At 72.2% G+C, this 54,075-nt stretch carries 43 protein-coding genes (1 of these 43 cut by a window edge); 31 read left to right on the forward strand and 12 right to left on the reverse strand.

What is annotated here, in order from left to right; all coding sequences use genetic code 11:
* On the forward strand, window positions 1–462 hold the 3' end of the coding sequence (locus ACFWBN_RS15305; protein WP_385176476.1) for an aldehyde dehydrogenase family protein. It extends 984 nt beyond the left edge of the window; 462 of the gene's 1,446 nt are visible here — the last part of the coding sequence; its start codon lies beyond the left edge, outside the window; the stop codon is at window positions 460–462.
* Window positions 463–617: 155 nt separating this feature from the next.
* Here ACFWBN_RS15305 and ACFWBN_RS15310 read toward each other — a convergent pair whose 3' ends face one another.
* On the reverse strand, window positions 618–2,012 hold the full coding sequence (locus ACFWBN_RS15310) for a hypothetical protein (protein ID WP_385176479.1): 1,395 nt from the start codon (window positions 2,010–2,012) through the stop codon (window positions 618–620).
* Between the two features lie 259 nt (window positions 2,013–2,271).
* Between ACFWBN_RS15310 and ACFWBN_RS15315 the strand changes: the two genes are divergently transcribed.
* The 8 genes from ACFWBN_RS15315 (at window position 2,272) to ACFWBN_RS15350 (ending at window position 12,875) form a co-directional block, all read left to right on the forward strand.
* Entirely contained in the window at window positions 2,272–4,215 is a 1,944-nt protein-coding gene (locus ACFWBN_RS15315; RefSeq protein WP_385176483.1) for an acyl-CoA dehydrogenase family protein, read from the forward strand.
* Between the two features lie 38 nt (window positions 4,216–4,253).
* Window positions 4,254–5,615 (forward strand): hypothetical protein, encoded by a 1,362-nt coding sequence (locus ACFWBN_RS15320; RefSeq protein WP_385176486.1) that lies wholly within the window; start codon window positions 4,254–4,256, stop codon window positions 5,613–5,615.
* A gap of 20 nt (window positions 5,616–5,635) precedes the next feature.
* Complete coding sequence (gene dxr, locus ACFWBN_RS15325; RefSeq protein ID WP_385176489.1) at window positions 5,636–6,889, forward strand: 1-deoxy-D-xylulose-5-phosphate reductoisomerase; 1,254 nt, start codon at window positions 5,636–5,638, stop codon at window positions 6,887–6,889.
* Window positions 6,886–8,187, forward strand: a complete 1,302-nt coding sequence (locus ACFWBN_RS15330; RefSeq protein ID WP_385176492.1) for a M50 family metallopeptidase — start codon at window positions 6,886–6,888, stop codon at window positions 8,185–8,187. The genes dxr and ACFWBN_RS15330 overlap by 4 nt, the downstream gene beginning before the upstream one ends.
* A gap of 175 nt (window positions 8,188–8,362) precedes the next feature.
* Window positions 8,363–9,520, forward strand: a complete 1,158-nt coding sequence (gene ispG / locus ACFWBN_RS15335; protein WP_385176495.1) for a flavodoxin-dependent (E)-4-hydroxy-3-methylbut-2-enyl-diphosphate synthase — start codon at window positions 8,363–8,365, stop codon at window positions 9,518–9,520.
* A 167-nt stretch (window positions 9,521–9,687) separates the two neighbouring features.
* Window positions 9,688–10,533, forward strand: coding sequence for a GNAT family N-acetyltransferase (locus ACFWBN_RS15340; protein WP_385176499.1), 846 nt, complete (start codon window positions 9,688–9,690; stop codon window positions 10,531–10,533).
* 50 nt (window positions 10,534–10,583) lie between these two features.
* Window positions 10,584–11,126, forward strand: a complete 543-nt coding sequence (locus tag ACFWBN_RS15345) for a GNAT family N-acetyltransferase (protein WP_385176502.1) — start codon at window positions 10,584–10,586, stop codon at window positions 11,124–11,126.
* 51 nt (window positions 11,127–11,177) lie between these two features.
* Complete coding sequence (locus tag ACFWBN_RS15350; RefSeq protein WP_385176505.1) at window positions 11,178–12,875, forward strand: proline--tRNA ligase; 1,698 nt, start codon at window positions 11,178–11,180, stop codon at window positions 12,873–12,875.
* A 228-nt stretch (window positions 12,876–13,103) separates the two neighbouring features.
* Here the strand turns inward: ACFWBN_RS15350 and ACFWBN_RS15355 are convergent, their stop codons facing one another.
* Genes ACFWBN_RS15355 through ACFWBN_RS15370 form a run of 4 tightly spaced genes read right to left on the reverse strand, consistent with a single transcriptional unit; the run spans window position 13,104 to window position 16,076 of the window.
* Window positions 13,104–14,063: a slipin family protein gene (locus tag ACFWBN_RS15355; protein ID WP_385176508.1), complete on the reverse strand. Its 960-nt coding sequence runs from the start codon at window positions 14,061–14,063 to the stop codon at window positions 13,104–13,106.
* Between the two features lie 42 nt (window positions 14,064–14,105).
* Window positions 14,106–15,008, reverse strand: coding sequence for an aminoglycoside phosphotransferase family protein (locus ACFWBN_RS15360; RefSeq protein WP_385176511.1), 903 nt, complete (start codon window positions 15,006–15,008; stop codon window positions 14,106–14,108).
* A 16-nt stretch (window positions 15,009–15,024) separates the two neighbouring features.
* Window positions 15,025–15,483, reverse strand: a complete 459-nt coding sequence (locus ACFWBN_RS15365) for a ferritin-like domain-containing protein (RefSeq protein ID WP_385176514.1) — start codon at window positions 15,481–15,483, stop codon at window positions 15,025–15,027.
* Window positions 15,480–16,076, reverse strand: coding sequence for a hypothetical protein (locus ACFWBN_RS15370; RefSeq protein ID WP_385176517.1), 597 nt, complete (start codon window positions 16,074–16,076; stop codon window positions 15,480–15,482). The genes ACFWBN_RS15365 and ACFWBN_RS15370 overlap by 4 nt, the downstream gene beginning before the upstream one ends.
* 113 nt (window positions 16,077–16,189) lie before the next feature.
* Here ACFWBN_RS15370 and rimP point away from each other — a divergent pair, with 113 nt between their 5' ends.
* The 9 genes from rimP (at window position 16,190) to ACFWBN_RS15415 (ending at window position 28,283) form a co-directional block, all read left to right on the forward strand.
* Complete coding sequence (rimP, locus tag ACFWBN_RS15375) at window positions 16,190–16,687, forward strand: ribosome maturation factor RimP (protein ID WP_385176520.1); 498 nt, start codon at window positions 16,190–16,192, stop codon at window positions 16,685–16,687.
* Between the two features lie 2 nt (window positions 16,688–16,689).
* Window positions 16,690–17,688: a transcription termination factor NusA gene (gene nusA, locus ACFWBN_RS15380; RefSeq protein ID WP_385176523.1), complete on the forward strand. Its 999-nt coding sequence runs from the start codon at window positions 16,690–16,692 to the stop codon at window positions 17,686–17,688.
* A gap of 135 nt (window positions 17,689–17,823) precedes the next feature.
* On the forward strand, window positions 17,824–18,111 hold the full coding sequence (locus ACFWBN_RS15385) for a YlxR family protein (RefSeq protein ID WP_385176526.1): 288 nt from the start codon (window positions 17,824–17,826) through the stop codon (window positions 18,109–18,111).
* 149 nt (window positions 18,112–18,260) lie between these two features.
* Window positions 18,261–21,383, forward strand: coding sequence for a translation initiation factor IF-2 (infB, locus tag ACFWBN_RS15390; protein WP_385176528.1), 3,123 nt, complete (start codon window positions 18,261–18,263; stop codon window positions 21,381–21,383).
* A 160-nt stretch (window positions 21,384–21,543) separates the two neighbouring features.
* On the forward strand, window positions 21,544–21,837 hold the full coding sequence (locus tag ACFWBN_RS15395) for a DUF503 domain-containing protein (protein WP_030161467.1): 294 nt from the start codon (window positions 21,544–21,546) through the stop codon (window positions 21,835–21,837).
* A gap of 28 nt (window positions 21,838–21,865) precedes the next feature.
* The gene (gene rbfA, locus ACFWBN_RS15400; RefSeq protein ID WP_385176532.1) at window positions 21,866–22,327 is read left to right on the forward strand and encodes a 30S ribosome-binding factor RbfA; all 462 of its coding nucleotides are present in this window, start codon (window positions 21,866–21,868) and stop codon (window positions 22,325–22,327) included.
* Window positions 22,324–23,232, forward strand: coding sequence for a tRNA pseudouridine(55) synthase TruB (gene truB / locus ACFWBN_RS15405; RefSeq protein ID WP_385176535.1), 909 nt, complete (start codon window positions 22,324–22,326; stop codon window positions 23,230–23,232). Before rbfA ends, truB begins: the two co-directional genes overlap by 4 nt.
* A 226-nt stretch (window positions 23,233–23,458) precedes the next feature.
* Entirely contained in the window at window positions 23,459–27,223 is a 3,765-nt protein-coding gene (locus ACFWBN_RS15410) for a serine protease (RefSeq protein WP_385176539.1), read from the forward strand.
* Window positions 27,224–27,326: 103 nt separating this feature from the next.
* Entirely contained in the window at window positions 27,327–28,283 is a 957-nt protein-coding gene (locus ACFWBN_RS15415) for a bifunctional riboflavin kinase/FAD synthetase (RefSeq protein WP_385176543.1), read from the forward strand.
* Between the two features lie 82 nt (window positions 28,284–28,365).
* Here ACFWBN_RS15415 and ACFWBN_RS15420 read toward each other — a convergent pair whose 3' ends face one another.
* From ACFWBN_RS15420 to eccE, 3 genes are all read right to left on the reverse strand, one after another.
* Window positions 28,366–31,005: an SCO5717 family growth-regulating ATPase gene (locus ACFWBN_RS15420; protein ID WP_385176547.1), complete on the reverse strand. Its 2,640-nt coding sequence runs from the start codon at window positions 31,003–31,005 to the stop codon at window positions 28,366–28,368.
* 187 nt (window positions 31,006–31,192) lie between these two features.
* The gene (locus tag ACFWBN_RS15425; protein ID WP_385176550.1) at window positions 31,193–31,891 is read right to left on the reverse strand and encodes a hypothetical protein; all 699 of its coding nucleotides are present in this window, start codon (window positions 31,889–31,891) and stop codon (window positions 31,193–31,195) included.
* Entirely contained in the window at window positions 31,888–33,165 is a 1,278-nt protein-coding gene (eccE, locus tag ACFWBN_RS15430) for a type VII secretion protein EccE (protein ID WP_385176553.1), read from the reverse strand. Before eccE ends, ACFWBN_RS15425 begins: the two co-directional genes overlap by 4 nt.
* 274 nt (window positions 33,166–33,439) lie before the next feature.
* Between eccE and eccB the strand changes: the two genes are divergently transcribed.
* The 4 genes from eccB to ACFWBN_RS15450 all read left to right on the forward strand — a co-directional run bounded on the left by eccB (window position 33,440) and on the right by ACFWBN_RS15450 (window position 37,205).
* A complete protein-coding gene (eccB, locus tag ACFWBN_RS15435) occupies window positions 33,440–35,029 on the forward strand; it encodes a type VII secretion protein EccB (protein ID WP_385176556.1) in 1,590 nt (529 codons plus the stop codon).
* Between the two features lie 11 nt (window positions 35,030–35,040).
* A complete protein-coding gene (gene mycP / locus ACFWBN_RS15440) occupies window positions 35,041–36,297 on the forward strand; it encodes a type VII secretion-associated serine protease mycosin (RefSeq protein ID WP_385176559.1) in 1,257 nt (418 codons plus the stop codon).
* Between the two features lie 215 nt (window positions 36,298–36,512).
* Complete coding sequence (locus ACFWBN_RS15445; RefSeq protein WP_385176562.1) at window positions 36,513–36,851, forward strand: WXG100 family type VII secretion target; 339 nt, start codon at window positions 36,513–36,515, stop codon at window positions 36,849–36,851.
* A 45-nt stretch (window positions 36,852–36,896) separates the two neighbouring features.
* A complete protein-coding gene (locus ACFWBN_RS15450) occupies window positions 36,897–37,205 on the forward strand; it encodes a WXG100 family type VII secretion target (RefSeq protein WP_385176565.1) in 309 nt (102 codons plus the stop codon).
* 131 nt (window positions 37,206–37,336) lie between these two features.
* Here ACFWBN_RS15450 and ACFWBN_RS15455 read toward each other — a convergent pair whose 3' ends face one another.
* Both ACFWBN_RS15455 and eccCa read right to left on the reverse strand, forming a co-directional pair.
* Window positions 37,337–37,582, reverse strand: coding sequence for a DUF397 domain-containing protein (locus tag ACFWBN_RS15455; RefSeq protein WP_327264736.1), 246 nt, complete (start codon window positions 37,580–37,582; stop codon window positions 37,337–37,339).
* A 76-nt stretch (window positions 37,583–37,658) separates the two neighbouring features.
* Entirely contained in the window at window positions 37,659–41,609 is a 3,951-nt protein-coding gene (gene eccCa / locus ACFWBN_RS15460) for a type VII secretion protein EccCa (protein ID WP_385176569.1), read from the reverse strand.
* Between the two features lie 196 nt (window positions 41,610–41,805).
* On the opposite strand from eccCa, the gene eccD reads away from it, so the two are divergent.
* The 6 genes from eccD (at window position 41,806) to ACFWBN_RS15490 (ending at window position 48,952) form a co-directional block, all read left to right on the forward strand.
* On the forward strand, window positions 41,806–43,311 hold the full coding sequence (gene eccD, locus ACFWBN_RS15465) for a type VII secretion integral membrane protein EccD (RefSeq protein WP_385176572.1): 1,506 nt from the start codon (window positions 41,806–41,808) through the stop codon (window positions 43,309–43,311).
* Between the two features lie 172 nt (window positions 43,312–43,483).
* Window positions 43,484–43,771 (forward strand): 30S ribosomal protein S15, encoded by a 288-nt coding sequence (rpsO, locus tag ACFWBN_RS15470; protein WP_031143997.1) that lies wholly within the window; start codon window positions 43,484–43,486, stop codon window positions 43,769–43,771.
* Between the two features lie 333 nt (window positions 43,772–44,104).
* Entirely contained in the window at window positions 44,105–46,327 is a 2,223-nt protein-coding gene (locus tag ACFWBN_RS15475; RefSeq protein WP_385176615.1) for a polyribonucleotide nucleotidyltransferase, read from the forward strand.
* Window positions 46,324–47,706, forward strand: a complete 1,383-nt coding sequence (locus tag ACFWBN_RS15480; protein ID WP_385176575.1) for a M16 family metallopeptidase — start codon at window positions 46,324–46,326, stop codon at window positions 47,704–47,706. The genes ACFWBN_RS15475 and ACFWBN_RS15480 overlap by 4 nt, the downstream gene beginning before the upstream one ends.
* A 26-nt stretch (window positions 47,707–47,732) precedes the next feature.
* Window positions 47,733–48,485, forward strand: coding sequence for a 4-hydroxy-tetrahydrodipicolinate reductase (gene dapB, locus ACFWBN_RS15485; protein ID WP_385176578.1), 753 nt, complete (start codon window positions 47,733–47,735; stop codon window positions 48,483–48,485).
* A gap of 14 nt (window positions 48,486–48,499) precedes the next feature.
* A complete protein-coding gene (locus tag ACFWBN_RS15490; RefSeq protein WP_385176581.1) occupies window positions 48,500–48,952 on the forward strand; it encodes a hypothetical protein in 453 nt (150 codons plus the stop codon).
* Window positions 48,953–48,989: 37 nt separating this feature from the next.
* Here ACFWBN_RS15490 and ACFWBN_RS15495 read toward each other — a convergent pair whose 3' ends face one another.
* Complete coding sequence (locus ACFWBN_RS15495) at window positions 48,990–49,550, reverse strand: PH domain-containing protein (RefSeq protein WP_385176584.1); 561 nt, start codon at window positions 49,548–49,550, stop codon at window positions 48,990–48,992.
* Between the two features lie 48 nt (window positions 49,551–49,598).
* Window positions 49,599–49,838, reverse strand: a complete 240-nt coding sequence (locus ACFWBN_RS15500; RefSeq protein WP_385176586.1) for a hypothetical protein — start codon at window positions 49,836–49,838, stop codon at window positions 49,599–49,601.
* 215 nt (window positions 49,839–50,053) lie between these two features.
* Here ACFWBN_RS15500 and thyX point away from each other — a divergent pair, with 215 nt between their 5' ends.
* The 3 genes from thyX (at window position 50,054) to ACFWBN_RS15515 (ending at window position 53,695) form a co-directional block, all read left to right on the forward strand.
* On the forward strand, window positions 50,054–50,794 hold the full coding sequence (thyX, locus tag ACFWBN_RS15505) for an FAD-dependent thymidylate synthase (protein ID WP_385176589.1): 741 nt from the start codon (window positions 50,054–50,056) through the stop codon (window positions 50,792–50,794).
* 201 nt (window positions 50,795–50,995) lie between these two features.
* Entirely contained in the window at window positions 50,996–51,895 is a 900-nt protein-coding gene (gene dapA / locus ACFWBN_RS15510; protein WP_385176592.1) for a 4-hydroxy-tetrahydrodipicolinate synthase, read from the forward strand.
* Between the two features lie 114 nt (window positions 51,896–52,009).
* Entirely contained in the window at window positions 52,010–53,695 is a 1,686-nt protein-coding gene (locus ACFWBN_RS15515) for a ribonuclease J (protein ID WP_385176595.1), read from the forward strand.
* The last annotated feature ends 380 nt before the right edge of the window (window positions 53,696–54,075 follow it).

The following is a 54,075-nucleotide window of genomic DNA, read 5'->3' on the forward strand; positions in this document are numbered from 1 at the left end:
CTCGTCTCCGAGGACGCCGCCAAGCGTGTCGAGTCCTGGGTCGACGAGGCCGTGTCCGCCGGAGCCAAGCTGCTCACCGGCGGCAAGCGCGAGGGTGCCTCGTACGAGCCCACCGTGCTCGCGGAGGTCCCGGCGGGCGTCAAGCTCGCCACCGAGGAGGTCTTCGGGCCGGTCCTCACGCTGACGAAGGTCGAGAACACCGACGAGGCCTTCGCCGCCGTCAACGACTCGAAGTTCGGCCTGCAGACCGGTGTCTTCACCCGCGACATCCAGACCGCGTTCCGCGCCCACCGCGAGCTCGAGGTCGGCGGTGTGATCGTCGGCGACGCGCCGTCCTACCGCGCCGACCAGATGCCGTACGGCGGCGTCAAGCAGTCCGGTGTGGGCCGCGAGGGCGTCCGCTACGCGATGGACGACTACACGTACGAGCGGGTCCTGGTCCTGACCGGCCTCGACATCTGATCTCGTACGGCCCCAAAGCCGACGGCCGGAGCCTACTGTGCGGGGGCTCCGGCCGTCCCCCTTTTCCCGCCCGGTGACGGGCGGCCAAAGACCCCCTCCCTGCTCGCAGGGAGGGGGTCTTTGCGACGGGTCGTGCAGACCCCCCGCCACGGGCCTTACGCGGTGGTGCTGCGGCGGCGCCTGCCGGTGCCCGCGACGAGCGCGGCGCCCAGGGAGAGGGCCACGCCGGCGCCGCCGAGGGCCCAGGTGGTGGCCGAGTCGGTGCCGGTGGCGGCGAGCTGGCCACCGGTGCCGGAGGTGGAGCCGGTGCCCTTGTCGACGATCGGGGTGGCACCGCCGTCGGGCTTCGGCTGGTTGCCGGTCTGGCCCCCGTCGCCCGGGTCGGTGCCCGGGGTCGTGCCGGGTGCGTAGATCGACGTGTAGGTGAAGATCAGGTTGGACATGACCTCGTCGTCGTAGCTCGCGTCGATGACGAGGAAGGCCTTGCCGATCGGGGCGTCCGGCGCGACCTTGACCCGCAGCTGGATGTCGAACTTCGCGTCCTTGCCGACGGCGCGCTCGAAGGTCATTCCGGAGTACCGGCCCGAGGGGTCCTTCTCGCCCCCGACCCAGTTCTTGCCGTCCCAGACCTCGAACTCCACGTGCTTCGCCCGCAGGGAGTCGCCGGGGTTGGCGAACATCACCCGGAAGCCGTACCGGTCGAACGCCTCCTTCCCGGTGTTGTCGACGTTCAGGGTGAGGGGCTGCCACGCGCCGTCGGCCTTCAGGCCGGCCTCCGGCAGGCCCTTCAGCGCCACCTTGGGGCCCTGGTGGTCCGACGTCGGGACGGCGGGGGTCACCTTGGACAGGTAGCGGACCCGTTCCGCGGTGCCGCCCTCGGCGGTCGTGCTCAGGGAGAACCGGCTGGCGGGGGTGTCCTTGGCGAACTTCGTGCGGAGCTTGAGGTCGAAGACCTCGTTCGCCTCGATGTCGACGTCGGCGACGTCGAAGCTGTACGCCTCCTCCGAGCCGTACGCCTCGATCTTGTGCCAGCCCCAGGTGCCGGCGGCGTCGGGGGCGTAGACCTCCGTCTGGATGTCGCCCGCCTCCCACCCGGTGGTGTCGAGGGCCCAGAGGGCGAGTTCGAGCGAGTAGTCGTCGGCCTTCGGACGGCCCGAGTTGTCGACGTGGAGGGAGTACTCCCGCCAGTCGCCGCCCGCCTTGAACTCCTTCGGCAGCCCGGTCAGCGTCAGCGACGGGGCCTGCGCGGCCTTCTGGTCCCCGGCGGCGGGACCCGGCTTCGCCTCACCCTTCGGGGCCTCACCCTTCGGGGCCTCGGGCTGCGGCTGCGGCTTCGGGGCCTCGGGCTGTCCGGTCTCGGGCTGTCCGGCCTCCGGCTGCGCGCCCGGCTCCCCCTGCCCCGGGGCCGCGTCGTCCTTCGGCTCGGCGTCCGGGGTGCTGACGGCCGGGTTGCGCACCTCGTCGGCCATCGCCGGAGTGGCCATCAGGACGGTCGGACCGACCACCGCGGCGGCGGCCACGACAGCCATGCGCTGGAGCTTGAACTTCATGTCTGAGATTCCCCCTCATGAGCCCCAGGTGCGCGGCGCGCATCCCCCCCGGGGCAGGTCAACATCGTTTTGAACAGGCTCAGAGTAATGCTCCCGTAAAAGGTCCGGCGGTACGGGCCCGTGTGACGTGGGCGACGCCAGACGGGGGGCAGAGGCCCTCTTCCCTTTTCCCGACCGCACACATTGGGTACGACTCACAGGTAGCACCGGCTGGTAATCCGGTGAACCCACCCGACTCGGCGGCGAGGTGAGTCCCCTCATGTCCGCAACACAGCCCGTACAGCACAAGGTGACCGAGCGCGAGGCACGGCAGGTCGCGGAAGCGGCCCGGGAACAGGACTGGCGCAAGCCAAGCTTCGCCAAGGAGCTCTTCCTCGGACGGCTGCGGCTCGACCTGATCCACCCCCACCCGCTCCCCGCGGACGAGGACGTCCGGCGGGGCGAGACCTTTCTGGCCCGGCTGCGGACCTTCTGCGAGACGGAGATCGACGGAGCCCGCATCGAGCGCGAGGCGAAGATCCCCGACGAGACCGTGCGCGGGCTCAAGGAGCTCGGCGCCCTCGGGATGAAGATCGACCCCAAGTACGGCGGCCTCGGCCTCACCCAGGTCTACTACAACAAGGCCCTCGCGCTCGTCGGCTCGGTCAGCCCGGCCATCGGCGCCCTGCTCTCGGCCCACCAGTCGATCGGCGTACCCCAGCCGCTGAAGATCTTCGGCACGCAGGAGCAGAAGGACGCCTACCTGCCGCGCTGCGCCACCACCGCCATCAGCGCCTTCCTCCTCACCGAGCCCGACGTGGGCTCCGACCCGGCGCGCCTGGCCACCACGGCGGTCCCGGACGGGGCGGACGCCTACGTCCTCGACGGCGTGAAGCTGTGGACCACCAACGGCGTGGTCGCGGACCTGCTCGTGGTGATGGCGCGCGTGCCGAAGAGCGAGAACCACCGCGGCGGCATCACCGCCTTCGTCGTCGAGGCCGACTCGCCGGGCATCACCGTCGAGCACCGCAACGCCTTCATGGGCCTGCGCGGCCTGGAGAACGGCGTCACCCGCTTCCACCAGGTCCGGGTGCCCGCGGCCCAGCGCATCGGCGCCGAGGGCGCCGGGCTGAAGATCGCCCTGACCACCCTCAACACCGGCCGGCTGTCGCTGCCCGCGATGTGCGTCGGGGCCGGGAAGTGGTGCCTGAAGATCGCCCGCGAGTGGTCCGGCGTACGCGAGCAGTGGGGCCGCCCGGTCGCGAAGCACGAGGCCGTCGGCGCCAAGATCTCCTTCATCGCCGCCACCACCTTCGCCCTCGAAGCGGTCGTGGACCTCGCCTCCCAGATGGCCGACGAGGACCGCAACGACATCCGCATCGAGGCGGCCCTCGCCAAGCTCTACGGCTCCGAGATGGCCTGCCTGATGGCCGACGAGCTGGTCCAGATCCGCGGCGGGCGCGGCTTCGAGACCGCCGAGTCCCTCGCCGCCCGCGGCGAGCGCGCCGTCCCCGCCGAGCAGATGCTCCGCGACCTGCGCATCAACCGGATCTTCGAGGGCTCGACGGAGATCATGCACCTGCTGATCGCCCGCGAGGCCGTCGACGCCCACCTGTCGGTCGCGGGCGACCTCATCGACCCGGAGAAGGCACTCGGCGAGAAGGCGAAGGCGGGCGCCCGCGCCGCCGGGTTCTACGCCCGCTGGCTGCCCCAGCTGGCCACCGGCGCCGGCCAGGTCCCGGGCACCTACCGGGCCTTCCACCCCGCCGGCCACCCCGACCTCGCCACCCACCTGCGCTATGTCGAACGCTGCGCCCGCAAACTCGCCCGCTCCACCTTCTACGCCATGTCCCGCTGGCAGGGCCGCATGGAGACCAAGCAGGGCTTCCTGGGCCGGATCGTCGACATCGGCGCCGAGCTCTTCGCGATGAGCGCGGCCTGCGTCCGCGCCGAGCACCTGCGCGCCACCGGCGAGCACGGCCGCGAGGCCTACCAGCTGGCCGACGCCTTCTGCCGGCAGTCCAGGATCCGGGTCGAGGAGCTCTTCGGCCGGCTCTGGACCAACACCGACGAGATCGACCGCAAGGTCGTCGAAGGCGTGCTGACCGGCACCTACACCTGGCTGGAGGAGGGCGTCATCGACCCCTCCGGCGACGGCCCGTGGATCGCGGACGCCGCCCCCGGCCCCTCCACCCGGAAAAACGTGCACCGCCCCATCCGCTGACCTGCGATCATCGCCGGACGTCGGACAGGCGTACGAGGATGAGTACGCATACGGACACCCGTACGCGTACGAGCACGGGCAAGGCGGAGAGAACGATGCCGACGGCCGAGGAAGACCGCGCCAGCCGACGGATGGCCTGGTGCGCGGCGCACCTGCTGCGCCACGCACCGGACCACGTCGTCACCGACCTGATCGGCCGGCTCGACGCGCCGACCCGCAAGTACCTGTGCCGCGACGAGTGGCTGTCGGCCTCCACCGTCACCCTGGTGCTGCGCCACGGCACCGCGGAGGACCGGCAGTACGTCGCCCGCAACCCCCACGTCGTCGGACGGCCCCTGCCCGGGCTGCCCGGGGCGGCGCGCTACGCGGCCCGCCCCGGGCCCTCGCCCGAGCTGCTGCGGGAGATCGGCCCGGGGCCGTTCACCACCGGCGAGCTGATCGCCCTGCTGCGCCGGCACGGCCGCCGGCCCCGGATCCCGCTCACCCTGCTGCGGATGCCGCACGCCCCCCTCGACCCCGAGACGCTGCTGCACGAGCACGCCCGGGACCCGCTGCCGCCCACCGCGGTCGAGGCCCTGCTGCTGGCCGGCGGACTGCCCCGGGAGGTCTGCCGGGCGCTGCTCGACGCCGGCCCGCAGGACACGGCCGGGTACCGGTGGTACCGGCCCGCCGTCCGGGCCGTCCGGATGGGGCTGCTCACCTGCGACGAGCTCGCCGCCCACGTCGCCCCCGCGCACCGCACCCTGCTGCTCGCGCACCTCCCCGAGACCAGGGGCCTGCGCTGGTCCCTGCCCGAACGGACGGGGATGCGGACGGCCGCGGCCCGCGCGCTGCGCCCCCTGCGGGACGACCCCCGGCTCTGGGCGGAGCTGCTCCGGCACGCCCCCGCCTTCCGCGGCACCCTGCCGGTGCTGGTGGCCCGGATCGTGCGCGGCACCCTGCCGGAGCCCGCCGACGCCCCGCAGGTCTTCGGGCTCGACGCGGCGGTGCGCTCGCTGGCCCCGAAAGCCGCCGAGCCCGTCGGGGGCGTGGAGCGCGAGCTGGCCCTGGCGAGCCTCGCGGTGCCCATGGAGACCGTCCAGGAGGACATCCGGTGGGTGCGGGACTGCCTGGCCCGCGGGCTGCTCACCGGCGAGGACGTGATCCGGCACAAGGCGCCCGCCTGCTGGGCCCTGGACGAGGACCACTGGCTGGGGGACGTGAACCACCCCGACCGCCACGACTGGGCCGAGCCGGTGCTCGCCGCGCGGTCGGAGGCCGACCGGCTGTTCGCCCTGGCCCTCGGCGCCGATCCGGACGCCTGGTGGCGGGTGGCCGTGACGCTCCCGGACTTCGCCGGAACGCTCCCGCACCTTCTCCTGCGGGTCACGGAGGGGGGCTCCGTGTCCGGCCGCTCCTGACTTCCGGCAACAATGGGGGCATGAGCGACCGCCCAGCCCCCCTCGCCGATCCGCACCTCCTCTTCGACGCCGCGGCCGGCCCCCGGGACATCGTCATCCTCGGGTCCACCGGGTCCATCGGCACCCAGGCCATCGACCTCGCCCTGCGCAACCCCGACCGGTTCCGGGTGACCGCGCTGTCCGCCGCCGGCGGGCGGGTCGGGCTGCTGGCCGAGCAGGCCCGGCTGCTGCGGGTCGAGAAGGTGGCCGTCGCCCGCGAGGACGTCGTACCGGCCCTGAAAGAGGCGCTGAGCGCCCAGTACGGGCCCGGCGAGCCGCTGCCCGAGATCCTGGCCGGGCCCGACGCGGCGGCCGAGCTCGCCGCGTCCAAGTGCCACACCGTCCTCAACGGCATCACCGGCTCCATCGGCCTCGCGCCCACCCTCGCCGCGCTGCGGGCGGGCCGGACCCTGGCCCTCGCCAACAAGGAGTCGCTGATCGTCGGCGGCCCCCTGGTCAAGGCCCTCGCGAAGCCCGGACAGATCATCCCGGTGGACTCCGAGCACGCGGCGCTCTTCCAGGCGCTCGCCGCCGGAACCCGGGGCGACGTGCGCAAGCTCGTGGTCACCGCGTCCGGCGGACCCTTCCGCGGCCGCACCCGCGAGGAGCTGGCCGGGGTCACCGTCAAGGACGCCCTCGCCCACCCCACCTGGGCCATGGGTCCGGTGATCACGGTGAACAGCGCCACCCTGGTCAACAAGGGGCTGGAGGTCATCGAGGCGCACCTGCTCTACGACATCCCCTTCGAGCAGATCGAGGTCGTCGTCCACCCGCAGTCCTACGTGCACTCGATGGTGGAGTTCACGGACGGCTCCACCCTCGCCCAGGCCACCCCTCCGGACATGCGCGGCCCCATCGCGATCGGCCTCGGCTGGCCCCAGCGGGTCCCGGACGCGGCCCCCGCCTTCGACTGGACCAAGGCGTCCACCTGGGAGTTCTTCCCGCTGGACACCGAGGCCTTCCCGTCGGTGGACCTGGCCCGGCACGTGGGCACCCTCGGCGGCACCGCGCCGGCCGTCTTCAACGCCGCCAACGAGGAGTGCGTGGAGGCGTTCCTGGCCGGTCGGCTGCCGTTCACAGCAATCATGGATACCGTCTCTGTCGTGGTCGATGAGCACGGGACGCCGGAGTCGGGAACTTCCCTGACCGTCCGGGACGTCCTCGAAGCAGAGGCCTGGGCCAGGGCCCGGGCGCGGGAGATGGCGGCGCGGGCCGCCGTGGAGGCGAGCGCATGACACTTCTGATGACGGTGCTCGGGGTCGTGATCTTCGCGGTCGGCCTGCTGGTCTCCATCGCCTGGCACGAGCTCGGACACCTCTCCACGGCCAAGCTGTTCGGCATCCGCGTGCCGCAGTACATGGTCGGCTTCGGCCCGACCATCTGGTCGCGGAAGAAGGGCGAGACCGAGTACGGGATCAAGGCCATCCCCATGGGCGGCTACATCCGCATGATCGGGATGTTCCCGCCGGGCGAGGACGGCAGGGTCACCGCCCGCTCCACCTCCCCGTTCCGGTCGATGATCGAGGACGCGCGCTCGGCCGCGTACGAGGAGCTCCAGCCCGGAGACGAGAGCCGGCTCTTCTACACGCGCAAGCCGTGGAAGCGCGTGATCGTGATGTTCGCCGGCCCGTTCATGAACCTCGTCCTGGCCGTGGCGATCTTCCTGACCACCCTGATGGCCTTCGGGCTGAACACCCAGACGACCGTGGTCGGCTCGGTCTCGGACTGCGTGATCCAGCAGAGCGAGAAGCGCGACAAGTGCGCGGCGGGCGACCCGGCCGCCCCGGCCAAGGCCGCAGGCCTGGCCCAGGGCGACAAGATCGTCGCCTTCAACGGCCGCCCGGTCGACGACTGGTCCGCCCTCCAGAAGGACATCCGCGCCACCGTCGGCCCCGCCACGATCACCGTCGAGCGGGCCGGGCAGCGCGTCGACCTGCACGCGAACCTGATCGAGAACAAGGTCGCCAAGACCGACGGCAGCGGCAAGTACGTCAAGGACGAGTACGTCACCGCCGGCTTCCTCGGCTTCGCCCCCGCCTCCGGCTACGTCCCGCAGTCCTTCGGCCAGTCCGTCGACCGCATGGGCGAGATGATGCAGGCCGGCGTCCAGTCGCTCATCGACCTGCCGTCCAAGGTCCCGGACCTGTGGAACGCGGCCTTCAACGGCGCCGAGCGCAAGCAGGACAGCCCCATGGGCGTCGTCGGCGCCGCGCGCGTCAGCGGGGAGATCTTCACCCTCGACATCCCCGCCCAGCACCAGCTGGTCTTCTTCCTCAACCTGCTGGCCGGCTTCAACCTCTCGCTGTTCCTCTTCAACATGCTGCCGCTGCTCCCGCTCGACGGCGGGCACATCGCCGGCGCCCTGTGGGAGTCGCTGCGGCGCACCGTGGCGAAGGTCTTCCGGCGCCCCGACCCGGGCCCCTTCGACGTGGCGAAGCTGATGCCCGTCGCGTACGTGGTGGCCGGGCTGTTCATCTGCTTCACGCTGCTGGTGATGGTGGCCGACGTGGTGAACCCGATCAAGATCACCTAGCCCCCGCCGGGTCTACAGGACGACCACGGGAGCCGGGCACACATCGTGCCCGGCTCCCTACGTTCGGGTGGCGCACCCCCTCGGATGCGAGGAGCGCCCGGTGATTGGCGTAATCTCGAAGCCTGGAGCCCGCCGAATTCGGGACCTTGATCCACACCTTGGGGTTGCACAGCAGATGACTGCCATCTCTCTCGGAATGCCGGCCGTGCCGACGAAGCTTGCCGACCGCAGGGTCAGCCGCAAGATCCAGGTCGGATCGGTGGCCGTCGGCGGCGACGCACCCATCTCGGTGCAGTCGATGACCACGACCCGCACCTCCGACATCGGCGCCACGCTCCAGCAGATCGCCGAGCTGACCGCCTCCGGCTGCAACATCGTCCGCGTGGCCTGCCCGACGCAGGACGACGCCGACGCCCTCGCCGTCATCGCGAAGAAGTCGCAGATCCCGGTCATCGCCGACATCCACTTCCAGCCCAAGTACGTGTTCGCCGCGATCGACGCCGGCTGCGCCGCCGTCCGCGTGAACCCGGGCAACATCAAGCAGTTCGACGACAAGGTCAAGGAGATCGCGCGGGCCGCCAACGACGCGGGCACCCCGATCCGGATCGGCGTCAACGCGGGCTCCCTCGACGCCCGGCTGCTGAAGAAGTACGGCAAGGCCACCCCCGAGGCGCTGGTCGAGTCCGCGCTGTGGGAGGCCTCCCTCTTCGAGGAGCACGGCTTCAGCGACATCAAGATCTCGGTCAAGCACAACGACCCGGTCGTCATGGTCAACGCCTACCGCCAGCTGGCCGCCGCCTGCGACTACCCGCTGCACCTGGGCGTCACCGAGGCCGGTCCCGCCTTCCAGGGCACCATCAAGTCCGCCGTCGCCTTCGGCGCGCTGCTCTCCGAGGGCATCGGCGACACCATCCGCGTCTCCCTCTCGGCCCCGCCGGTCGAGGAGGTCAAGGTCGGCAACCAGATCCTGGAGTCGCTGAACCTCAAGCCGCGCCGCCTGGAGATCGTCTCCTGCCCGTCCTGCGGACGCGCCCAGGTCGACGTGTACAAGCTGGCCGAGGAGGTCACGGCGGGCCTGGAGGGCATGGAGGTCCCGCTGCGCGTCGCGGTCATGGGCTGCGTCGTCAACGGCCCCGGCGAGGCCCGCGAGGCCGACCTGGGCGTGGCCTCCGGCAACGGCAAGGGCCAGATCTTCGTGAAGGGCGAGGTCATCAAGACCGTCCCCGAGTCGAAGATCGTGGAGACCCTCATCGAAGAGGCCATGAAGATCGCCGAGCAGATGGAGAAGGACGGCGTCGCCTCCGGCGAGCCCTCCGTTGCCATCGGCGTCTGACCGCACCGCCGCGGCCGTCGCCGGCCGACCTCACCGAGGCGCGCCCCGGCCCTGTTCCCGCAGTTCGGGGGCGGGGCCGGGGCTTTTTCGTGACCTCTGCGACGCGGCATCCGCGAGCCGCGCCGGGTACAGTGCGGAGATCAGCAGACTTGCATGGTGAGGCCCCAGTGTTGACGCAGACCACCACCCGGGTCCTTGAGCCCAGTGATCTCGACGCCGCGCTCGAAGTCCTCGGACGCGCGCCGGTCGAGAACGCCTTCGTCACCTCCCGGGTCCAGGTCGCCGGACTCGATCCCTGGCGCCTGGGCGGCGAGATGTGGGGCTGGTACGCCGGCGGCGAGCTCCGCTCCCTCTGCTACGCCGGTGCCAACCTGGTCCCCGTCTGCGCCGGACCCGACGCCGTACGCGCCTTCGCCGACCGGGCCCGCCGCACCGGCCGCCGCTGCTCCTCCATCGTCGGCCCCGCCGAGGCCACCCGGCTGCTGTGGCAGCTCCTGGAGCCCAGCTGGGGCCCGGCCCGCGACGTCCGCTCCCACCAGCCGCTCATGGTCATCGAGAGCCCGTCCACCACGGTCGATCCCGACCCCCTGGTCCGCCGGATCCGCAAGGACGAGATGGACGTGATCATGCCCGCCTGCGTGGCCATGTTCACCGAGGAGGTCGGCATCTCGCCGATGGCCGGCGACGGCGGACTCCTCTACCAGGCCCGCGTCGCCGAGCTCGTCGCAAGCGGCCGCTCCTTCGCCCGCGTCGAGGACGGCAAGGTCGTCTTCAAGGCGGAGATCGGCGCCGCCACCGCCCGCGCCTGCCAGATCCAGGGCGTGTGGGTGGCCCCCGAATTCCGCGGACGCGGGCATTCCGAGGCCGGGATGGCCGCCGTCGTCGCCTTCGCGCTGCGGGACGTGGCCCCGGTGGTCAGCCTCTACGTGAACGACTTCAACACCGCCGCCCGGGCCGCCTACCGACGGGTGGGCTTCCGGGAGGTCGGCGCCTTCATGAGCGTCCTGTTCTGAACCGGCCGATGCCATACCGACAGGGCCCTACCCCGCAGTAAGGTCGCCGCATGCTGCCTACCGGACTCCGCATCGGCCCCCTCGACCTCGCCGCCCGCGTGGACGAGGCCCTGCGCGTGCAGGCCGTCGCCTTCGGCCTCAGCGAGGAGGAGGTCGGCATCCGGCGCTACATCGTCCAGCGCCACATGACCTGCCCCGGCGCCCGCGCCCTCGGGGCCTTCGCGGAGGACGGCGCCCTCACCGGCTTCGTCTACGGCATGCCCAACGACCGCGCGCACTGGTGGTCCACGATCGTCGAGCCCTACCTGCGGACCGCCGGGCACGAGGACTGGCTCGACGGCTCCTTCGTCATCACCGAGCTGCACGTCCACCCCGGCTTCCAGGGCCACGGCGTCGGCCGCGCGCTGATCACCGGCATCACCGACAGCGCCGCCGAGAAGCGTTCCATCCTGTCGGCCATCGACACCGAGAGCCCGGCCCGCGGCCTCTACCGGGCCCTCGGCTACACCGACCTCGCCCGCCAGGTCCACTTCCCGAGCGCGAGCCTCCCGTACGCCGTCATGGGCGCCCCGCTGCCGCTCCTGCGGCCCTGAGGGCCCCGCATGCATTTCCGGCCCCCGTACGGCCACCGGTAGCCTCCCCGCATGTCTACGCAACACGTGCAGCGCATGTCCCGCCTCATGGCCAAAACCCTCCGCGAGGACCCGGCCGACGCCGAAACCCTCAGCCACCGGCTCCTGGTCCGCGCCGGCTACGTCCGGCGCAGCTCGGCCGGCGTGTGGACGTGGCTGCCGCTCGGCAAGCGGGTCCTGGACAACGTCTCGCGCATCGTCCGCGAGGAGATGGACGCGATCGGCGCCCAGGAGGTGCTGCTGCCCGCGCTGCTGCCGAAGGAGCCGTACGAGGTCAGCGGACGCTGGTCGGAGTACGGGGACCTGCTGTTCCGGCTCAAGGACCGCAAGGGCGCGGACTACCTGCTCGGCCCCACGCACGAGGAGATCTTCACCCTGGTGGTGAAGGACCAGTGCACCTCGTACAAGGACCTGCCGGTCATGCTCTACCAGATCCAGACCAAGTACCGCGACGAGGCGCGGCCCCGGTCCGGGGTGCTGCGCGGGCGCGAGTTCCAGATGAAGGACTCGTACTCCTTCGACGTGTCCGACGAGGGCCTGGCGGAGTCGTACCGGCTCCACCGCGAGGCCTACATCCGGATCTTCGAGCGCCTGGGCCTGGACCACCGGATCGTCTCGGCGGTGTCGGGGGCGATGGGCGGCTCGGCGTCGGAGGAGTTCCTCGCTCCCGCGGAAGCGGGCGAGGACACCTTCGTGGACTGCCCGTCCTGCGACTACGCGGCCAACACGGAGGCCGTGACCTTCGCCCTGGCCCCGGTGGCGGGCGCCGGACACCCGGCGCTGGAGGAGGTGGACACCCCGGACACCCCGACGATCGAGACCCTGGCCGCGCACCTCGGCGTTCCCGCGTCGGCGACCCTGAAGAACCTCCTGGTGAAGGTGGACGGCGAGATCGTGGCCGTCGGCGTGCCGGGGGACCGGGAGGTGGACCTCGGCAAGCTGGGCGAACACCTGGCCCCCGCGGTGGTGGAGCTGGTGACGGCCGAGGACTTCGTGGACCGGCCCGATCTCGTACGCGGCTACGTGGGCCCGCAGGGCCTGGACAAGGTCCGCTACCTGGCCGACCCGCGGGTCGCCCCGGGCACGTCCTGGGTCACCGGGGCCAACCGGGCCGACACCCACGCCCGGAACGTGGTCTGCGGGCGGGACTTCGAGGTGGACCAGTACCTGGACGTGGTCGTCGTGGAGCCGGGCGACCCCTGCCCGCGCTGCGGTTCCGGCCTCAAGCTGGACCGGGCGATCGAGATCGGCCACATCTTCCAGCTGGGCCGCAAGTACGCGGACGCCTTCGGGCTCGACGTGCTCGGCAAGGAGGGCAAGCCGGTCCGGGTCACCATGGGCTCCTACGGCATCGGCGTCTCGCGGGCGGTGGCCGCGCTGGCCGAGCAGACGGCGGACGAGCGCGGGCTGTGCTGGCCGGCGGCGGTGGCCCCGGCCGATGTCCACGTGGTGGCGGCGGGCAAGGCCGTGCCGCTCGCGCTGGCGGAGCAGGCCGCGGCCGCCCTGGCGGAGGCGGGCCTGCGCGTCCTGCTGGACGACCGGGCGGGCCTTTCCCCGGGCGTGAAGCTGACGGACGCGGAGCTGATCGGTGTGCCGTGGATCCTGGTCGCGGGCCGTCGGTCCGCCGATGGCGTGGTCGAACTCCAGGACCGCCGGGCCGGCACCCGCGAGGAACTCCCCCTGACCGAGGCCCTGTCCCGCCTGGTGTAGCCCTGCGGGCTTTCCCCACCCCGCCCCTTCCCGGCAGTACCGATATGCGGCTCCGCCGCGTGGGTGGGCTCCGCCCCCAGCCCCCCGTCCCGGGGCTCCGCCCCGGACCCGGCGGGGGCTCCGCCCCCGTACCCCCGCGCCTCAAACGCCGGCGAGGCTATATATAGCCCCTCCGGCGTTTGAGGACCGGGTCCGGGCAGAGCCCGGCTCGGCTTCGGGAAGCGGCGGCTAGTCGCGCGGGGAGTCCCGGGTCGGGGGCGGCGGCGTGCCGTCGAGGGTCAGGCCCGGGGGCAGGGCATCGGGCAGCTCCGACCCGTCGGGAGCCGGGCCGACGGCCGGGGGCTCGGGCTGGTCCGTGCCCAGGGCGGCCTGCTCGGGGGCCGGATCCGCGGCCCGGGCGGAAGACGGGGCGGCGTCCGACGCCGGAGGCGGGGCGGCGCGTTCGAGGAAGCGGAGGAGTTCCACCGGGAAGGGCAGGACCAGCGTCGAGTTCTTCTCGGCGGCCACCGCCACCACCGTCTGCAGCAGGCGCAGTTGGAGCGCCGCCGGCTGGTCCGACATCACCGCCGCCGCCTCCGCCAGCTTGTGCGAGGCCTGCAGCTCCGCGTCCGCGTTGATCACCCGCGCGCGCCGCTCGCGGTCCGCCTCCGCCTGCCGCGCCATCGACCGCTTCATCGTCTCCGGCAGCGAGACGTCCTTGATCTCCACCCGGTCGATCTGCACGCCCCACCCCACCGCCGGGCTGTCGATCATCAGCTCCAGTCCCTGGTTGAGCATCTCCCGGTTGGAGAGGAGATCGTCCAGGTCCGACTTGCCGATGATCGACCGCAGCGAGGTCTGCGCCATCTGCGAGACGGCGAAGCGGTAGTCCTCCACCGCCACGATCGCGTTCGCCGGGTCGACGACCTTGAAGTACACGACCGCGTCCACCCGCACCGTGACGTTGTCGCGGGTGATGCCCTCCTGGGCCGGCACCGGCAGCGTCACGATCTGCATGTTGACCTTCCGCAGGCGGTCCATGCCCGGGACGATCACGGTGAAGCCCGGTCCCCGAATCTCATCGCGCAGCCGACCGAAGCGGAAGACCAGGCCCCGCTCGTACTGCTTCACCACCCGGGCGGCGGTGGCCACGTAGACCCCGGCGCCCACACCTGCGGCGATCACCGCTGTCAGGAGCTCTTCGACCATGACGGCCCCCTGCCGGACATACCTTCTTATATACGGTATGCCCTACAGCCAGGCCGCGAACTCCAGCAGCTGCTCCGCGTCCCGGTGCCGCCCGGCCGCCAGTGCCCGGTTCCCCGACTCCACCGCCCGGAACACCGTCCAGCCCCGCAGCCGGTCCCGGTCCACCTCCAGCGCGTCGGCCAGCTTGTTCACCCGGCGCCGCGCGCCCGCCGCCCCCGCCGAGGAGGCCACCTGGTCCTCCAGCCGGTCCCGGACCAGCCGCGCCAGATCGTAGGCCCGCTCGCCGGTCAGCGGGTCGGGACCCACCGTCAGCCACGGCGCGCGCTCGCCCGCGAGGACCTTGCCCTGCCGGAAGTTCCCGTGCAGCAGGACCTCCTCCGGCGGGGCCGCGACCAGCTCCCCGCGCATCGCCAGCGCCGCGTCGGCCAGGGCCCGCAGCTCCGCCGGGGCGGCCCGCAGCGCCGCCGACTGCCGCTCGGTCCGCTCCGCCACCGTCTCCCAGCCGTGCCCGGCCGGCGGCGCCACCCACAGCCTGCGCAGCGTGCCGCTCGCCTCCAGCAGGGCCTTCGCCTCCGGCAGCGACCGCAGCGAGACCTCCGGGTGCAGCCGCTCCAGCAGCAGCGCCCCGTCGTCCTCGTGATGCCGGGTGTCGAGGACCCGTACGGCGCCGAAACCGCCCCAGTGCGCCAGCGCGGCCAGCTCCCGGTCGGGCCGGGCCTGCGGGGGCGCCAGCTTCAGGGCGGCGGGGGTCCCGTCGGCGTACCGGACGAGGACGACCAGGCTGCTGCGGCCGCCCGGGGCCTGCACCCGCTGGGCCTGGACCCCGCGCCGGTCCAGCGCGGCCTCGGCGAGCTTCGGCAACTGCCGTAGCCAGTCCGCGTCCTGGGCCGATTCCGGCATCTCGCCGAGCGCCCGTACAAGCCGCTGCGGCGGTTCGAAAGCCATGCGTGCGTGGTCCCTTTCAGCTGGTGCGGGCTCCTTGTGCGCGTTCCGTGAGCCCAGGGAAGGCTACGCCGACACCGCGCCAGCGTGCCGCGCGCACGGCCGCGGCGCTCAGCGCGTCGGCCGCCATGCGGCGCAGTGGGCCCTCCGACGCCCGCACCAGATCGGAGTACGCGCCCGCCACCCGGTCCTCGATCTCGGCGGCCAGCCGTTCGGCGTCGGCGGGGGAGCGCACCGGGAACGGCAGGGCGTACGCCGCCTCCGAGGGCCGGGGCGCACCGCCCAGCTCCCGTACGGTCCGGGCGAGCGCGTCACGGCGCGCGAGGTGGCCGGCGTAGGCCTCCCGGGCCTCCGTCGAGCGGGCCCCGGCGGTCCGGGCGCCGATCACCCCGTAGCCGTACGCGGCCGCGTGCTCGGCGGCCAGGGCGGCCTGCGCGGCCTCCAGGGGCCGGCCGGCGGGGGAGGGTTCGGGGGTCACGGCTTGGCTCCCGGGGTCGAGGTCAGCAGGTAGGCGTGTACGGCGCCGCAGGCGGCCAGGGAGGCCAGCATCCGGGCCAGCTCCCCCGGGGCCCCGGCCAGGTCGATGGTCCGGGCCTCCGACAGGCTGCGCTCCGCGTCGGCCAGGGCGCTCAGGGCGTCCTCGGCCTTGGCCGGCACCGGCTCCGCACTCGGCGCGGGAGCGGCCGCCCCCGTGGCGCCGGCCGGGGACGGGGACGCGGACCGGGACGCGGACGGCGAGCCCGCGGGGGTGGGGGACAGCGCCGCCGAGTGCGCGGCGACGGCGGCGCGCAGCGGGGCGAGCCGCCCCGCCAGGGCCGGATGGGCGGCGGCCGTGGCGTCGTAACGTTCCAGCAGTCGCCCGCTGTCACGGACGGCCGCCTCCCGCATCCGCCGTCCGAGTGGAATCCCGGTGTCACCGTCGGCCGAGGGGCCATCGGAGCACCCGGTGAGCAGCAGGGCGCCGGCCGCGCCGGCGGCACCGGCGAGCAGGCTCCTTCGCGAGGGCCGGGGTGGCAGGGTCCAGGGCACGGCGACGTCCTCGGGGGTGATGGCGGGGCAGGGTGTGATCACGGTACCCGGGGCCCTGTCCACAGGGTTGACGGCAACACCCTCCGCGACCGGATACCCTTTGACCTGACACACGACGAAACCACAACAGCACACGCGGCCGAGGAGTCACCCGGATGAGCACCACCCAGAGCGACAGGCTGCGCGGATTGCTGGAGCCGCTCGTCGCCGCCAAGGGCCTGGATCTCGAGGACATCGAGATGTCCAAGGCCGGCAAGCGCCGGATGCTGCGCATCATCGTGGACTCCGACGAGGGCGTGGAGCTGGACGTGTGTGCCGAGCTGAGTCGCGAGGTCTCCGACAAGCTCGACGAATCCGATGTGATGGGCGAGGACGAGTACGTCCTCGAAGTGAGCTCGCCGGGCGCCGACCGCCCGCTGACCGAGCACCGTCACTACGTACGGGCGATCGGCCGTCTCGTGAAGTTCCAGCTGACCGAGAGCGGGGAACTGATCGCCCGCATTCTCGACGTCGACGACGAGGGACTGGACCTCGAAGTCCCGGGCGTGAAGGGCCGCAAGGCGACCGCCCGCCGTATTGCTTTCACCGACATCGCCAAGGCGCGTGTCGAGATCGAGTTCAGCCGCAAGGACAAGAAGGAAGAGGAGGCGTAGCCGTGGACATCGACATGAGTGCCCTGCGGGGTCTGGTCCGGGAGAAGGAGATCTCCTTCGACCTGCTCGTCGAGGCGATCGAGTCGGCCCTCCTCATCGCGTACCACCGGACCGAGGGGAGCTTCCGCCGCGCACGCGTCGTGCTGGACCGCACCAACGGTCACGTGGTCGTGTGGGCGACGGAAGACCCGAGGGACCTCGAAGAGGGCCAGGAGCCCAAGGAGTTCGACGACACCCCGTCGGACTTCGGCCGGATCGCCGCGACGACCGCCAAGCAGGTGATCCTGCAGCGTCTGCGCGACGCCGAGGACGACCTGACCTTCGGCGAGTTCGCCGGCCGCGAGGGCGACGTCATCACCGGCGTCGTGCAGCAGGGCAAGGACCCCAAGAACGTCCTCGTCGACATCGGCAAGCTGGAGGCCATCCTGCCGGTGCAGGAGCAGGTCCCCGGCGAGGAGTACACGCACGGGCTGCGCCTGAAGGCGTATGTCGTGCGCGTGGCGAAGGGCGTCCGCGGTCCGTCCGTGACCCTGTCCCGCACCCACCCCAATCTGGTGAAGAAGCTCTTCTCGCTGGAGGTCCCGGAGATCGCCGACGGCAGCGTCGAGATCTCGGCGATCGCCCGCGAGGCCGGTCACCGCACCAAGATCGCCGTCCGGTCCACCCGCTCGGGCCTCAACCCGAAGGGCGCCTGCATCGGCCCGATGGGCAGCCGCGTGCGCAATGTCATGGCCGAGCTGCACGGCGAGAAGATCGACATCGTCGACTGGTCGGACGACCCGGCGGAGATGGTCGCGAACGCGCTGTCCCCCGCCCGGGTGAGCAAGGTCGAGGTCGTCGACTGGGACACCCGCTCCGCCCGGGTGACCGTGCCCGACTACCAGCTGTCGCTGGCCATCGGCAAGGAGGGCCAGAACGCCCGCCTCGCCGCGCGGCTCACCGGCTGGCGCATCGACATCCGCCCCGACACCGAGCAGCCGTCGGAGCAGGGCGGGGAATAAACCGGTACCGCGGGGGGCTACCCCGGCGGTAGACAGGGACCACCGCGGACCCCGGTATCAGGGTCCGCGAACAACAACATCCGTTCGATTTATCACCTGAAGGGGTGAGGTCGGTACGGGGAGGTAGACTTAGGCGTGTCTGGCCGGACGCAAGCCCGCGCATGCCCCGAACGAACCTGTGTGGGGTGTCGGGAGCGAGCGGCCAAGAGCGATCTGCTGCGCATCGTGGCGATCGAGGACGAATGCGTCCCCGATCCACGCGGTACGCTGCCCGGCCGGGGTGCCTACGTGCACCCTGCCGTGGTCTGCCTCGACCAGGCGGTCCGCCGCCGGGCGTTCCCCCGGGCCCTTCGGTCCGCCGGAGCGCTCGACACGACGGAACTGCGCAAAGCCCTGGCCGGTGAGGCCGGGGCGACACCGTAAAGAAGTAGTACGGCACGGATACCCCGTGCGGTCAGGTACCTCGCGAGTTGGAAGTAGGTCGAGATTGCGATGAGCACTCGATGAGTACGCGATGAGTACGCCCATGAAGTAGCGACGGTCCGGCGTAACCCGGACCTAAAAGGAGCGAAGTGGCTAAGGTCCGGGTATACGAACTCGCCAAGGAGTTCGGAGTTGAGAGCAAGGTCGTCATGGCCAAGCTCCAGGAACTCGGTGAGTTCGTCCGTTCGGCGTCCTCGACGATCGAGGCGCCGGTTGTACGCAAGTTGACTGACGCACTGCAGGGGCCCGGCGGCAACGCCGGCAAGACCGCTGCAAAGCCCGGCGCGCCCCGCAAGGCCGCGCCTGCCAAGCCCGCGGCGCCCTCCCCGGCCGCTGCGGCACGTCCCGCTGCCCCGAAGCCCGGCGCACCGGCCCCCAAGCCGGTCGTTGCCGAGGCTCCGGCCGTCAGCGCCGCCCCGGTGACTCCGGCCGCCTCCGGCCCGCGTCCCGGTCCGAAGGCTCCGGCCGCCCCGAAGCCCGCTCCGGCGGCGCCCGTGGCGACCGAGTTCTCCGCGCCTCCGGCGGCTCCGGCCGCCCCGGCGCGCACCGAGCGTCCCGCCGCGGCCCCCGGTCCGCGTCCGGCGCAGCAGCGTCCGGCCGCCCAGGGTGGCCAGCCGCAGGCCGGCGCCCGTCCCGGCGCCCCGCGCCCGGCCGGCACCGCCCCCGGTGCCTCCGCCCCGCGTCCCGGTGCCTCGGCGCCGCGTCCGCAGGGTGCCCGTCCGGCCGGTCCCCGTCCGGGCAACAACCCGTTCACCTCTGGTGGCTCCACCGGCATGGCGCGCCCGCAGGCGCCCCGTCCGGCCGGCGCTCCCCGTCCCGGTGCCCCCGGCGCCGGCGGCGGCCAGGGTGCTCCCCGCCCGCAGGGTGGTCCCGGTGGCGCTCCGCGTCCGCAGGGTCCCGGTGCGGGTCGTCCGACCCCGGGCGGCATGCCCCGTCCGCAGGGCGGCGCCCCGCGTCCGGGTGGTGCTCCCGGTGGTAACCGTCCGAACCCGGGCATGATGCCGCAGCGTCCCGCTGCCGGTGGTCCCGGTCCCCGTCCCGGTGGCGGCCCCGGTGGCCGTGGTCCCGGTGCGGGCGGCGCCCGTCCCGGTGGCGGCGCTGGTCGTCCCGCGGGCGGCGGCTTCGCCGGCCGTCCGGCCGGTCCGGGCTCGCGTCCCGGCGGCGGTGGCGGCTTCGGCGGTCCCCGTCCCGGTGGCGGCGGCTTCGGCGGCGGTCCGGCCGGTGCCGGTGGCGGCGGGCGTCCCGGCTTCGGCGGGCGTCCCGGCGGTCCCGGTGCCCGTGGTGGCACGCAGGGTGCCTTCGGCCGTCCCGGCGGTCCGGCCCGTCGTGGTCGCAAGTCCAAGCGTCAGAGGCGCCAGGAGTACGAGGCCATGCAGGCCCCGTCCGTCGGCGGCGTGATGCTGCCGCGCGGTGGCGGCGAGACCGTGCGCCTGTCGCGCGGTGCGTCCCTCACCGACTTCGCGGAGAAGATCAACGCCAACCCGGCGTCGCTCGTCGCCGTGATGATGAACCTCGGCGAGATGGTCACTGCCACGCAGTCCGTCTCCGACGAGACGCTCGAAATGCTGGCCGGCGAGATGAACTACGTCGTCCAGATCGTCAGCCCGGAGGAAGAGGACCGCGAGCTCCTCGAGGGCTTCGACATCGAGTTCGGCGAGGACGAGGGCGGCGAGGAATACCTCATGCCGCGTCCGCCGGTCGTGACCGTCATGGGTCACGTCGACCACGGTAAGACCCGACTGCTCGACGCCATCCGCAAGACGAACGTCGTTGCGGGCGAGGCCGGCGGCATCACGCAGCACATCGGTGCGTACCAGGTCTCCACCGAGGTCAACGACGAAGAGCGTCGCATCACCTTCATCGACACCCCCGGTCACGAGGCGTTCACCGCCATGCGTGCCCGTGGTGCCAAGTCGACCGACATCGCGATCCTCGTGGTCGCGGCCAACGACGGCGTCATGCCGCAGACGATCGAGGCGCTCAACCACGCCAAGGCCGCCGGCGTCCCGATCGTCGTCGCGGTCAACAAGATCGACGTCGAGGGTGCCGACCCGGTCAAGGTGCGCGGTCAGCTCACCGAGTTCGGTCTGGTCGCCGAGGAGTACGGCGGCGACACGATGTTCGTCGACATCTCCGCCAAGCAGGGTCTGCACATCGACTCCCTGCTCGAGGCCGTCGTCCTCACCGCCGACGCCTCGCTCGACCTCCGCGCCAACCCGGAGCAGGACGCTCAGGGTATTGCGATCGAGTCCCACCTCGACCGCGGCCGCGGTGCCGTCGCCACCGTCCTCGTCCAGCGCGGTACCCTCCGCGTCGGCGACACGATGGTCGTGGGCGACGCCTACGGCCGAGTGCGCGCCATGCTCGACGACAAGGGCAACAACGTCGAGGAAGCGGGTCCGTCGACCCCCGTCCTGGTCCTGGGTCTCACCAACGTCCCCGGCGCCGGCGACAACTTCCTCGTCGTCGACGAGGACCGCACGGCCCGTCAGATCGCCGAGAAGCGTGCTGCGCGTGAGCGCAACGCCAACTTCGCCAAGCGTGTCCGCCGGGTGTCCCTGGAAGACCTCGACTCGGTCCTCAAGGCCGGTCTGGTCCAGGAACTCAACCTCATCATCAAGGGCGACGCGTCCGGTGCGGTCGAGGCTCTCGAGTCCTCGCTGCTCCAGCTCGACGTCGGTGAAGAGGTCGACATCCGCGTCCTGCACCGCGGTGTGGGTGCGGTCACCGAGTCCGACATCTCGCTGGCGATGGGCTCCGACGCCATCGTCATCGGTTACAACGTCCGTGCGGCCGGCCGTGCCGCGCAGATGGCGGACCGCGAGGGCGTCGACGTTCGCTACTACTCGGTGATCTACCAGGCCATCGAGGAGATCGAGGCGGCCCTGAAGGGTCTCCTCAAGCCGGAGTACGAAGAGGTCGAGCTCGGTACGGCGGAGGTCCGCGAGATCTTCCGCTCGTCCAAGCTGGGCAACATCGCGGGTGTTCTCATCCGCTCCGGCGAGGTCAAGCGCAACACCAAGGCGCGCCTGCTGCGCGACGGCAAGGTCGTCGCGGAGAACCTCACCATCTCCGGTCTGCGCCGCTTCAAGGACGACGTCACCGAGATCCGCGAGGGCTTCGAGGGTGGTATCAACCTCGGTTCCTTCAACGACATCAAGATCGACGACGTCATCGCGACGTACGAGATGCGCGAGAAGCCCCGCGCGTAAGCGCGAGGCGGTTCGCACCGTGTCGTAACTCGTAACACCGGGGCCGGTCGGCGGAATATCCGTCGATCGGCCCCGGCCGTTGCGTGTACGGTTCTGGTGATCCTGCCGAGCGACGGCCGGCAGGCCACCGAACCCGCACCGGCGGGACATCCGGAACTGCATGTACGTGGGGACTCTGTCCTTCGATCTGCTCCTCGGCGACGTCCACTCGCTGAAGGAGAAACGCTCCGTTGTCCGGCCCATCGTGGCCGAGCTCCAACGCAAGTTCTCCGTGAGCGCGGCTGAAGTGGGCGACCAGGACCTGCACCGCAGGGCCCGTATAGGGGTCGCCCTGGTGAGTGGGGACACGGGGTTCCTCTCGGACGTACTCGACCGCTGCGAGCGGCTGGTCGCGGCACGTCCGGAAGTGGAGCTGCTGTCCGTACGACGGCGCCTCCACGGTGATGAAGACTGATAGCAAGACATAAGAAGGAGACGGACCAGTGGCCGACAATGCGCGGGCGAAGAAGCTGGCGGACCTCATCCGGGAGGTGGTGGCCGAGAAGCTGCAGCGTGGTGTCAAGGACCCCCGCCTCGGTACGCACGTGACCATCACGGACACCCGGGTCACCGGCGACCTGCGGGAGGCCACGGTCTTCTACACGGTCTACGGCGACGACGAGGACCGGGCCAGCGCGGCAGCGGGCCTGGAAAGCGCCAAGGGCGTCCTGCGCTCCGCGGTCGGCCGGGCGGCGGGCACCAAGTTCACGCCCACCCTGACCTTCGTCGCGGACGCCCTCCCGGAGAACGCCAAGACCATCGAGGACCTCCTCGAAAAGGCGCGGACCTCCGACGCCCAGGTGCGCGAGGTCTCCTCCGGTGCCCAGTACGCCGGCGACGCCGACCCGTACAAGAAGCCGGGCGAGGACGCCGACGACGCCGACGAGGACGCAGCCGCGGAATGAGCAGCAACGCAGGGAAGACTCCGGACGGCTTGGTCATCGTCGACAAGCCGTCCGGTTTCACTTCGCACGACGTGGTCGCCAAGATGCGCGGGATCGCCAAGACCCGCCGCGTCGGCCACGCCGGCACGCTCGACCCGATGGCGACGGGCGTGCTGGTCCTGGGCGTCGAGAAGGCCACCAAGCTCCTCGGCCACCTCGCGCTCACGGAGAAGGAGTACCTCGGCACGATCCGCCTGGGCCAGAACACCCTGACGGACGACGCCGAAGGCGAGATCACCTCGTCCATCGACGCCGCCGGGGTCACCCGGGAGGCCGTGGACGCGGGCATCGCCAAGCTGACCGGCGAGATCATGCAGGTCCCGTCCAAGGTCAGCGCCATCAAGATCAAGGGCGTGCGCTCCTACAAGCGCGCGCGGGACGGCGAGGACTTCGAGATCCCGGCCCGGCCGGTGACCGTCTCCTCCTTCCAGGTGTACGACATGCGGGAGGCGCAGGCCGAGGACGGCACCAAGGTCGTCGACCTCGTCGTCTCCGTCGTCTGCTCCAGCGGTACCTACATCCGCGCCCTCGCCCGTGACCTGGGCGCCGACCTCGGCGTCGGCGGGCACCTCACCGCGCTGCGGCGCACGCGGGTGGGCCCGTACAAGATCGACCGGGCCCGGACACTGGACCAGCTCCAGGAGGAGCTGACCGTCATGCCGATCGGCGAGGCGGCGGCCGCGGCCTTCCCGCGCTGGGACCTGGACGCCCGGCGCGCCTCGCTGCTCGCCAACGGCGTGCGGATCGAGATGCCCGACGCCTACGAGGCCGGCCGCACGGTCGCGGTCTACGGGCCGGACGGAACGCTGCTCGGTCTCGTGGAGAGCAAGGGCGGCAAGGCCAAGTCCCTCGCGGTCTTCGTCTGATCCTGTTGACGTGGAGCGGTGAGCGCACATCGATTGCTGCTCACCGCTCCACGACCCCCCTCGGGTAGGTCTCTATCCACCCGGACCCCGGTATTCACCCGTCCGAGCAGGCGCTCGGAGTGAATGGAGGGAGCGTAAGGGGGCGCTTTCGCCTCGCGTGCTTTTCGTGCTGATCTTCACCTGCCTACCGTCGTGAGCACGGGCGTTGCGGGGGAGTGGTGCGGCCATGTCGGAGCTGGTCAGGATCTGCGATCTCGCCGGGCGGCCGCGCGGCAGCGGCTTCGTCGCCGACGACCGCGGCACGGTGGTCACCAGCCACGAGGCGGTGGACGGGCTGACCCGGGTGGTGCTGCACGGGCCGCCGGGGACCGGCGGGCGGAGCTGGCTTGCCGAGGCCGCGGACATCACCGTGCTGCCGGGGCTCGCGCTGGCGCTCGTACGGACCGAGGGGCTCGGGGTACGGCCGCTGCCGGTGGCGGTGCGCGAGGTGATCGCTTCGGGGACCTACGTACGGCTCCCCGCGCGGGGATGGCGCCAGGCGCGCGTCCTCGGCCGCGCGGAGGTCACCTACACGGCGACGGACCGGTTCCACGCGGTGCCGGCGCTGGAGCTGGCGATCGGGACGGACGGGCGCGACGCGCTCCAGCTGGGCGGGGAGGCCTGCGGGGGCCCGGTCCTCGACGCGGAAACCGGAGCGGTGCTCGCGGTCCTGGGCACCGCCCTCCAGGCGGAACACCGCTCCGCAGGCTTCGCCGTGGCCCTCCGAGCGGCAGCCGGGGCCGACCCGGGCGGACCGCTGGCGGCGCTCCTGGCCCGAAACGCGGCGACGGTACCCGGCTACGGCACGGACCTGAACCTCGCCGGGGCCCTGGAACTGACCGGAACCACCGTCGGCGCGGCCATCCCGCCGACCGAGCCCGCCTGCGCCCCGGTGGAGCGATCGGGGACCATGGCCGAACTGGAGGCCTTCACGGCGGGGGACCGCCTGGTCCTCGGCCTAGCCGGAAACCCGGGCACGGGCCGCACCACGGCCCTCTCCGCCCTGGCCGCCCGCCGAGCCCGCTGCCCCCACCCCGCCCCCACCCTGTGGCTCCGCGGCGCGGACCTGCACGCCACGGACACCTCCCTGGCCGACGCCGCGACCCGCGCCCTCACCTCGGCGGCCCGCATCCTCTCGACCCAGCCCACCCCACCCACCAGTCCCCCCTCGCCCGCGCCCGCGGGCTTGGACGGGGCCGGCCCCGCGGATTCTTCTTGGACCGGTTCCGGGGGCTTCTCCAGGGGCACTCCCGCGGCTTCCTCCGGAGGCGTTCCTGCAGGTCCCTCCTGGGCCGGGCCGGCGGGTTCCTCTTCGGCCGGGCCCGCGGGTTCCCCTGGGGCCGTGCACGCAGGTTTCGACGGGGCCGGGTGTGTGGCGGGGCGCCCCCGCAGGGCGCCGAACGCAACAAGGCTGCCACTCTCCGACCCCTGGCCACGTTCGGCGCCCGAGGAGGTGCCCCGGCGCGCGCCCGGCCCCGTCGAAACCGGCCCCATCCCACCGGCCCGGCGGGAGCCCCCGGCCCCCGCCCCGCTCCCCGCCCCACCCCCCACCCCGCCCGGGCTCGCCGAGTCGGTCGCCCGCGCAGCCGCAAGCGCCGGGCGAGCGTTGCTGGTTGTGCTCGACGCCCCTGAGGAGATGCCCCCCGAGCTCGCCCACCGCCTCGCCCCATGGACCGACGCCACCGTCGACTGGCTGCGCAGCACAGCGACCCGGCTGATCGTCGCCACCCGGCCCGAGCACTGGGAGCGGGCCGGCGCCCTCTACCCGCCCGAGGCACTGCACACCCCGCCCCGCCCCGCCCGCCGACTGCCGCCGGCCCTCGGCCTCGGCGACCTGACCCCCGCCGAGGCCGAGACCGCCCGGGCCCGCCTCGGGATCCCCGCCGACGCCGTCCGGGAGGCCGACGCCCGCCACCCCCTCACCCTGACCCTGCTCGCCGGCATCCGCGCCGCGGAGGTCACCGCCGGCCGCCCCGGCCGCGACGAGGTCTTCGCGGCCCACCTCGACCTGCTCTGCCTGCGCGCCGCCGTCCGGATCGCCGCCGCCGGGGCCGGACCCGCCGGAGCCGGACCCGCCGGAGTGCACGCCCCCGGCGTCAGACGGCTCGCGGCGCGCGTGGCCGGCCGCGTGCACGAGGCCGCGCGCCGGTGCCTGGGCCCAGGACAGGGCGGGCTGGACCGCGCCTCCTTCGAGGAGCTGTTCCCCTGGCGCACCGGCTGGGCCTCCGCCGTGCTCACCGAGCGACTGCTGGTGCCCGCCGGGCCCGGCTACCGCTTCGCGCACGAGGAGCTGTCCGACTGGATCCAGGCCGGCCACCTGGACGTCCCGACCGCCCTCGCCTCCCTCGTCCACCGCCCCGCCGCGCCCGGGCTGCGCGGCCTGCCCGTGCCCCGGCACCGGATCGGGCCCGTCCTGGAGGCCCTGCGCAGGCTGCCCGCCGACCGGCTGCGCACCGAGCTCACGGCCCTCGTCCACCGTCTCAACACCCTCGCCGAGGAACCGGCCGCCCCCGCCCCCGACCGCGCCTGGTGGGCCGCCCGGCTGCTGCGCGAGACCCTGCTCCGGGCCCCCGACGCCCACCCCCACCTCCCCGTCCTGCACGCCCTCGCCGAGCACGTGGCCCGCTCCGGCCCGGGCGAGTTCGGCGGCCGGTTCTGGAACCGGCTCCGGCTCCCCGAGCCCGACCGCCTCGACCTCCTGCGCCGCCTGCTGCCCGCCGACCCCGCCGAGGCGGTCCCCGGCGACCGCTACCTCGACGCCGCCGCCCGCCGCCTCGCCCGCGACCCGCAAGGCGCGCAGCCCCTGCTCTGCGCCTGGTTCACCGACGGGCGGCGGCTGCGCGGGCGCCCCGGTGCCACCGTCGCCACCGCCGCGCAGGCCCTCCTCCACACCCACCGCCACCTCGCCCTGGACGACCTCACCGAGGCCCTGGTGACCGCCGCGCACCCGCGCGCCGACGAGCTCCTCGCCGTCCTCGCCGAGGAGGAGCCCTCCGCCCTGTGCCGGGCCGTGGACCGCTGGGCCCACGACGAACGGCCCGGGCGGCGGGTCGCGGCCGCCGCCTACGGGCTCGCCACCGCCCCGCACGTGCGCACCCCCGCCGACCGCGAGCTGCTGCGCTTCGCCGCCCAGGCGCTGCTCGCCCGCCCCGCCGACACCACCCTGCACGGCAGCGCCCTCGCGATGCTGCTCCGCGACCCGCAGGTGCGCGCCCGCTACCTGCCCGACGCCCTCGCCTGCTTCCGCGACCCCGAGCACGGCTCCCGGCTCCCCGCCGCGGCGCTGGTCGCGGCCCTGCCCGTACTGCCCGACCCGGACGCCGTCTTCGCCGCCCTGCGGGACCGGGCCGACGGGGAGGTCGTGCGCGCCCTGGCCGCGCTGACCACCCCGGGCCTGGCCCGCCGCGCGGGTGACCTCGTACGGGAGCACCTGGCGCGCCGTCCCGAGGACGCACCGCACGCCGCCGACTTCGTCGACCGGCGTCTGGAGCAGGGCCCGGCCGCCGCGCCCGTCCTGCGCCCGCTGGTCCTGGACCTGCTCCGGTCCGCCCCGGCGGCGGTGCGGGCCGCGCTGGCCGCCGTACTGGGCGCGCCCGGCGGGGAGCCCTCGTACGCGCTGCGGGCCGAGCTGGCCGACGTACTGCTCGGGGAGGAGACGGATCCGGTGGTGCTCGACGCGTTCCTCGGGGCCGTCGCGGCCGGGGCCGCCGCGCGGGCGGAGGACCGTACGAGGGAACTGCTGCGGCGCACCGGGCGGCAACTGCTGGACGCCCCCGGCGGGCCCGCGGTGTTCGAGCGGCGGACGGTGGAGCTGGCCCGGTCCGAACCGGCCTTCGGGGCGCTCGCGGCCCGCTGGCTGGCGCAGGCGGGCGCGGAGGCCGCGGCCCTGCTGGGCCCGAGCGCGCGGCGCACGGTGGAGACCCTGGGCAGGGCCGCGCCGGATGTGACGTGACCCCGATGCCGATGCGGGACCGCGGGCACCGGCATGGCAGTCTTAGACCTGTAATCGGCAATCAGTACAAGGCCTACACGGGTTCGGGCGAGGAGCGGTCACAGTGCAGCGCTGGCGTGGCTTGGAGGACATCCCCCAGGACTGGGGACGCAGCGTCGTCACCATCGGCTCGTACGACGGTGTGCACCGGGGTCATCAGCTGATCATCGGACGGGCCGTGGCCAAGGCGCGCGCGCTCGGCGTCCCGTCCGTCGTCGTCACCTTCAGCCCGCACCCGAGCGAGGTCGTCCGCCCCGGCAGCCACCCGCCGATCCTGGCCCCGTACGACCGCCGGGCCGAACTGATGGCCGGGCTGGGCGTGGACGCGCTGCTGATCCTGCCCTTCACGGCGGAGTTCTCGCAGCTGTCCCCGGCCGACTTCATCGTGAAGGTGCTCGTCGACAAGCTGCACGCGAAGGCCGTCATCGAGGGCCCGAACTTCCGCTTCGGCCACCGGGCCGCCGGGAACGTCGACTTCCTGCGCGAGCTGGGCTCCACCTACGACTACGAGGTCGAGGTCGTGGACCTCGTCGAGCGGGGCGAGGCGGGCGGCGGCGTGCCGTTCTCCTCGACGCTGGCGCGCCGGCTGGTGGCCGAGGGCGACATGGAGGGCGCGGCCGAGATCCTCGGGCGGCCGCACCGGGTCGAGGGCGTGGTGGTGCGCGGTGCGCAGCGCGGGCGCGAGCTCGGCTATCCGACGGCGAACGTCGAGACGCAGCCGCACACCGCGATCCCGGCGGACGGGGTGTACGCGGGCTGGCTGACGGCCGGCGGCGAGCGCATGCCCGCGGCGATCTCGGTGGGAACGAACGTGCAGTTCGACGCGACCGAGCGGACCGTGGAGGCGTACGCGATCGACCGGATCGGGCTGGACCTGTACGGGATGCACGTGGCCGTCGACTTCCTCGCCTACGTCCGGGGAATGGCGAAGTTCGAGTCGCTGGACGGGCTGCTGGAAGCGATCGCGGACGACGTCAAGCGGGCGCGGGTCCTGACGGACGCCTACGACATGGCGCGCTGAACCACAACGGGCGAGGGCCCGTACCACCCGGGGATCGTGAAGCGATCCGGGGTGGTACGGGCCCTCGCCCGTTGCGCGGTGCTCAGCCGAGGCGCGGGTCGCGCGGGGGCTGCTGCGGGTGCTGCGGTGCCTGCGGCTGCTGCCAGGGCTGGCCGGGCTGCGGGTAGGGCTGGCCGTACGGCTGCTGCGGGGGCTGCGACTGCGGGTGCGGTTGCGGCTGACCCTGCGGCTGGTACGGGGGCTGCGGCTGGCCTTGGCCCTGGCCCTGACCGTGCCCCTGACCCTGTCCGTACGGCTGTTGGGGTTGCTGAGGCTGCTGGGGCTGCTGAGGCGCTCCCCAGTGGCCCTGCGGGGCCTGCTGCTGCGCCCGTACGAAGTCCTCGGCCACCAGGGCGGAGAGGTTGAAGTACGCCTCGCGGGTCTTGGGGCGCATCATGTCGAGGTCCACCTCGGCGCCGGCCGCGAGGTGTTCGTCGAAGGGCACCACGACGACACCGCGGCAGCGGGTCTCGAAGTGCTGGACGATGTCCTCGATCTTGATCATCTTGCTGGTCTCGCGGACCCCCGAGATGACGGTGAGGGAGCGGGAGACGAGGTCCGCGTACCCGTGCGCGGAGAGCCAGTCGAGCGTGGTGCTCGCGCTGCTCGCGCCGTCCACGGACGGGGTCGAGATGATGATCAGCTGATCGGCCAGGTCCAGGACGCCGCGCATGGCGGAGTAGAGGAGGCCGGTGCCCGAGTCGGTGAGGACGATCGGGTACTGGCGGCCGACGGTCTCGATGACGCGGCGGTAGTCCTCGTCGTTGAAGGTCGTCGAGACGGCCGGGTCCACGTCGTTGGCGATGATCTCCAGGCCGGAGGGCGCCTGGGAGGTGAACCGCCGGATGTCCATGTACGAGTGCAGGTACGGGATCGCCTGGACCAGGTCCCGGATCGTCGCACCGGTCTCGCGGCGGACGCGGCGGCCGAGGGTGCCGGCGTCGGGGTTCGCGTCGATCGCCAGGATCTTGTCCTGGCGTTCGGTGGCGAGGGTGGCGCCGAGGGCGGTGGTGGTCGTGGTCTTGCCGACGCCGCCCTTGAGGCTGATGACGGCGATGCGGTAGCAGGACATGACCGGGGTGCGGATCAGCTCCAGCTTGCGCCGGCGCTCCGCTTCGGCCGCCTTGCCGCCGAAGCGGAAGAGGCCGCCGCCGGCGTTGTTGTTGTTCTTGGGCTTCTGCTTGTTGCGCAGCAGGCGGTCCGAGGACAGCTCGACGGCGGCGGTGTAGCCGAGCGGCGCCCCGCCGCCGGTCTGGCCGGCCGAGTAGCGGGGGTCGTGCGGCTGGGGCGGCTGCGGCTGCTGGTGTTGAGGCTGCTGGTACTGCGGCTGCGGCTGCGGCTGCTGGTACTGGGGCTGGGGCTGCGGCTGGTGCTGCTCCGCGCCCACGGGCCACTGCCCGGCGGAACGCGGGTCGTGCTGCGGGTGCTGCGGCTGGGGCGGAGCGGGAGCCGGAGGCTGGAAGGCGTACGGGTCCTGGGACGCGAACGCGGGCGGCAGCGACGGCAGTTCGCCGCCGGGTCCCCCGAACGGGGTCTCCGCGGCGGCGTGCGGTACCTCCGAAGGGCTGACCGGCGGAGCCGCGTCCTCAACGGGGGGCGGCACCAGGGCCGTCCCCTCGGCGGGGGTGTCGTGCGGCCCGCTCACCGGTCCGGGCACCGGAACAGGGACCGGAACCAGCGCCGGACCCGCGTCCTCCACGGGCGCGGGCAGCTCGGCCCGGGCCGGTGCCGCGTCCAGGGCCGGAGGCGTGGACGCCGGCGCGGCGTCGACGGGGGCGGGCGGGGCGACCTCGAAGGGCGCGGGCGCCTCGACCGGGGCCGGGACCTGCTGCACCGGCGCCGGACCGTCGGCCGGGGTCGGCGGGCCCACCTCGAAGGACGTCGGCGCCTCAAGGGAAGCGGGAGCCGCGAACGGCGCGGACGCCGAACCCTCCACGGGCGCCGGGGCCGGGGTCTCGAAGGGCGCGGGCTCTTCGATCGCGGCGGGGGCCGGATACGCGGGTGCCGGGGTCGCGGCCTCGACGGGTGCCGGAGTCGCGAACGGTGCGGACGCCGGTGCCTGGAACGGCGCGGGAGCCTCGACCGGAGCAGGGGCCTGATACGCCGGGGCCTGGGCCTCGAACGGCGCGCGCGCTTCCACCGGGGCAGGCGCCTGATGGCCGGGGGCCGACGTCTCGAACGGTGCAGGTGCCTCGACCGGAGCAGGCGCCTGATACGCCGGGGCCGGAGCCTCGAACGGCGCGCGCGCCTCCACCGGGGCAGGCACCGGATAGCCGGGGGCCGACGTATCGAACGGCAACGGCGCCGGAGCCTCGGACGGCGCGGGCGCCTCCACCGGGACGGGCGTCTGGTACGCCGGGGCCGGAGCCGGGGCGGATGCCTCGATCGGTGTCGGGGATGTCACAGGGGCGGGCACGCCCGCGCCGTCGGACGGGGTCCGCGGGGCCGGGGGAGCGATCCGCATCGTCGGGGGCGAGGCCACGTCCGACGGGCGGTGGGGCTCGAAGCCGCTGCCCTCGGGCAGCCCCGGCACCTGGGCGGCCGGAGCGGCGCCCTGCGTGTACCAGGCCGGCGGGGTGTAGTCGATGGTGAACTCGCCCGTCAGCTCGGGCTCCGCGTCGGACTGATCGTCCGTCGGGACGTCCCACGTCCCGCCGCGCCTCTCGTTCCGATCGCCGCTCACTGGTCCTCCTGGTCTGTCGAACACTGGTCCGGCGCCCACCTCGACGCCGCGGCCACGCCCAGCCTAATCGCGCCCCGGCACCCGTGTCCGCCCCCGTCGGCCCGGCCCCGCGCGGTCGGTGCGCGAGGTACGGGCCACCTCCATACTGCCCCCTGTCACGGCGGGCCGTGCCACGGCGGCCGGCGGGTCAGTCGATGCGGCGCGCCGCTCCCAGCAGGCCCGCTTCCGCTTCCGTCCCCTGGGTCATCACGAACTGCCGGTCCCGCGGCGTGCACCACAGCGTCACGCCGTCGCCCAGCGTCGGCAGCGAATCCACGGCCCGCCGCGAGAGGTTCATCAGGCGGCCGATCTGTTCCGCCTCGTCCGGGGACACCCGCTGCACACCCACCAGCGAGGACTGCTGGAGCAGCCGCGGCGCCGTCGGGCTCAGGTACGGCAGCAGCGTCAGCACCGACTGCCAGGGTCCGGCCACCACGCGCCCGCGCGGCGGCCGCATCCCGCAGTCGCGGATCACCAGCACCGGGCTGCCGGCCGAGGCGCCCTGCGGCGGCACCCGGCCCACCTCGTGCAGGGTCACGCACTGCTGCCCGCCGCCCGCGGCCTGGGCCAGCCCGGACCACACGTGCCCGCGCCCGGTCTCCACCGCCACCCGCGCACCCGTGGCCGCCGCGCGCAACGCCAGCACCTGCGCCGTCCACAGACCGCCGATCAGCGTCACCTCGTACGGCGTCGGCCGGTTGATGCCGAGCACCGCCGGGCGCCCCTCGGCGTCCACGCCGATGACGACCCCGTCGTCCCCGACGGGCAGTGCGAGCACGTCCAGGTCCGCGGCGGGCACCACGTGCCGCTCCCGGCGCGGGCCGACCAGCCCGAAACCGCCCCTCATCGCGCTCCTCCCAGCGGCAGCGAGGCCAGCAGCCCCGGCACCTGTTCACGGTCGAGCCGGACCAGCCCGGTCTTCACGCCCCGCGCCGTCCGCTCCAACTCGCGCCGAGCCGCGACCAGTTCCTCGTCGCTGCGCCCCGTCACCCGGACGTGTCCGGTCAGCGTCACGCCGTGCCGGTCCGCCGGGGCCAGCGTCAGGCTGAAGTTCGTCGCGAGGGCGGGCAGCGAGGTCAGCAGCGCCACGAACTGCGGCAGCGCCGCCGCTCCCGCGCCGCCCAACTGGGGCCAGCGGCCTATCCAGTACGTGGTGTGCCGCCGGTCGTCGCAGCGCCAGGTCCGCGGGGTCTCCTCCGTACGCCGCCCCGTGCTCGCCGACCGCCCGGCCTGGGTGATCGCCATCGGGTTCGCGCACGAGGAGGTGGCGAGGGCCGCGGTGAGCTCCTGCTCGGTGAGCACGGTGGCCTTGAAGCCGGCCCCGGTCAGCCGGCTCGCCAGCTGGTCCGCCGCCCGCACCACGCACCGCTGGGCACCCGCCAGCCCGCCACCGCGCGCGGTGACCGCCTCGGGGCACAGTTCCGGGTCGAGCTTGAGGGCGATCCACGTCAAACGCACCGCCGGGGTCCCCGTCTTGGCCTGCAGCGGCGCGTAGTTGCGCGTGGCCATGGACTGGGCCGGCAGGTGCGGGGCGGGCGCCGGCTGGGTGTGCTGCACCAGCTGCGCGGACTCCAGCCGGATGCCGTCCACTTCGAGGATGTCCCGTACGACGGCCAGCGGCAGCGGCCGCGCCCCCCGGTCGGGACGCAGCGCGGTGGCGTCCGTGTCCACCTGGACGACCGCGGTCAGGAAGGTCCCGTCGCCGATCATCCCGACCGGACGCCGGTCCCGGTCGCTGAACGTCAGGGTGCGCAGCGCCGGATCGGCCTCGACCAGCGGGGCCAGCCCCGGCTCGGTGCCCGCGGGCACGTGCAGCGAGGCGGCCCGGCGCCGTCGCGCACGCAGGGCGAGGGCGCTGCCGATCCACTCGGGCAGGGATCGCTGGTGCCGCCGTACGACCGCGAGGACCACCAGGACGAGCGCCAGGACACCGGCGGGAACCAGGAGCATCGGGTCGACCACCCAGGCCGCCAGCAGCCCGGCCACGGCGACCTGAAGCAGTACAAGCTGTTGCAATCGGAACGGGCCGAAGCGGCCGGGGCTCGACTCCGGATGCGGAGTCACCCCGCCCCGTGCGGGTGCGGCCGCGCCCGTCTGCGGCTGCGTCGCGGTGGCCACCACTCGCACACCTCCCCTTTCAGGGGGCGGACCCTGTGAGTTCCGACGCCGCGCGACACCCGCCGCATGGCCCCGGAATCTCCAAAATCCACCCCAACAAGCCCTGATGCCCCTGATGACCCCTGAATACTGCAGTCCGGGAGGTGCTGAGCGGCAGCCTCACCCTACCCGGCCCCTGCATACCGTCCGTCAAGAGGCATAGTAGGTGCCCGGTCCGACAATCGAGGCCCGGGGACCGTACTCACCGGCCGGGCCGTGCGGGGAGAAACAGGCGGTCATGGCATCACGACGTGATGAGCTCAACGCGTACACCTTTGCGAAGCGGCGCACGGTGGCTGCGTTCCTCCAGCCGTCCGCGACGGGGACCGAGGAGGGCGCCCCGCGCCCGCTGCGCGCGGTCCTCCCCAGCCTGATCGTCGCCGCGGTCGTGATGGCGGCCTTCGGCGCCTGGGGCATGTTCAAGCCGACGGCCCCCAAGGGCTGGGCGGAGCCGGGCACCCAGGTGATCGTGGGCAAGAACTCGACGACCCGCTACGTGGTCCTGACGACCAAGGTGGACGGCAAGGACCAGACCCGGCTGCACCCGGTGCTGAACCTCGCCTCCGCCCGACTCCTGCTGGATCCCTCGAAGTTCAAGGTGATCCAGGTCGAGGACAAGATCCTGGACCAGGGCAAGCCGCCGCGCGGCCCCATCATCGGCATCCCGTACGCCCCCGACCGGCTCCCCGCCAAGGCGGACGCCGCCAAGGCCAAGCGCTGGGCCGTCTGCCAGCAGCCGGGCGGCAACGGGCGCGGCGTGCAGACCGCCACCTTCGTCCTCGCCGACCGCGACACGCACCTCACGGACGACGCCCGCAGGCTCACCGACACCCAGTCGCTGTACGTGCAGAGCACCGGCCCGGGCAAGGAGCGCTACCTCGTCGACGCGGCGGGCACCAAGTACAAGTTCCCCGAGGGCACCCCGGCCGCCGGGACGATGACCACCGCCCTCGTCGGTACGGGCGCCACCCCGCAGCAGGTCACCGAGCAGTGGCTGGCGACCCTCAACTCCGGTGACGACCTGGCCTTCCCGCAGCTGCCCGGCAAGGCGGGCGACCCCGCCAACGTCAAGGGCCTGGTCACCGCCGACAACAAGGTCGGCATGGTGCTCATGGCCCAGACCGGCTCCGGCACCCAGCACTACGTGGTGCTGCCCGGGAAGGTCGCGCCGGTCTCCGACTTCGCCGCCTGGCTGCTGATCTCGGCCCCCGCCACCGACGGCCTCAACATGCACGGCAAGCCCCGCGAGATCGACCTCCAGTCCCTGAACCCCGACCCCGGCCCCTTCGCCGGCGACCGCAAGTGGCCGCAGAAGAAGACCGATCGGATCAACCAGGCCGGGCCGGCCGCCGGCGGCGGAGCGCAGGCGAAGGAGTCCGAGGACCGCGACACCGTCTGCAACGTCCTGCGCTCCGTCGACGCCCAGGGCGGCCAGACCCTCAGCACCTGGGCCGGCACCGGCTTCCCCATCGACATGACCGCCAGCGGCACCAGCGCGTACGTCACCCCCGGCTCGGGCCTGCTCTACACCCAGGTCCAGGGCAAGCAGACCACCGCCGGCGGCTCCCTCTTCCTGGTCACCGACACCGGCCTGCGGTACGCCGTCCAGGCCAACGGCGACAGCGACGCCGAGCAGTCGAAGATCGGCGCCCCCGACCAGCAGGCGAAGGGCGGCGGCGCGCCCGGTGCCCCCGAGCCCAGCCAGGCCCAGATCCGGCTCGGGTACGCGGGAGTCACACCCGCCATGGTGCCCAAGGCCTGGTCGGACTTCCTCTCCAAGGGACCGCGCCTGGACACCAACTCCGCCCGCCAGCCCCAGGGTTCGTGAGGAAGCCGCCGATGACCCAGCTCCCGAGGCGGCGGCGCGCGCTGCTCGCCGCCGCCTTCACCCTCGCCGCGCCGGCGGTCCTCCTGCCGGCCGCGGCCGCGCCCGCCGGCGCCGCGACGCAGCCCCCGTACGCCTTCCCGCTCGACGGCGCGGGCGAGTGCACCTTCCCCATGAAGAAGCAGATCGAGGACCGCCCCTGGGCCCTCCAGCGGCTCCTCCTCGACGAGCTCTGGGCGAGCACCAAGGGCAAGGACGCGGCCGGCAAGAGCGTCCGGGTCGCCGTCATCGACACCGGCGTGGACCGGGCGAACCCGCAGCTCAGCGGCGCCCTCGACACCGGCGCCGGCAAGGACTTCATCGACCCCAAGGGCGGCGACGGCACCACGGACACCGTCGGCCACGGCACCAAGGTCGCCGGACTGATCGCGGCCCGCCCCCAGGAGGGCACCGGCTTCGTCGGCCTGGCCCCGGAGTCCACGATCATCCCCATCCGGCAGAACGACGGGCAGGGCAAGGGCAACGCCAAGTCCCTCGCCGACGCGATCGACCACGCCGTGTCCAAGGGCGCCCAGGTGATCAACATCTCCCAGGACACCGACGTCCCGCTCTCCGCCGACTCCGACCTCGGCAAGGCCGTCCAGAAGGCCATCGACGCCAAGGTCGTGGTCGTGGCCTCGTCGGGCAACGACGGCCTGAGCGGCGAGAAGCGCAAGACCTACCCCGCCGCCTTCCCCGGCGTGCTCGCGGTGGGCGCCTCGGACCGCAACAACGAGCGCGCCCAGTTCTCCCAGCCCGGCGACTTCCTCGGGGTCGCGGCGCCCGGCGTCGACATGGTCTCCACGGTCCCCGGCTTCGGCCAGTGCATCGACAACGGCACCAGCTTCTCCGCGCCGTACGTCGCCGGGGTCGCCGCCCTGCTCCGCGCCAAGCACGGGGACTGGACCCCGCAGCAGATCATCTGGCAGATCCAGAACACCGCCGAACGCTCGGTCAAGGGCCGCGACGACTACGTCGGCTGGGGCATCGTGGACCCGGTGCGCGCCCTCAGCCAGGACCACGAGCCCCCCAAGGCCCCCGTCCCGGACCCCGGCCCGCCCCCGGCGGCCGCCCCGGAGGCCGCCGAGCTCCGGCTCACCGAGACGGCCCAGGAGCGCGAGGAGCGGTTCGGCACGTACGCTCTCGGCATCGGAGCCGTCCTCATCGCCGTCATCGCGGGCGCCGCGACCGTCATCCGGGACGCTCGGAACCGACGACGCCGTTTGCAGTGAACGGTCACAGTTCATCTACAGAAGCAGGCCACCGGTGTTGGGCCGCGACGATGAACTGGCTAGAGTGACACCAGGCTTCACGACTGTGATCGGGGGATTCGCGTGAAGCGGAGGGGGACGTCCGGGCGCGTGGCTCAAAACCGCGCCGGTACATGTCCGCTCCGCCACGCAATCCGCCGGTTCTGCCGGCGAATTGAGAAGTGAGGAGCTTCGGGATGAGCAACAATTTCGGACTTGCAGACGATCCGATCGTCCAGGCCAAGACCAAGATCTCCGAAACGGCCGATGCCGTCACCACCCAGGCCCGCGAGCTGGCCGACATCCTCGCCACGGTGAGCGCCGGCTGGACCGGTGTGGGTGCTTCGGGCTTCGTCAGCGCCCAGACGGTGGTCAATGAGGACCACGACCAGATCCGCCGCCTCCTCGGAGTCCTGCACAACGCGGTGGCGCAGACCAAGAACCTGAGCAACGCCCAGGACGACGACGTGCGCGCGGCCTTCAAGGCCGTCCAGGCGAGCGCGGGCGGCAACGGCTCCGGCCTCAACTCCATCTGACCCCCGCCGTTTTCCGGTAACCCGCTCAGCGCGAAGGAGAAGAACATGGCTGGTACTGACGGCCACACCAAGGTCCAGTACGAGAGCGTCCAGCAGATGGCCAACCGCATCCGCCAGGTCTCCAAGAAGATCGTCGACGACCTGGCCGCGATGGACCAGGCGCTGAAGGTCGTCACGGACACCTGGGACGGTGAGGCGCACGCCCAGTACATCCAGCTTCAGGCCAAGTACAAGGGCAAGGCCGACCACATGAAGAACACGCTGGAGCAGGTCGCCCAGCTCATCGAGCGCGGCAAGGACGACTACCGCGCCACCGACCAGAAGGCCTCGCGCCTGTTCACCGAGGCCTTCTGAGCCCGGTCCGTACGGTCGCACGTACGGAGGTCGTTCCGCGCCGAAGGGGCGCGCCCGCACCGGGCGCGCCCCTTCGGCGTATGCGCGTGTCCTGTCCTGTCGTGTCCCGTCGCGTCCCGTCGTACGGGGCCTCAGGGCTCGTGGCGGTCCAGGTCGAACTCGCCGTCCCGGGCCCCGAGTACGAAGGCCTCCCACTCGGCGGCCGTGTACCGCAGCACGGTGTCCCGGTCCAGCGAGGAGCGCATCGCCACCGCACCCTCGGGCAGCCGGGCGATCTCCACCCGCTCCTCGTCCGGGCTGGTCCCGGGCGGACCTTCCCACTCCACGCCGCTGATGTCGAGCGCGTACAGCTCGTCCTTCTCCTGCTGGGTGCCCATGTGCGGCCTTTCCCCTCGGTGGCGCGGTCTTCACCGCCGATTATCGGCGCTGCGCGCCCCGAGGGGACAGCTTTCCTCACATCCCCGGCATCCGCCCCAGCTGCACCAGCGAGGTGCCCCGCCTGCGCGTGGCGAAGTACGCCCGGCCCGGCGGCATCGGACGCGGCCGCACGTTGCCGACGAGGTCGCCCTCGGACGGGTCGCCGGACAGGACGACGCCCTGCGCGCCCAGCTCCTTGATCCGCTGCATGAACGGCTCGTACATCGAGCGCGAGGCACCCGCCGAGTTCCGCGCGATGATGAAGCGCACGCCCGTGTCCCGGGCGAAGGGCAGGAACTCCACCAGAGGCGCCAGCGGATTGCCCTGGCTCGTGGCCACCAGGTCGAAGTCGTCGATGATGATGAACACGTCCGGGCCCGTCCACCAGCTGCGGTCGCGCAGCTGCTGCGGAGTGACGTCGGTCGGCGGCTGCCGGCGCGAGAACACCCCGCCCAGCGCCTCCATGTGCATCTGCAGGGAGCTCGCCATCGGCGCGTACTCCAGCAGGTGCGCCTCCGGCAGCGCCCCGAGCAGGCTGCGCCGGTAGTCGCCCACGACCAGGCGCGCCTGGTCCGGCGAGTAGCGCTCCGCGATCTGCTGGGCGATGAGCCGCAGCAGGTTCGTCTTGCCCGACTCGCTCTCGCCGAAGACGAGGAGGAACGGGTCCGACTCGAAGTCGACGAACACCGGCTCCAGATCGGTCTCGTCGATGCCGATCGCGATCCCGCGGCCGGGGTGCTCCCCGCCCTTGGGCAGCTGGTCGGCGTGGAGCAGCCGCGGCAGCAGCCGTACGCCGGGAGCCGCGGGCCCCGCCCAGTTCTGCTTCACGGCCTCCACGAAGGCCGCCGTGGCCTCCGACAGGTCCCCGGACTCGTGCGAGCCGTCGATCCGCGGCAGCGCGCCCAGGAAGTGCAGCTTCTCCGCCACCTGGCCCCGGCCCGGCATCCCGGCGGGGACGTTCGCCGCCACCTTCCGGTCGAACTCGGAGTCCATGACGTCGCCGAGCCGCAGCTCCAGCCGGCTCAGCATCTGGTCCTTGAGCGCCGCCCGCACCTCCATGTAGCGCGCCGCGGTGATCACCACGTGGATGCCGTAGCCCAGACCGCGGGCCGCGATGTCCGTGACGACCTGCTCCAGGCCCTCGTACTCGCCGCGGAAGTTGCCCCAGCCGTCGATGACGAGGAACACGTCGCCCCACGGCTCACCGGGCAGGTCGCCCGCGGCCCGCCGGCGCCGGTAGGTGCCGATCGAGTCGATGTTGTTCGACCGGAAGAACTCCTCGCGGCGGTTGAGGATGCCCCCCACCTCCGCGACCGTACGCCGCACCCGCTCCGGGTCCAGGCGCGAGGCGATCCCGCCCACGTGCGGCAGCTCGGCCACCGCCGACAGGCTGCCGCCACCGAAGTCCAGCCCGTAGAACTGCACTTCGCGCGGGGTGTGCGTGAGCGCGAACGAGGAGATCAGCGTGCGCATCAGCGTCGACTTGCCCGACTGCGGACCGCCGACCACCATCATGTGGCCCGCCGCACCCGAGAAGTCCCGGTACAGCACCTCGCGCCGCTGCTCGAACGGCTTGTCGATGAGGCCCAGCGGTACGACGAGCCCGCCGGGCCGCGTGTACCCGTCCGCGTGCAGCCCGCGCTCCGCGCTCGGCGCCAGCGCCGGCAGCAACTGGTCCAGCGGCGGCGCCTGGTCGAGCGGCGGCAGCCACACCTGGTGCGCCGGCACCCCCTGGCCCTCCAGCCGGCTCACGATCACGTCCAGCACCGTGTCGGCGAGCGCGTCGTCCTCCCGCGAGGGCTGCGCCGCCAGGTACGCCGGGTCCGGGGCCGCGTACACGACCGGCACCGGGACCGCCGTGAACAGCGCGGGCCGCCGCTCCACCGGGAACAGGCCCACCGACAGGTCCGGCCCGCCCGAGCGGTAGGTGCCCGAGACGTACGCCGCCTTGAAACGGGTCATCTCGTCCGTGCCGAACTTCAGATAGCCCGAACCGGGCACCGACGGCAGGTGGTAGGCGTCCGGCACGCCGATCGCGGTCCGCGACTCCGCCGCCGAGAAGGTCCGCAGACCGATCCGGTACGAGAGGTAGGTGTCCAGCCCGCGCAGCTTGCCCTCCTCCAGGCGCTGCGAGGCCAGCAGCAGGTGCACACCCAGCGAACGGCCGATGCGGCCGATCTGGATGAACATGTCGATGAAGTCGGGCTTCGCCGTCAGCAGCTCGCTGAACTCGTCGATGACCAGCACCAGCGAGGCCAGCGGCTCCAGCGGGGCGCCGGCCGCGCGGGCCTTCTCGTAGTCGTGGATGTTGGCGTAGTTGCCCGCCGAGCGCAGCAGCTCCTGACGGCGCTGCAGCTCGCCGCGGATCGAGTCGCCCATGCGGTCCACGAGCGTGAGGTCGTCCGCCAGGTTCGTGATGACGGCCGCCACGTGCGGCATCTGCCCCATGCCGGTGAAGGTCGCACCGCCCTTGAAGTCGGCGAGTACGAAGTTCAGCGTCTCCGAGGTGTGCGTGACCGCCAGGCCCAGCACCAGCGTGCGCAGCAGCTCCGACTTGCCGGAACCGGTCGCGCCCACGCACAGGCCGTGCGGGCCCATGCCCTCCTGCGCGGCCTCCTTGAGGTCCAGCATGACCGGCGCGCCGTCCTCGCCGACACCGATCGGCACGCGCAGCCGCTCACCGGCCGACCGCGGCCGCCAGGTCCGCGCCACGTCCACCGCGGCCGCGTCGCCCAGGTTCAGCAGGTCCGTGAAGTCCAGGTTGGCCAGCAGCGGCTCGTCCTCGTCCCCGCCGCCGGTGCGCAGCGGCGCCAGCTGCCGTGCGAGGGCCTCCGCCGCGGGCAGCGACAGCGTGTCCGGGGTGCCCTCGTACGCGATGCCCGCGCCCGACTCCAGGCGCAGCCGGCCAGGACGCACCACGACCGACAGCCCGCCGCGCGGCTCGTCCAGCTCGCCCGCGACCACCTCGACGATGGTCACGCCCTGCAGGCCCTCGGCCGCCGCGAACGCGGAGTCCGGCGGCACCATCCCGCCGTCGAGCACCACCACCAGGTGCGGCTGGTCCAGCACCGGGGACACCTCGCGGCTGAACCGCGGCCGCCCCTCCAGCCGGGGGCCCAGCAGCCCCTCCAGCTCGGCGAGGTGATCGCCGAACAGCCGCTTCGTACCGGCCCCGTCGACCTGCCCCGGGACCTGCGTGTGCGGCAGCCACTTCGTCCAGTCCCACGAGGGCACCGCACCCGGCGCGGCCACCACGGCCACCATCAGGTCCTCGGGGGAGTGCAGCGTCGCCAGCTGCGCCACCAGCGCCCGCGCCGTGCTGCGCGCCGACTCCGGCTCGCCCGACACCGTCACGTGGTAGAACGCCCGGATCGACACCGCCACCGGCAGCCCGTCCAGCGAGGAGTGCACCTTCAGGAAGCGCTGCATCGCGCCCGCCGTCAGCGGCTCCAGCTCGTCCACGGGCGCCGTGTCCGGAGCCACCAGCGCGGTCGACAGGCGCTGCGCGCCCAGCCCGAGCCGGGCCTGCCCGAAGTCCTGGTCGCCGACCCGCCGCTCCCACAGCCGCGACCCCTCGGCCACCACGGACCACAACTGCTCGGGAGCCGGGTGCAGATACAGCTGCGCGTCGCGCTGGGCGCGCGCGGTCCTGCGTACCTGACGACGCGTCTGCGCGAGGTATTTGAGGTAGTCCCGGCGCACATCGGCCATTTGCCCCTGCGTACCCCGGCGGTGCCGGACCAGCTGGGCAATGATCATCCCCACCGTGGACGCCAGCATCAGCACGCCCATGATGCGCATGATGGGCATCGGCGTCATGAAGAAGAAGACGACGGAGGAGCCCATGCCGAGCATCGGCAGGAGCTGCATCAGCATGCCCTCCTGCTGACCCCGCGGGAGTTCCGGAGGAGCCTCCAGTCTCAGCTCGTCCGAAGGCACTTCGGGCGGCAGGGACCGCGGCGGGCGTTTGACGACGATCTGGCTCACCGGAGCATCAATCCCTCGAAAACGGACGGGACGTCGCAACCGGCGGCCCCAAGTCCCGGGCGCGAAGGGGGTCTCCTCCGCGCGACGGTGATCCTACTTGCCGACAGTCGGGCATTGGCCCGGTAGGGTGGCGCGCGCAGCATGCGCATCCGCGAATCGTCCGCCACCGCGGACAGCAACAAGGGGGGTCACACAGGTGAGTACGGCCGCAACGACGGGCTTCTGCAGGGTCACCGTCGTGGCACCTGACAGCCGGATCGACGTCGCCCTCCCCGAGGACATCGCCGTCGCCGACGTCTACCCCGAGCTGCTGCGCCTCACCGGCCAGACCCAGCCCGTCGGCGCCCCCACCGGCTTCCACCTCGTACGCCGCTCGGGCACCGTCCTCGACGGCGCGCGCACGCTCGCCGCCCAGCAGGTCCTCGACGGCGAGGTGCTCAGCCTGCGCCCCTTCGCCGAGTCCCTGCCGCCCGCGGTCTTCGACGACGTCTCCGACGCCGTCGCCTCCGCCGTCGTCCGCGACCGGCACCGCTGGAGCGACGACATGCTGCGCGGCGCGGGCCTGGCCGGCGCCGCCCTGCTCCTCGTCATGCTCGGCTTCGTCCTCTGGTACGCGGACCCGCTGCGCCACGACATGCACGGACTGCCCGGCATCATCGCCGGCGCCACCGGTGTCCTGCTCACCGCCGTCGCCGGAGTGCGCGCCCGGGTCTACCGCGACCGCGGCTCCGCCGTCGCGCTCGGCCTCGGCGCCCTCCCGCACCTGCTGATCGCCGGCTCCGGCATCATCGCCCCCGCCGCCGGCCAGGGCCCCGGCCGGCTCCAGTTCCTCCTCGGCTGCGTCTGCGTCCTGATCGCCTCCGTCGCCCTGGTCGCCCTCACCCCCAGCGGGGACGCCCCCTTCGTCGCGGCCACCTTCGTCGCGGCCACCGGCACCCTGGCCACCTTCGGGGCCATCGCCACCGAGGCCTCCGCGACCGACGCCGCCGCGGTCTGCGCGCCCGTCGCCATCGGCCTCGTCGCCTTCCTGCCCGGCCTCTCCGCCCGCTTCGCCCGCCTGCCCATCGGCTACGCCGCACCGCAGAGCGCCACCGAGGACTACGAGACCCCGGACCGCTACGAAACCGAGCCGTACGGTGACCAGCCCGGCTCCGACCAGCTCGAGCAGGGCACCCCGCTCGACGCCGAGCAGATCGCCGCCCAGGCCCGCCGCGGCCACGAGATGCTCCTCGGCCTCGTCGGCGGCTGCGCCGCGGTCGCCGTCGGCGCCTCCGCCGTCCTCGGCTTCTCCGACAACACGTGGGGCCGCCTGCTGGCCCTCACCACCGGCCTCGCCATGCTGCTGCGCGCCCGGCTCTTCCGCTACACCTCCCAGGTCGTCTGCGCCCTGGCCGCCGGCCTCGTCGCCATCGCCCTGCTGATCCTGGGCCTGGCCCTGCACCCGCCGATGGACCTGCTCGAAGCCCTGGTCCTGAAGCAGGATCACAGCGGCCTGGAGCTCCGTACCATCTGGCTGACCGCCGCGGTCGCCGCCGGCGCGGCCCTCCTCACCGGAATTGCGCTGGTCATTCCCCGCAAGGGTCTGTCACCCTTCTGGGGGCGACTCCTCGACCTCACCGAGGCCGCGGTCCTGCTCAGCCTGGTCCCGCTGACCCTGGCCGTGCTGGACGTGTACTCCCGGGTTCGGGCTCTCACCAGCTGAGACAGGGGGCAGCGGCAGCCTGGTACGCTGGGTGACGGCCGTTTGTGTACGCGCCCCCGGAATCCTCTGGGAGCTGCGCTCAGCGGACCCCGCCTCCCGAGTTACGGAAGCTCCCCAGAGACTCAGACCTGGGGCACTCGGTGGCAAAGAAGACCTGATACGAGGAGTACGCGTGCCGCTCGACGCCGCTACGAAGAAGCAGATCATCAGCGAGTTCGGTGCCAAGGAGGGCGACACCGGCTCTCCCGAGGTCCAGGTCGCGATGCTCTCCCGCCGCATCTCGGACCTGACCGAGCACCTGAAGACGCACAAGCACGACCACCACTCCCGTCGTGGTCTGCTCATCCTGGTCGGCCAGCGTCGCCGCCTGCTGCAGTACCTGGCCAAGAAGGACATCCAGCGCTTCCGTACGCTGGTGGAGCGCCTCGGCATCCGCCGCGGTGCGGCCGGCGCCAAGTAACACGCCGTGAAGGGAGCGGTTCCCACATCCGGGGGCCGCTCCCTTTGCTGTACGTGCGGACCGGACCGGACCCTTTGTAGTCTGGAACGGACGCACGTGTACGTCGGAGAAGACGCAAGACGTCACGCATGACGTACGAAGACGTGCACAACTGAAGAGGAGGAGCGCCCTCCCTACGCCGCCGGTCCTCGGTAGTGGCACCCGGAATGCCCCAGCGGGCACCGAACCGGATGCTTCGATCGAAGACCGGCCCCCAGGCCAGGAGCGCTTCTCCGCAACCGTCCGCCGCCACACGGGCCGCGGACGGAGACGACGAAAATGGAGAAAACGCTAGTGGAGAACGAGACCCACTACGCCGAGGCCGTCATTGACAACGGTTCCTTCGGCACCCGCACCATCCGCTTCGAGACGGGCCGTCTGGCCCGCCAGGCCGCCGGCTCCGCCGTTGCCTACCTGGACGACGACACGATGGTGCTTTCCGCCACCACCGCGTCGAAGAAGCCCAAGGACCAGCTCGACTTCTTCCCCCTGACGGTGGACGTCGAGGAGCGCCAGTACGCGGCCGGCAAGATCCCCGGTTCCTTCTTCCGCCGCGAAGGCCGCCCCTCCGAGGACGCGATCCTCACCTGCCGCCTGATCGACCGCCCGCTGCGCCCGTCCTTCAAGAAGGGCCTGCGCAACGAGATCCAGGTCGTCGCCACGATCATGGCGCTCAACCCGGACCACCTGTACGACGTCGTCGCGATCAACGCCGCGTCCGCGTCCACCCAGCTGGCCGGCCTGCCCTTCTCCGGCCCGATCGGCGGCGTCCGCGTCGCGCTGATCCGCGGCCAGTGGGTGGCCTTCCCGACGCACACCGAGCTCGAGGACGCCGTCTTCGACATGGTCGTCGCGGGCCGCGTCCTGGAGGACGGCGACGTCGCGATCATGATGGTCGAGGCCGAGGCCACCGAGAAGACCATCGCCCTCGTCAAGGGCGGCGCCCAGGCGCCGACCGAGGAGATCGTCGCCGCGGGTCTCGACGCCGCGAAGCCGTTCATCAAGGTCCTCTGCAAGGCCCAGGCCGACCTGGCCGCCAAGGCCGCCAAGCCCGAGGGCGAGTTCCCGGTCTTCCTGGACTACCAGGACGACGTGTACGAGGCCCTCGCGGCCGCCGTCAAGGGCGACCTCTCCCAGGCGCTGACCATCGCGGGCAAGCAGGACCGCGAGGCCGAGCTGGACCGCGTCAAGGAGATCGCCGCCGAGAAGCTCCTCCCGGCCTTCGAAGGCCGCGAGAAGGAGATCTCCGCCGCGTACCGCAGCCTGACCAAGGCCCTGGTCCGCGAGCGCGTCATCAAGGACAAGGTCCGCATCGACGGCCGCGGGCTCACGGACATCCGTACCCTCGCCGCCGAGGTCGAGGCCATCCCGCGCGTGCACGGCTCGGCGCTGTTCGAGCGTGGCGAGACCCAGATCCTGGGCGTCACCACCCTCAACATGCTCCGCATGGAGCAGCAGCTGGACACCCTCTCCCCGGTGACCCGCAAGCGCTACATGCACAACTACAACTTCCCGCCGTACTCCGTCGGCGAGACCGGCCGCGTCGGTTCGCCGAAGCGCCGCGAGATCGGCCACGGCGCGCTCGCCGAGCGCGCGATCGTGCCGGTCCTCCCGACCCGCGAGGAGTTCCCCTACGCGATCCGTCAGGTGTCCGAGGCCCTCGGCTCCAACGGTTCGACGTCCATGGGCTCGGTCTGCGCCTCCACCATGTCGCTGCTGAACGCCGGTGTGCCCCTCAAGGCCCCCGTCGCCGGTATCGCCATGGGCCTGATCTCCCAGGAGATCGACGGCAAGACGCACTACGTCGCCCTCACCGACATCCTCGGTGCGGAGGACGCCTTCGGCGACATGGACTTCAAGGTCGCCGGCACCAAGGAGTTCGTCACCGCCCTCCAGCTCGACACCAAGCTGGACGGCATCCCGGCCTCCGTCCTGGCCGCGGCCCTCACGCAGGCCCGCGACGCCCGCCTCCACATCCTCGACGTGATGATGGAAGCGATCGACACGCCGGACGCGATGTCCCCGTTCGCCCCCCGGATCATCACCGTCAAGATCCCCGTGGACAAGATCGGCGAGGTCATCGGCCCCAAGGGCAAGATGATCAACCAGATCCAGGAGGACACCGGCGCCGAGATCACGATCGAGGACGACGGCACCATCTACATCGGTGCCGCCGACGGCCCGGCCGCCGAGGCCGCCCGCGCCACGATCAACTCGATCGCCAACCCGACCATGCCGGAGGTCGGCGAGCGCTACCTGGGTACGGTCGTCAAGACCACCACCTTCGGTGCCTTCGTCTCCCTGATGCCCGGCAAGGACGGCCTGCTGCACATCTCGCAGATCCGCAAGCTCGCCGGTGGCAAGCGCGTGGAGAACGTCGAGGACGTGCTCGCGGTCGGCACCAAGGTCCAGGTGGAGATCGCCGAGATCGACCAGCGCGGCAAGCTCTCCCTGATCCCCGTGATCGACGGCGAGGCCGCCGGCGACGACGCTGACAAGGACGACTCCGACAAGTGATGTCGCGTAGTTCCCGTGTGACGGCCCGCCCCTCTTCGGAGGGGCGGGCCGTCGCCCGTACCCAAACCCTCCTCAAGGGGAGCAACGGCATCGGCACCGTCCGGCGCACGGTCCTCCCCGGCGGACTGCGCATCGTCACCGAGACGCTGCCCTCCGTCCGCTCCGCCACCTTCGGCATCTGGGCGCACGTCGGCTCCCGCGACGAGACGCCCACGCTGAACGGCGCCACGCACTACCTGGAGCACCTCCTCTTCAAGGGCACGCACAAGCGCAGCGCCCTCGACATCTCCTCCGCGATCGACGCGGTCGGCGGCGAGATGAACGCCTTCACGGCGAAGGAGTACACCTGCTACTACGCCCGGGTACTCGACACCGACCTGCCGCTCGCCATCGACGTGGTCTGCGACATGCTCACCGGCTCGCTGATCCGCGAGGAGGACGTCGACGCCGAGCGCGGAGTCATCCTCGAAGAGATCGCGATGACCGAGGACGACCCGGGCGACATGGTCCACGACCTGTTCGCGCAGACCATGTACGGCGACACCCCGCTGGGCCGTCCCGTCCTGGGCACCGTCGACACGATCAACGCCCTCACCGCCGACCGGATCCGCCGCTTCTACAAGAAGCACTACGACCCGAGGCACCTGGTCGTCGCCGCCGCCGGCAACATCGACCACAACAAGGTCGTCCGCCAGGTCCGCGCCGCCTTCGAGCAGGCCGGTGCGCTGACCCGCACCGACGCCGAGCCGATCGGCCCGCGCTCCGGCACCAAGCGCATCCGCACCGCCGGCCGCGTCGACCTGGTGGGCCGCAAGACCGAGCAGGCCCACGTGGTCCTCGGCATGCCCGGCCTGGCCCGCACCGACGAGCGCCGCTGGGCGCTCGGCGTGCTGAACACCGCCCTCGGCGGCGGCATGTCCTCCCGCCTCTTCCAGGAGGTCCGGGAGAAGCGCGGCCTGGCCTACAGCGTGTACTCGTACACCTCGGGCTTCGCCGACACCGGCCTCTTCGGCGTCTACGCGGGCTGCCGCCCCAACCAGGTCCACGACGTGCTCCGGATCTGCCGCGACGAGCTCGACAAGGTCGTCACCGACGGGCTGAGCGACGACGAGATCAAGCGGGCCGTCGGCCAGCTCTCCGGCTCCACCGTCCTCGGACTGGAGGACACCGGCGCGATCATGAACCGCATCGGCAAGAGCGAGCTCTGCTGGGGCGATCAGATGTCGGTCGACGACATGCTGGCCCGGATCGCCGCCGTGACCCCGGACGACGTCCGCTCGGTCGCCCAGGATGTACTGGCCCAGCGGCCCTCGCTCGCGGTGATCGGCCCGCTCAAGGAAGAGCAGGCCGCCCGCCTCGACGAGATCGTCGTCGCCTAGTCCCGTACGCGAATGAAGGAAGCAACATGAGCAAGCTGCGCGTGGCAGTCCTCGGCGCTCAGGGCCGCATCGGCTCCGAGGCCGTCAAGGCGGTCGAGGCCGCCGACGACATGGAGCTGGTGGCGGCCCTCGGCCGCGGCGACAAGCTGGAGACGCTGGCCGAGGCCGGCGCCCAGGTCGCGGTCGAGCTGACCACCCCCGCCTCGGTGATGGAGAACCTGGAGTTCCTCGTCCGCCACGGCATCCACGGAGTGGTCGGCACCACCGGCTGGACCGAGGACCGCCTCGCCCAGCTGAACACCTGGCTCGCCGGATCCCCGGCGACCGGCGTGCTCATCGCCCCGAACTTCTCCATCGGCGCCGTCCTGACGATGAAGTTCGCCGCGCAGGCCGCCCGCTACTTCGAGTCCGTCGAGGTCGTCGAGCTGCACCACCCGAACAAGGTCGACGCGCCCTCCGGCACGGCGACCCGTACGGCGCAGCTCATCGCGGCCGCCCGCGCCGAGGCCGGCTGCGCACCGCAGCCCGACGCCACCGCCACCGCCCTCGACGGCGCGCGCGGCGCGAACGTCGACGGCGTCCCGGTGCACGCCGTCCGCCTGCGCGGCCTGCTGGCCCATCAGGAGGTGCTCCTCGGCGCCGAGGGCGAGACCCTGACCATCCGTCACGACTCCCTGCACCACAGCAGCTTCATGCCGGGCATCCTGCTCGGCGCCCGCCGCGTGACGCAGACCCCGGGCCTCACCTTCGGTCTGGAACACTTCCTCGACCTGGGCTGACTGGGCTGATTCAGATGCGCGCGAAGATCACGTACTTCCTCACGGCCGCCGTCCTGGTCGTCTACTTCGTCCTGGTCGGCAGCCGGGGCCTGCTGCTGATCCAGCACGGCACCTGGCTCACCGTCACCTTCGGCGTGGCCGTGCTGATCCTGCCGGTCATCGGCGTGTGGTTCCTGTGGAAGAACACGCAGTTCGTCACGAAGGCCAACCAGCTCGGAGCCGAGCTGGAGAACGAGGGCGGACTCCCCGTCGACGAACTCGAACGGGACCGGTACGGCCGGATCCTGCGGGACTCCGCCGACGAGGTCTTCGCGCGCCGCAAGGCCGAGACCGAGGACGCGCCGGGCGACTGGCGCACCTGGTTCCGCCTCGCGGTCGCCTACCACGACGCCCGCGACACCCCGCGGGCCCGCAAGGCCATGCAGCGGGCGATCGCCCTGCACGGCAAGGAGCCCGCACAGGTCTGACACCTGTACGGGCTTCCGGCGCGGGCCGTCGGACGACTCAGGCGGGCACGGGCCGGTACTCGTCGGCCCAGGCCCCGACCTCGTCGGCGGCCCGGTCGAAGGCCTCGGCCCGCGACAGGAAATCGGCGTTGTGGTCGGTCAGCAGCACCGGCAGCTCCGCGCCGCCGTGCCCGGCCACCGTCAGGGCCTGCCCCTGTACGGTCCGCGGCAGACCGAGCCAGCGCACCGGCTGCTGCACCGTCCGCAGCTCGGCGATCTCGCTCCACGCGATCGAGCGGGTCCGGAAGAACCCCACCCGGCGCAGCCCCGTACGGCTCACCCAGACGCCCGCACGCAGCAACTGCACCGCCGATCCGACGACGGCGAGCGCGGCGACCAGGCAGACCACGGCCCCGGCCGAGGCGCCCGCGAAGGCGACGATCATCGTCGCCAGCAGCATGAAGGCGGACAGCAGGAGCAGCAGAGCGGCGCCGGCCACCCGCCAGGGACCCGGCCGGTAGGGCCGCCGCCAGCGGTCGTGGTCGACGTGGGCCAGCGCCTCGTCGCCGTCGTCACCCGCGTCGGACACGCCGTCGGCCGTCAGGAAGGGCAGGGGCACGGCTGGACCTCACTCACATGCACGTTCGGTTGGGCTGTGACCGTGAGGCTACCGCCCCTCGGACGCCTCCGACTGCTGCGACTTCGTCGGTGCCTTGCTGGGCTCCAGCGCGGGCATCCCGAAGAGCAGCGAGCCGGCGAGCCCCGCAACCACGGTCAGCCCGACCAGACTACGGGCGGCGATCTGCGTCTTGCTCAGACTCTCGCGCGGCGGCGGAGTGACGTTGCTTCGGAAACGGTCGGCCTCGGCGACGAAGGCGAACGGGACGGGCTCGCGCCGGCGAAACATGAAGGGACGCTCCTCACTCTTCACGATCAGTGGTTGCCATCAGGTAGGACGTTCGAACCGCCCAATCGGTGCCGGATTTCGGGACATTAACCAAATTTCATGGCTGTGCGTCAGCTGTCCGCGCGGCCGGGCCGCGCCAGGAGTCTGCGCCGGGAGCGGCCGGAAGCGCCGTAGAGTGGGCGCGCCCCAGGACGCACGTTTGGAAGGACCCCCCGGTGAGCGAGAACGCCGCTTCAGATCTGAAACCCAGCTTCCGCAGTGATGTGACGGTGGAGCTGGTGAAGCACTCCGCCGCCGACTCCGACGTGCTGTGGGCCGCCCGGGTCTCCACGGCCGGCGAGCAGTCCCTGGAAGAGCTGCAGAAGGACCCGGAGCGTTCCAAGGGCCTCATCAACTACCTGATGCGGGACCGCCACGGCAGCCCGTTCGAGCACAACTCGATGACGTTCTTCATCAGCGCCCCGATCTTCGTGTTCCGGGAGTTCATGCGTCACCGGGTCGGCTGGTCCTACAACGAGGAATCGGGCCGCTACAGGGAGCTCGAACCCGTCTTCTACGTCCCGGACGCCGAGCGCAAGCTCGTCCAGGAGGGCCGCCCGGGCAAGTACGTCTTCGTCGAGGGCACCGAGGCCCAGCAGGAGCTGACCGGCCGCGTCATGGAGGACTCGTACCGCCAGGCCTACGAGGCCTACCAGGAGATGCTCGCCGCGGGCGTCGCCCGGGAGGTTGCCCGTTCGGTCCTGCCCGTCGGACTTTTCTCCTCGATGTACGCCACCTGCAACGCCCGGTCGCTGATGCACTTCCTCGGCCTCCGTACGCAGCACGAGCTCGCGGCCGTTCCGTCCTTCCCCCAGCGGGAGATCGAGATGGTCGGCGAGAAGATGGAGCAGCACTGGGCGAAGCTCATGCCGCTCACGTACGCGGCCTACAACGCCAACGGGCGCGTTGCCCCGTAAGGGCCAGGTACGAGTGCGACGTACAGATGTGCGGAGTCAAGTCCTAAGTGTCCGTATTGCGACGTTTCGTAAAGTTCATCTAGGCTGATCAAACGGACCCGGCACTGCTTGAACCCCCGAGCAGGCAGTGCCGGCGTCCAACACTCTGTTGACGTCCCCCGAGGGGACACCGCGAGCATGGCAGCGAGTAGCGTGTTACCCATGGCTCCGATCTCGACTCCGCAGACCCCCTTCGGGCGGGTCCTCACCGCCATGATCACGCCCTTCGCGGCGGATGGCACTCTCGACCTCGACGGCGCGCAGCAGCTCGCCGTCCACCTGGTGGACGCAGGCAACGACGGCCTGATCATCAACGGCACCACCGGTGAGTCGCCGACCACCACCGACGCGGAGAAAAACGACCTCGTACGAGCCGTCCTCGAAGCCGTCGGAGACCGCGCCCACGTGGTCGCCGGGATCGGCACGAACGACACCCGCCACACCCTCGAGCTGGCCCGCCAGGCCGAGGCCACCGGCGCCCACGGCCTGCTGGCCGTGACCCCCTACTACAGCAAGCCGCCGCAGGAGGGCCTCTACCGGCACTTCACGGCGATCGCCGACGCCACCGGGCTGCCGGTCATGCTCTACGACATCCCCGGCCGCAGCGGTGTCCCGATCGAGACGGAAACTCTCGTCCGGCTGGCCGAGCACCCCCGTATCGTGGCCAACAAGGACGCCAAGGGCGACCTCGGCCGCGCCAGCTGGGCCATCGCGCAGAGCGGCCTGGCCTGGTACTCGGGCGACGACATGCTGAACCTGCCGCTCCTGTCGGTCGGCGCGGTCGGCTTCGTCTCCGTGGTCGGCCACGTGGTCACCCCCGACCTGCGCGCCATGCTGGAGGCGCACCAGGGCGGAGACGTCCAGAAGGCCGCCGAGATCCACCAGAAGCTGCTCCCGATCTTCACCGGCATGTTCCGCACCCAGGGCGTGATGACCACCAAGGCCGCCCTGAACCTGCAGGGCCTGCCCGCGGGCCCGCTGCGGCTCCCGCTGATCGAGCTGACCGCCGAAGAGACGGCCCAGCTCAAGATCGATCTTGCGGCCGGCGGGGTACAGCTCTGACAACAGACTTCACAACTGAATAAGCACGATCAAAACAGACAACAGCAAGTGCACGAATGACATGCGCGCCACGTGCCTTACGAGGTACGTGGCGCGCGTGGTGAGGAGAGACTTTTGAGCCATCCGCATCCGGAACTCGGTCCGCCGCCCAAGCTGCCCAAGGGCGGCCTGCGAGTCACCCCCCTGGGTGGTCTCGGCGAGATCGGCCGCAACATGACCGTCTTCGAGTTCGACGGCCGCCTGCTGATCGTCGACTGCGGCGTCCTCTTCCCCGAAGAGGAGCAGCCGGGCATCGACCTGATCCTGCCGGACTTCTCGTCCATCCGGGATCGCCTCGACGACATCGACGGCATCGTGCTCACGCACGGCCACGAGGACCACATCGGCGCCGTCCCCTACCTCCTCCGGGAGAAGCCGGACATCCCGCTGATCGGCTCCAAGCTGACGCTGGCCCTCATCGAGGCGAAGCTCCAGGAGCACCGCATCCGCCCCTACACCCTCGAGGTGAAGGAAGGCGAGCGCGAGAACCTGGGCCCCTTCGACTGCGAGTTCATCGCGGTCAACCACTCCATCCCCGACGCCCTGGCCGTCGCGATCAGGACCCCCGCGGGCCTGGTCGTCGCCACCGGCGACTTCAAGATGGACCAGCTCCCGCTGGACAAGCGCCTCACCGACCTGCACGCCTTCGCGCGCCTGAGCGAAGAGGGCATCGACCTCCTCCTCTCGGACTCGACGAACGCCGAGGTCCCGGGCTTCGTCCCGCCGGAGCGCGAGATCTCCAACGTGCTGCGCACGGTCTTCGCGAACGCCCACAACCGGATCATCGTGGCCAGCTTCGCCAGCCACGTGCACCGCATCCAGCAGATCCTCGACGCCGCCCACGAATACGGCCGCCGGGTCGCCTTCGTCGGCCGCTCGATGGTCCGCAACATGGGCATCGCCCGTGACCTGGGCTACCTGAAGGTCCCGCCGGGCCTCGTCGTGGACGTCAAGACCCTCGACGACCTGCCGGCCCACGAGGTCGTCCTGGTCTGCACGGGTTCCCAGGGCGAGCCGATGGCGGCCCTGTCCCGCATGGCGAACCGCGACCACCAGATCCGGATCGTCCCCGGCGACACCGTGATCCTGGCGTCGTCCCTGATCCCGGGCAACGAGAACGCGGTCTACCGCGTGATCAACGGCCTGACCCGCTGGGGCGCCAACGTCGTCCACAAGGGCAACGCCAAGGTCCACGTCTCGGGCCACGCCTCCGCCGGCGAGCTGCTGTACTTCTACAACATCTGCAAGCCGCGGAACCTGATGCCGGTCCACGGCGAATGGCGCCACCTGCGCGCCAACGCCGAGCTCGGTGCCATGACGGGCGTCCCGAAGGACCGCATCGTCATCGCCGAGGACGGCGTCGTCGTCGACCTGATCGACGGCAAGGCCCGGATCTCCGGCAAGGTCCAGGCCGGCTACGTGTACGTGGACGGCCTCTCGGTCGGCGACGTCACGGAAGTCCACCTCAAGGACCGCAAGATCCTCGGCGACGAGGGCATCATCTCGGTCTACGTCGTGGTCGACAGCTCCACGGGCAAGGTCGTCAGCGGCCCGAACATCCAGGCCCGCGGCTCCGGCATCGATGACTCGGCCTTCGGCCCGGTCATCGTGAAGATCGAGGAGGCCATCGCCCGCGCCGCCTCGGACGGCGTGGCCGAGCCGCACCAGATCCAGCAGCTCATCCGCCGCACGATGGGCAAGTGGGTCTCGGACAGCTACCGCCGCCGCCCGATGATCCTCCCGGTCGTCGTCGAGGTCTGACCCTCGCCGTAGCGACCTCACCGGAGCGGGGCAACCGGATTTGCATCCGGGGGCCCCGCTCCAGTACGTTTACGTCTCCACCCCGCACGACACCCGGGCACACACGTGTGCCTGTACCTGTCGCGTGGGCGGGTGGGAATCAGCACTCAGGGAGACCTGATAAAGTCTGATCCACCCGAAAGGGAAAGGCCCCCCGAAGGCCATCGGAATTCCAATCCAACCGCTTCTTCAGGAAGCAGGGACGGAAAAGAATCTGATAGAGTCGGAACCGCCGGAAAGGGAAAGCGCGAAAGCGAAGAACCTGGAAAGCAAGCGAGACTGACTCTGATAGAGTCGGAAACGCAAGAACAGAACGAAAGCCCGGAGGAAAGCCCGAGAGG

It is taken from the genome of Streptomyces sp. NPDC059989 (genome assembly GCF_042736975.1).
GTDB lineage: Bacteria > Actinomycetota > Actinomycetes > Streptomycetales > Streptomycetaceae > Streptomyces.

Bases quoted from the DNA above. Each gene is read 5' to 3' on its own strand.
- dxr (WP_385176489.1), top strand. From the start codon at position 5,636: ATGAGCGACCGCCCAGCCCCCCTCGCCGATCCGCACCTCCTCTTCGAC.
- eccB (WP_385176556.1), top strand. From the start codon at position 33,440: ATGGCATCACGACGTGATGAGCTCAACGCGTACACCTTTGCGAAGCGG.
- ispG (WP_385176495.1), top strand. From the start codon at position 8,363: ATGACTGCCATCTCTCTCGGAATGCCGGCCGTGCCGACGAAGCTTGCC.
- ACFWBN_RS15315 (WP_385176483.1), top strand. From the start codon at position 2,272: ATGTCCGCAACACAGCCCGTACAGCACAAGGTGACCGAGCGCGAGGCA.
- ACFWBN_RS15350 (WP_385176505.1), top strand. From the start codon at position 11,178: ATGTCTACGCAACACGTGCAGCGCATGTCCCGCCTCATGGCCAAAACC.
- ACFWBN_RS15330 (WP_385176492.1), top strand. From the start codon at position 6,886: ATGACACTTCTGATGACGGTGCTCGGGGTCGTGATCTTCGCGGTCGGC.
- mycP (WP_385176559.1), top strand. From the start codon at position 35,041: ATGACCCAGCTCCCGAGGCGGCGGCGCGCGCTGCTCGCCGCCGCCTTC.
- ACFWBN_RS15360 (WP_385176511.1), bottom strand. From the start codon at position 15,008: ATGGCTTTCGAACCGCCGCAGCGGCTTGTACGGGCGCTCGGCGAGATG.
- ACFWBN_RS15425 (WP_385176550.1), bottom strand. From the start codon at position 31,891: ATGAGGGGCGGTTTCGGGCTGGTCGGCCCGCGCCGGGAGCGGCACGTG.
- ACFWBN_RS15410 (WP_385176539.1), top strand. From the start codon at position 23,459: ATGTCGGAGCTGGTCAGGATCTGCGATCTCGCCGGGCGGCCGCGCGGC.
- ACFWBN_RS15355 (WP_385176508.1), bottom strand. From the start codon at position 14,063: ATGGTCGAAGAGCTCCTGACAGCGGTGATCGCCGCAGGTGTGGGCGCC.
- ACFWBN_RS15490 (WP_385176581.1), top strand. From the start codon at position 48,500: ATGCGCGCGAAGATCACGTACTTCCTCACGGCCGCCGTCCTGGTCGTC.
- truB (WP_385176535.1), top strand. From the start codon at position 22,324: ATGAGCAGCAACGCAGGGAAGACTCCGGACGGCTTGGTCATCGTCGAC.
- ACFWBN_RS15395 (WP_030161467.1), top strand. From the start codon at position 21,544: ATGTACGTGGGGACTCTGTCCTTCGATCTGCTCCTCGGCGACGTCCAC.
- ACFWBN_RS15310 (WP_385176479.1), bottom strand. From the start codon at position 2,012: ATGAAGTTCAAGCTCCAGCGCATGGCTGTCGTGGCCGCCGCCGCGGTG.
- dapA (WP_385176592.1), top strand. From the start codon at position 50,996: ATGGCTCCGATCTCGACTCCGCAGACCCCCTTCGGGCGGGTCCTCACC.
- ACFWBN_RS15445 (WP_385176562.1), top strand. From the start codon at position 36,513: ATGAGCAACAATTTCGGACTTGCAGACGATCCGATCGTCCAGGCCAAG.
- ACFWBN_RS15500 (WP_385176586.1), bottom strand. From the start codon at position 49,838: ATGTTTCGCCGGCGCGAGCCCGTCCCGTTCGCCTTCGTCGCCGAGGCC.
- dapB (WP_385176578.1), top strand. From the start codon at position 47,733: ATGAGCAAGCTGCGCGTGGCAGTCCTCGGCGCTCAGGGCCGCATCGGC.
- ACFWBN_RS15320 (WP_385176486.1), top strand. From the start codon at position 4,254: ATGAGTACGCATACGGACACCCGTACGCGTACGAGCACGGGCAAGGCG.
- ACFWBN_RS15345 (WP_385176502.1), top strand. From the start codon at position 10,584: ATGCTGCCTACCGGACTCCGCATCGGCCCCCTCGACCTCGCCGCCCGC.
- rimP (WP_385176520.1), top strand. From the start codon at position 16,190: ATGAGCACCACCCAGAGCGACAGGCTGCGCGGATTGCTGGAGCCGCTC.
- ACFWBN_RS15455 (WP_327264736.1), bottom strand. From the start codon at position 37,582: ATGGGCACCCAGCAGGAGAAGGACGAGCTGTACGCGCTCGACATCAGC.
- ACFWBN_RS15450 (WP_385176565.1), top strand. From the start codon at position 36,897: ATGGCTGGTACTGACGGCCACACCAAGGTCCAGTACGAGAGCGTCCAG.